We start from the raw sequence: 57,671 nt of genomic DNA, 5'->3' as shown, positions 1-57,671 counted from the left end.
ATGAGAACCGTGGCAAAAATATTGCCGCAGCTGCCAGGACCTGCGGGTGCGCTCGGATAGCCCGATTTATCACTACGCGATGTGCGTTCGATATCTCCAGGTTTCAACTGTTCCGCAGGAATGACCGCTCCTCTTTGTAGCTTACAATTGATGTCAATGGCGTATGTACCCTCAAAGCGAGTATGGATATCCGCGCCCAATTCAGAAGGAACAAATTCGAAAGTCGTTAGAAATGTTCCGTCATCAGCGTTTGGCGCAAATGTCGCGCCCGGCGCGCTAATCTGTGCAGTCCATTCGGCTTGATAAGCTGAATCATCCCAGACATAGCTTAAGCAATACAACCAAATGCCATCTGTAACCTTGGAAAGGTCGCCGTCAACACGGACAGGAATGCTGAGACGAATTGCCCGTTCAGCCCAGGCCGGTGAGACGAAGGCGGTCAGGCCAATGAGTGCGCTTGTGGCGCCATTTTTTAGGATGTTTTGCATTTTACGTTCCTTCATTCGGATCATAGGGCGCACAGTTTGCGTGATCAGGCCCGGACATGTCCTCACAGCTGAGCAAGCTTTCTTCGGCAATTTTTTCATTCATGCAGCCTGAGAGCAGAGCTGAAAGGACAACCAACGCAACCGCGTTTGGGCGCATCACTGATCTTCTTCGATAGTGATTTGAGTGGTGGCGATGCGGACATTTTCCCCCGCCAGGAAATAGTGGATGTCGTAAATGCCAGCCTCGTCCGGCAGGATCAGTTTGGCAGGGCCACCATTTCGCAGGCGGAAAGTATGCCGCCCCTTCGATTTGCCGCCGTCACCTACAGGAACGATGCCGATAAAATCATTGCGGTTTTCGGGGCCTGTAAAATCGACAACTATTGTGTCGCCTGCAGTGCCCACAGCAGGTGCAGTAAGCGTTGCCTGCGGCATTGTGACAGTGATCGGCACTTCAGCCAAAACTTTCTGATCTTGGCTGAGCGCATAGGTGATCACATAGTCCCCAGCGTCTGTCGGAATGTCGAGCAATGCGGGTGAAGGCTTGTTGTTCAGCATCACGTTCTTCTTGGAGCGCTCACCAGAAAAACCGATGCCAATCCGATCCGTTCGATAGCCCGGTCCTGTCCATGCAACCTCTATTGTGCTGCCCGCAACAATCACATCAGGCAGCGAAAGCGTCACGGGGATCTCAACAATGTCGATAGGTGCTGTTGCAAGGATGCCCTGTCCCGAGACGCGCTGCAGGGCAATTTCATATCGACCGACACCAGCAGGCATTTCCAGGTCAAGCGGTGCGGCTCCAGAGATGATTGTTCCGTTGATCTTGCGGCCCTGTTCATCACGCACGATGAGTTCGTAGCCTGTTGTACCCGCATCATACCCCGACCAGCTCACGGGGATGACTTCGCCAATATTGGCCTGTTTCTGCGCGTCGATACGGATATCAACTTCGGGCTCCGGCGTTGTCTCTGGAACCTTTGCGGCCACGGCTCCCAACGCAGTCGACAGACTGTCGGCATCGGTCGCGCTCAGATATTGGCCTCCCGTTTCAGCCGCAATGCAGGCGAGTTGCGCATCTGCCTCTGGGTCTTTGATATCAAAACCGATCACATGGGCTGTAAAATCGACCCCGCTTTCTGCCAGCGCAGAGGCAACCGCACAAACATCAGGCGCGCAGGTTTCAATTCCATCAGAGATCAAAATCACCGTGGCTTTGTCTTCTACGTGGCGCATCGAAGTCGCAGCCTGAGCTATAGCTGCGGCCATAGGTGTTTTGCCTTTCGGTGAAATGCGAGCCACCTGAGCAGCGATGTCGCCGACGGTATCTGGCCCAGTTTCCGCCAATACCTCGATGTCAGCGCAATCTCCTTTGCGGCGGTGGCCATAAGCCATTAGCCCTAGATTACGCCCGGTATCCAAATCACTCAGAAGGGTGTCGATTGTGCCTTGGGCAATCGTAATCTTTGCTGTGCCTTCAATTTGCCCCCACATCGATCCAGAGGCGTCAAGCACCAGCATTGTCTTTTCTTGTGCGAACAGCGGAGTTGCGAGGAAGCTCGCAACCAAAGCTGGTTCAACGAAGCGTTTCATCTGCATGGAACGGTCCTAGCTATTATAAAGATACAGGGTAGAGGACGCGTCACTAGGAGCCATGTCATCCCAAGACGTCACAATCATCACTCCACTCCTCTCGCCAAAAGCTTTGAGCGCAACTGTGGAAAGCCTCTCTTTTTGCAGAACGCTGACTTTGCCGCCTTTTTTGACTTTTGAGATTTCCAATCCATCAAAGACCGCAGCCTTTGGCAGAAACATTTCACCTGGGAAAAACATCTCGCCCGGAAATACGACCTTCTCGACGTGCGGAGAGCTGAAGAGCGCGGCCACTTTCCCGCTTGTTACTCGGACAAAATGGAACTGTGGTCTTGCGATTTCATGGCTTGGAGTAATCTCAAGGTTTTCGGCCAAAAACATGCGAATTTTGGCACCATAAAACCCGACCAAATTATCTGCGAGACGCAGATCAACCACAGCCGTACGTTCAGCCCACGCCACATGTGGTATCAACAGAAAGGCGCCTGAACCTAAAAGAATATCACGACGTGTGACATGTTCCCTGAGGGCGCTTTTGAATTTGTTCATCAACAGTACTCAAAACGATTTTGCTTCACGCACCATCCCTTGGCGAGCTTGTTGTTGGCAATATATCGAAATTGATATATCAATTTTGAGCTATGGATCGGACAATTCTTGAATGTGCTTACAGCATCGAAACAGCCAAAACTCCTGATGTTGCCTGGGCGCGCATGCTGGACACTCTTTCGCGCTTTAAGCTCGACAAAGTCATCTATGCGACAAGAGACGATGGCAGCCCGCCCCATTGGAACGTCAGGTCAAGCTTGCCCAATTCATGGCCGCGTGAATTAGCAAAAGACCCTGAATTCATTGAACCATTCGTCACCTTTTGCTGTGCAACTTTTGAGCCAACAAAGGTCGGAGCTGAATATCTGGACCTGAACGATCACTATATTGATGAGTACACACGCGAATATATTCAAACCACAACCGAATTTGACTGGCACGCAGGCATTGGAATTCCAACCGCTTTGAAAGGATCAGGCAGGCACGGCGGGTTCATCTTGGGTAACGCCATGATGCGATACGATTTTGAAAGAAGCGTAATGCCCTTGGTTGATGACCTCCGGACACTTTGCCTTGTTGCGAACGCACGGTTTGAGACGTGGAGAAAGGGGGAAATCCACCAAGATGTGGTGCGCCCGTTGAGCCCCCGAGAAATACAGACGCTGGAAATGTTATCGAGAGGACTGCGCCCAAAGCAAATCGCGGACGAGCTTGGCCTAAAAGAGTCCTCTGTTCGTCTATATACGAAAAATGCACGAAGTAAGCTCGGCGCATCTAACAACAATGAGGCCGTGAGATTGTTTATTGATCGGCAGCATAAATAGCTGAGGTTTTACAATCGGTTTGAAGATCAAATCGCATGGATGACTAGAGCGGTTACAGAGCATCGCAGAAGAAGTGATTCCGTTCTGGTTCATTTTTTGTTTTGTATTTGACAAGTCATTCCGTTTCTACTTGTTGGACTGTACTGCGTTGAGTGTTAGGTTTTGGTTCAACGCAGATTAACACTAGCTAATAGCGCGCAATCGCGCCCCTTGCTGCAACGACAAGATAGCGGTGCCGCCCATGCTTGTATCTCGGGTGAGAATTTCTGTGTTAACGCAGCGACTATTTTGTTCGCGCCGAGGCGTCAGATCAGATTGCCGCGAACGACTGCAATGACGATATGCGCCGTACTGTAATAAAAGACCTGCCGCATGCGCGAAGGGATGCCGCGTTAGCAAAATTTGCACTCGCAAAAGTCTGCTTTGGTCCGCGACTTGTGAATTGCCCAACTCATCCTCGCCGCACGGCGCCCGAATGACTGGTTTTCCCGCCCCGTAGCAGCGCCCGCAATCGCGCAGATGCAGCGATTTTCTTGCTGCGAGCGCGCGCAGCAAGAAAATGTAATGACTGCCATGGGCTCATTTAGGACTTTCGCTGCAGATTGGCCCATCTACAGCACCGCGGACTTTCCGGTCATTTGGTTTTCGTGCTTTGCTGACGCAGCATCGCTTCGCGTGTGCGGCGCGCCTATCGCTGCCACGCGGCAAATTTCAAGGAAACGGACATTCGCAAGCATGAAGTTAACGTGAACCGAGGCCGTGATTTCGCCGCAAATCTACGGGACAACTCACATGCGGACAAAGCCGTTATTCAGCTGCTTGTGATCAATGTCCGCAAGCCGAATGCAGGGCCATTTTTCAGCCCCGCGCTTTTTTCATCGGTCACTCTGGTTTTACAGTGTAGTCGAGATCAACTGCCTCAGGCCCTCTTGCTGGTCCGATCAACTGGCGCATCTGATCGCGGAACCGCTCCACCATAGGGCGCTTTAGCAGCCAACGATGGAAATCGCCCGGTGACGTGTTGTGCTGCTGAACCGATCCGTAGTCTCCAGGCGCTGCGATATCCATACGCACCGGAAACTGAAGCCATGTGCCTTGCATTTCTTCGGACAGCATCCAGTTCAAGTAGAGCTTCGCCGCCGCTTTGTTTTTAGCTTGCGTCGGTATTCCCGCGGTTTGGAACCAGGTCAGAAAATAGTCTTCTTCCGGGAACAGGAATTCGGTGTTCAGCCCGGGAAAGTTCTCGAATGCCCAGAAGGTTGTGAAACTTGCCGCGTACCAACCGTTGTTGACAGCATGATAGGGCATTGCAGTGCCCCGCGTCCAAACGGGTTCCTGTGCGACCAGCTTTTCCAGATAGTCCCACCCATAGGCTTCTTTTAGGTTCCAAAACTGGTAAAGCACTGCGTCATCATCATGCGGATAGGTCAGGATGATTTGGCCTTTGAGGCTGGGGTCTAGGTAGTCCAAAGCGTCGCGGGGCGGGTTTTCGGGGTCGACCAAATCTAAGTTGACGTAGTTGCTGAATGTCACGCCATAAAGGCCGGTCCACCTACCATGCGGGTCTTTATGATCCGGGAACACCTTGTCCCAGTTTGCAGGTTTATAAGCGTCCAAGAGCCCACGCTCCATATAATAGTTGAAGTCATGCAGGGTCTGGAACTGGATGACATCTGGAATGTTCTTTTCACCCCCAGAGGAACGGGCGTTGTCGAAACGAGGCGCGTGATTGATGCTCACATCCACACTATGTGTCACGTCAAGCTTTGGGAAACGCGCCTTCAATTGATCCAGATAATAGTCGATCTGGCCGGGCTCGTCGCCACCAGCACGTAGGACGAACTCCCCGCCTTCGGCCAGCGCGGCTGCATAAAGCTCATCCAGAGAGCGCGTTTCGATCTCATCAGCATGTAGTGCCATTGCAAAAGTGCTGGTCACCAAGCACGCGACACCAAGCATTGTTTGATAGGTGAGGACTCCCTTCATGGGGTGGTCTCCTTTCTCGGGTTCAGTGGAAGGTCATCGGCAACGGGACAGTCTAGGACAGGACTGACCATCCCTTGCTGACTGCGGGCCGTGCGCCGAAGCGAGTCACGTAATCCATGACCCGCGGCATTTGGTTGAAGCCAGTGATTTCTTCGGCCTTGTAAAAGCGTGGAATGGTCTGCAGCCAAGGGCCGAGCGCGATGTCCGCAATCGAATAATCCCCGGCAATCCACTCACGATCCGTGAGCCGACGATCAATGACGCCGAGAAGCCGTTGCACTTCGGTCAAGAAGCGGTCATGCGGCCGGGGGTCTTCAATATCCTTTCCACCGAAGGCGTGGAAAAAGCCAAACTGGCTGAACATTGGACCGACGCTGGCAATCTGAAACGTCAGCCAGCTGAGGATCTCGTATCGCTGTGCTAGACTCGATCCAATTAGATCTCCTGATTTGGCTGCCAAATACTCCAAAATGACAGCGCTTTCGAACAAGCCTATCGCCTCTCCATCCGGCCCTGTAGGGTCAACGATGGCAGGGATTTTGTTGTTTGGGCTAAGGGACAAAAACTCCGGGCTTTTTACATTCTCATCATTCAAGGGGATGAGGTGCACCTCATATGGAAGGCTAAGTTCTTCTAGCGCGATGGAGATTTTGACCCCGTTCGGCGTACCGAAGGAATAAAGCTGAATTTGGTCCGGTTGATAGGGCGGCCATTTGCCTGTGATCGGGAATTTGGCCTGCCAAGTCGAAATAGATTGCATGACACGTCCTTGGAAAGTTCTTTCCCAATTACTTGACGCAGACCTACGCGGGGAACATTGGCAACCTGCGCAAACCAGATTTGCAAAATGGCACAGATGACTGCCCAGTCGCTACGAGATGCCCAAAACCTCGTCTGTGATGTGCTTGGTCGCAAAGTCGTAAAACGCATTTACTCGCGCGCTCCGCCGCACATCTGGGTGGGCTAAAAGCCAGAGACGCCAGCCAGCGCTATCATCAGGCTCATCCACACGTACGAGAGTTTCATGTTTCTCTCCGAGATAGCAGGGCATAGCAGCGATACCGAAGCCCGCGTTCACCATGTCAAACACGCTCATCATCGTATTGAGCACAGTTGATTTGGCCTCTTGGTGTTTGCGGCGTAGAGTGATTTTACTCATCGGGGATTGGTTCAGGTCGTCCCCTAGCATGATCCAGTGATAGTATTCAGGGCCATCATCCTGAACAGCTTGCCAATAGTCACGGTGCGCGTAGGTGGCAAAAGACAGACTGAATAAGTCCCGCCCAATCCAGTGCTCAGGAGGATTATTTGTTGGCCGAAGCGCGATATCCGCATCTCTTTGCATCAAGTCCAATGCTTGAACATCTGAAAGAAGCCGCAGCTCGACATCTGGGTATGTATGCCGAAACTGGGCAAAAATGGGCGCAAGGCAATGGAGGAGGGAGTCTGTTGTTGTGACGGTCAACGGACCTTCCAGCCGTAAGTCTTGCCCGCCCAACTCCCGTTCAAGCTCATCCATTCCTTCGCAAAGCAAAATGGCCCGCTCATAGAAGCGTTCTCCTGCTGGGGTCATGATGTACCCGCGTGCGAGACGCTCAAACAGGCGCACGCCCAAGCGCGCTTCCACCGCCTCAATTCGCCTGAAAACCGTTGAGTGATTTACCCTAAGCATACGTGCAGCGCCAGCGAGGCTGCCTGCTTCACAAACAGACAAAAGATAGGGCATGTCAGCCCATTCTAGGTTTTGGTCCGCACGAGACCTCTGTGCTTTCATGCAAGGCTCACTTGCAAAAATCCAACATTTCATTGCTAGAGTAGACGCTTACATATGCTTCAAGCAACAGTATGGAGCAAACAATGCTGTCCTCACTCAACCTCCCTGACCGCCAAGGGCCAGCGCCAAAGACACTTGGGCAGCTCCCTCATTCTCAACTCACCCAGCATGGGCCAGACGATATTGTTGACGCACTGCATGCCTGGTGCTTTGCGCTGCCAAACATCAGTAACGAGAACAGCAGGATATCCGTTCCTGGATCGCGTGCGTTGATTTTGGAGGATGGCGTTGCTGGCAACCACGCGGCATTCATGATCGGACGCGAATTTGCCCACATCCACCCTAAGCCGGACAATGGCAGCATGCATTTGGTTCTGCCGACAGAAGATGTGGCTGAAATCAAGAGGACTGGTTGGGGTGAAGACCACTACCTCGTGAGTCAAGGACAATGGCCGGTAGGGCTAGTAATGATCTTTTCACCGCGTGACGAAAACGAGTTGTCCACTGTCAAACAGATCGTCGGAAGATCATATGAGTTTGCCACTGGCACGCAAGCTCCCGTGTGACTTTAATGGATTACTGTGATCCAAAGTTTCATCTGCTGACACGTATTAATGTATCCCCAGAAACACTACTGGGGATGCTACCTGCACGCCGAAGTGAATGGGCCAAAACGCCTCTTTTCCTCGGCTGGCCTGCTCAGTTTCAAAGGGTTCACGCAACCATGACGGAAGCAAGTGCCCGCCTTGTAAACGGCCTCGAAGTTCTTCTCGATGAGCCGGAAGGTAGCGTTCAGGACCTTTTGGGGATCTCGGGTATGAACCATCTTGGCATGGAGTTGATTGACAGAGTCTCGCATCATCACGCCTACGAGGACGAAACGGTTCTCCCGCGTTTCTTGTCCCTGTTTCCCGAAAAGACAACATCAGTTGGTCTGCTAGAAAACGACCACGACGTCTTAGAAGGCGTGCTTACCAAGTCCCGAAAGACGTTTCAGGCCCTTCGCCCTGATGCCAGTAGCAAAGAGGCAATTGATGCGGCTCTGAAGCAAGCGACCGAACTAAAGCGGATCCTGCATCGACACACCCATGATGAGGAAGACTTGCTCATCCCACCGATGCTGCACGCGAATGTTCATCTTTGACGAAAGTCACGTTCACCGACATTCATGTGGCGTGCAGCATTGCGCACAATGGGCTCCACACCGACCAATGCCGCGCACGGGACAGACACCCGCTTCGGAATGGCGAACGGCAGGGCTCGTTCGCCAAGGTAGTTCAGATATCGATACTCTCAGCGATGCTTAGGGCATCTTCAAGTTCGACTCCAAGGTAGCGAACAGTGCTATCGACCTTAGTATGGCCGAGCAGCAATTGGACCGCGCGGAGGTTGCCCGTCTTTCGATAAATCTCCGCGGCTTTTGTTCGCCGAAGTGAATGGGTTCCATACCCATTCGGTTCAAGGCCAATTGCCGTCACCCAGTCGCGCACAAGCCGTCCATACTGACGGGTTGAGATATGTGGGCGGTCGTGGAACCTGCTTGGGAACATGAACCGACACGCAAACATCTCAGGTGCTTTGACCCAGGCCAAGACGGTTTCACGCGTGTTTTCCGTCAGTTCAAACTGAACCGGTCGCTTGGTTTTGCTCTGGATGACCGATACACGTTCCCGGACGCGGTCATCTTTGACGAGGTCGGAAACGGCCAGTTTGACCAGATCACAGCCACGCAGCTTGCTGTCGATGGCGACGTTAAATAAAGCCAGATCGCGCAGATAGCCCGCCAATTCGAGCCGTGCCCGGATTGCCCAGACCTGTTTCGGCAACAGCGGCCTCTTCTGACCGATGATGCGTCCTTTGTTCCAAGCCTTGCGCTTTGGAGTGACTGCGGGAAGTTGGACTCTTGGCATGATATGCCCTCCGATCCTCCCTCCACACCCAATCGTCAGCACCGCGCTGACGGGACGATTCTACAGTCTGAAGCGATGACCGGTGTCAGAGACACACGATGTCGGTAGTTGCCGCGCAAGCATTGGGCAGCTCAGAGCCCTCACCGGACCTGTCAGAATTCTGCTGCACAAGCAAAGTGGAAGGATCTGTCTGAACAGACATCAAAATCTAATCTGCAGCGCAGCGCAAAACTCGGCCATTCGCGCATAACTCAGCGAAGATTAAGACCAAATTCACAGGGTGCGCAACAAAGCCGGTCTGCATAGGGCGTTCCAGTGGATTCGACGTGTAATGTAATGCGCCGCGATCAAAAGACGGTTTTAATCAGCGCTAAGCGCTTTTTCGATGATGGTCGCGAACCAGGCGGCTCCGACAGGCAGGATCGAGTCGTTGAAATCATAGCGAGGGCTGTGCAAAGGCGCAGTTTCCTCCCCTTCCTTCGCGGTGCCTATGCGGGCAAAACATCCAGGACGGGCCTGGGCCATAAATGCGAAATCCTCGCCGCCCATTGCCGGGGGGCGGTTTCTTACCAACTTACCTTCTCCGACAATTACGGCGGCGGCGTCTGCACCGATCCGGGTCGGACCATCTGCGTTGATGACCGCGGGATATCCGCGCCGATAATCAACTGTTGCCTCTGCGCCTACCGTTGCCGCTGCGCTCGTTGCGACCTCGAAGACCAAGGCTTCGATTTCGCTCTGAACTTCAGGCTTGAGGGTGCGGACTGTACCGGCCAACTCCGCTACTTCGGGGATCACGTTACCCGTTGTGCCCGCATGAAATTGCGTCACTGAAACCACCCCATTTTCCAAAGGATCAATACGGCGCGAAAGGATTGTTTGCAGCGACAAAGCAACCTGCGCTCCGGCAATCAGCGGGTCTACGGTGTGATGCGGGCGCGCAGCGTGTCCACCCTTGCCCTTGACCTTGATCGAAAATCGATCAGAGGCGGCCATTGTCGGGCCTTTGACCACGCTCATTACCCCTTCGGGCAACAATGGATCGTTGTGCTGGCCGAACACCATATCGGCGGTGAACTTTTCGAACAGACCGGCGTCGATCAAGCTTTTGGCCCCGGCAAGTCCCTCTTCGGCGGGTTGAAAGATCGCGTGAACGGTGCCCGAGAAGCGCCGCGTCTGCGAAAGGTATTTCATCGCACCCAAAAGCGTCGCGGTATGCCCGTCATGACCGCAGCCATGCATAACGCCCGGTACGGTCGAAACCCACGGCGCGTCGCCCTGATCTTCCATCGGTAGCGCGTCCATATCAGCGCGCAAAGCAATCGCGCCGTTGCCATCACCCGCTTGCAGGGTGGCGACAATGCCGGTTTCAGTTAAACGTTCAAAGGGAATTCCCCATTCCGTCAGGTGCTGTGCAACGAAGTCTGAGGTTTTGAACTCTTGATATCCTAGCTCTGGGTGCGCATGCAGATGCCTGCGCCAACCCGTCATTTCGCTGGCAAGGTCGGCAATTTCGGAAGGAATGGCCATAAGAATACCTCAAATCTTCAAAGGTGCCCGTCCTCTGTGCGCGTGACTGCAGAGGGCGGTATTGGCGGTTGGTTAAAGTCGCGGGATCAATCGTCCTGAATGGCGGCCAGCGTCTTGTTCATCCGTGCTTTTCTGATCCGCATGATGATCATGATCATCGTCAGGATCAGGATCGTCAGTGAAATCGGGCGCTGGAAGATGATCCAAAGGCCATCATTGTCCAGCAGCATGGTTTGACGCGCTGCGCGCTCCATGCCGCCGCCGAGAAGCAGGGCGATCATGAAGGCGGGAATATTATAGTGATAGCGCCGGAACAGATAACCAAGGACGCCGAACACAACCATGATCCACACGTCAAACAGTGACGAGTGCAATACGTATGCCGACGAGACCGAAATCATCAGGATCAGCGAATAGGTAATCCGCGCAGGCACCGCCAGAATGATCCGTCCGATCATCGGACTGAACCAGAAGCCCACAACAAAGTAGGCGACGATACAAAACAGACCGGCACTAAACAGCGCATAGATCAGGTTGGCGTCTTCGGTGAATACCTGTGGCCCGACGGTAATTCCGTGGATCAGCATAGCCCCGGCCAGCAACGCCGCTTGCGTCGATCCGGGAATACCCAGTGTCAGCAGCGGGATCAGGTTTGCCCCAGAGGTTGCGTTGTTGGCAGCCTCTGAGGCGGCAACGCCCTTGACCTCGCCATTGCCCCAATCGTCATCCGGTTTTGCCTGACGTCTTGCCTCGCCAAACGACAGAAAGGACGCGACCGATGCACCGATGCCGGGAAACATTCCGACGGAGGCGCCGATGAACATGGACCGTATGATTGTCGGCAGTACTCGCAGATAATCCGTCAAACCAAAACTGTCGTCGGGTTTGCTGACCTCTTCTTTCCGATCTTTGTGCGAGGTCGCTCCAAAGTCCTTGACGTCAAAGCGATGGAATACTTCGCCGACGACAAAAATCCCGATCAATGCCGGAACCAGCGGCAGACCATCCATAAGCGGCAGTTGATCAAACGTCATGCGCAGGTTACCCGAGATCGGGTCGAAGCCAACCAAAGCCATGGTGATACCAAACAATGTGCTGATGATGCCTTTGATCATCGATTCACCAATGATTGATGAGATCACGACAAAAGCCATGATATAAATCGTCACCAGTTCCGGCGGGCCGATTTTTACAGCATAGACCGCCAGATAGGCCGCGCCAAAGATCAGCAGACACTCCGAGAAGAAGTCACCGGTTGCCGAAGCCGCTGTGGCCGCACGCAGCGCCTTTACCGGGTAACCCTTCCGCGCCAGCGGATGACCTTCGATCATGGTCGCAGCCGCAGAAGGAGTCCCGGGAGTATTAAAGAGAATTCCGGGGATCGAGCCGCCGAAATCCGATGATTTTGAGATCGTGTACATCAGGATCAACGCGATCAGCGGATCCAGATAGAACGAGAAAGGCAAAAGCAAAGCAACAGCCGTTGTCCCGCTGAGCCCGGGCACCGCGCCGACGAGAATACCCGCAACCGAGCCGACGATGGCGACAAATACAGCGCTGGGGCTGGTGATGAACGCTGACATACCATTCAGGAATGGAGACATTTTCTATTTCCTTTTGATCGGTCTTCAGTTGCGTTCAAAACGCGGCAAAGAAATCGCGGCGCCATGTGGGCACCTTGTCGTTCAATCCGGTTGAAATCAGCGCGCCGTCGCTTTCGGTGATGCCCAGGACAAAGAAGAACAGCAGGTAAGAAAACAGTGTGAAGCACAGCGCGAGCGTCACCTGCTTGCGACCGAATTCGCCGGTAAACAGGCTGATTGCGACGAAACCTACGATGGCCGTTGCGATGATGTACTCCGCGGCCCAAAACAGGATTGGATAGGAACAGCCCACCAAAGCAATCAGGACACCGCGCCGCGTCATGAAGGGCAAATAGGCGTCCGGGTTCTCGCGTTCTTCACGGCTAGCGCGCGCAGATGGTGATAGCACAACCACTGTCAGCAAAATGACCGACAACACGATGATGGCCAATGCGAAGGCAACTCCGCTGTCTTGGGCAATGCCAGCCAAGCCACCGACGGACAGCAGATCATATGCGCCTGCCAGAAAAACGATGATCATGAAGAGCCCGAACAGGACCTCTCCGTCAAGCCACTTTGGCATTGTTCCCTCCCTATTCTGATGACTGTAGGCAGCTTACCTGCCTACAGTCCCTACACATCAGCGCGGTCAGAGTGAGCCCGCAACCGAGTCGGTCGTCGGACGCCACGCTTTCATGAGGTCTTTCATGTGTTCATGCGTCTCGGCACCGTCCATAAAGACGACGTTCAGGTTGGCGTTCTTGACCTTTTCCTGAGTGGCCGGGTCATCGATGGCGAATTTGAATGCCGCCGTCAGCTCTTCGACAACCTCATCAGGCGTGTCTTTCGGCGCCAACACGATGTAAGGCGCGGGCATGGCGACGAACTCGGTGTTCTGTTCAGCGAAAGACTTCATGTCGGGAGCTAGACCATCACGTTCCTCGGCCATAACACCGATGGCGCTCATGGTGTCGAGGTTGGCAAGATAGTGGTGCGTGCCGACCACGCCAAAGGCGACCTGGTCGCCGATGATTGCAGCACGAGCAGGTGCACCGCCAGCAAACGGCACGTCCTGCACCTTGTCCTGCAAACCGTTTGCCAGCAACCAGCTTGTCATCGCCACATCGGTGATCGAGCCCTTGCCGGTATGCGCCCAGCGGAGCTGTTCGCCCGCCGCATCCGCGTCCAGGATGGCTTGTTTCAGATCAGCAACCGAGTTCAGGTTGCGCGCCTTGGGTGCAACAACAGCGAGGTTTGCTACAGCAACATGCGCCACCGGTTTGAAGTCATTCAGAACGTCCACTCCGGTTTCCTTGACCATGGTAGCGATCATGGCTGAGCCCGAGATCATCACGACAGTCTGGCCGTCCGCTTTTGCAGGTTTGGTGAACTTCAGGCCGATCAACTGCCCTGCGCCCGGACGGTTTGCAACGACGATGGGTTGATTGTCCAACGCTTCGGTCAATGCAGGCGCAAAGATACGCGAGAGCGTATCAAGACCGCCGCCGGGTTTTGCGCCCACAACGATTGTCACCGGGCCGTTTGGGAAATCGTCAGCGGCCGCCGCCGCCCCTGACATGGCTGCCAGCGCGATGCTCGCACCGGCCGCTAGGCCTTTGAAAGTTCTGTACATGGTTCACTCCCTTGGTTGATCTTTCCTGATTTGCGGTTGAAGTAGGCATCCGCGAAGCGGGTGAGTTTATGCAGGATGTCGTCGAAGAAGATTTTGCCTGCCTCGGCACTGAACGGCACGTTTTCACCATTGATTTTTGCGTCTTCGCTGATGTCTTCAGCGTAGACTGGCAGGTTAATGTCGAGGTCTTCGAACTTGCCCTGATGCATGGACATCAGCGGAATCCCAGTTAGCTCACCCTTCCCGGAGCGGTGCACATCTTTCTGTTCCGGGCAGTCGTCCGGAAACAGGTAACGGCTGAGCGAGCCCATCGGCTCGGTCCCGTGGCCCTTGGCGCGAATGCCAAGCTGAGGATGCGCCCTCTCCCAGATTGCGTCGTCGAACTTTCCCCAGACATTGACCGAGGGTATGACAAGACCATGCTTGTCGCGGGCCAGCCGAAGCTGATTGGCGATGATAGCAGAATTGCCCCCATGCCCGTTCAGAACAAGGATATTCCGCGCACCATCACGAATGAGGCCATTCACGATTTCCGCGAACACCGCGGCAAAGGTCTCAGCCGACAACGCGATCCCTCCCGGCACGTTCTGGAAATATGTGGCATGACCAAAGGGCAGCGTGGGCACTGCAATGCAATCTGAAGTAGAGGCGAGACGCTGTGCCAAAGCTTCCACCAGCCGATAATCACCCATCGGGGTAGATCCGCCATGCGGCTCGGTCGATCCGACGGGGATCAGAAAGGGTACGTCCGAGGCAAAGGCGCGGCGTGCGTTGGGGGCAGTGGTTCCGGCAAGCATAGTCATGACGAAGCCCCGACATTCACGCCATGTTGAGCAACCAGTTCATCTGCACCGGACAATGCACCCAAAGTTGCACCTGCTTGCATAGCAGCCCGACGTTGAGTGCTTGTGCTTTCCTTTGCCGCCGCAGCCATGGCAAGCGCAGGGGCTTCGGCGCGCGGAATGCAGATGACGCCGCTTTCATCGGCCATGATCAGGTCGCCCGCATGCACCACCACACCGCCGCAGTTGACCGAAAGGTTCAGGCTGCCGGAAGGGCCCGTTCGCCGCGTTGTGATCGGCGAGACGCCAGAGGACCATACCGGAAAATCATGTTCGCGGATTTCGTCCGGGTCGCAAATCGGGCCATCGACAATGGCGCCCGCTGCGCCTGCCCGCATAAGAGCGTATGCCACATTGCCTCCCAGGCAGGCCAGGCGTGTGTCGCCTGCACGATCAATCACGACGATATCACCTGGCCGCACGCGCCCCGATGCATAATGCAACAGCGTTGAATCCGGAGTGGGCAGCCGCAGCGTAATGGCCGTTCCCACAATGCGCTTGTCAGATTGACGCGGGGTGATGTGGCGATGGTCCAGAAAACCGCTCCAGGTCAGGTGACCGACCGTTGCAACGGATACGCTTGACAACATCGCCAAGATTTCACTGCCGATCTGGTCCGGCATGGGGGCAATTTGGTAGCGCTTACTCATATGTTCGAACATTTTCATTATTTCGATGATTGTGAAATATGTATCAGATATAAAATATTCGGTCAATAAATTCAAAATCGACTATTCTCTGATCCCCGATCGCATGTTAAAAAAGAAAAATGCGTAGTGATATTCTGCCCCCCTCAACGACCTCTGCCGCCAAAGAACCCATAACGAACCGGATTTATGATTCGATTCTCGAAGACATTCGGTCTGGAAAACTTGAACCGGGACAAAAGCTTAAGGTTCGTGAACTGACGTCCGAATATGGTGGCAGTACCGGCTCATGCCGGGAAGTGTTAAACCGGCTCTCTGGCGAACGTTTCGTGCAAACGAAGGGCATGACTGGTTTTAGTGTTCGCGATCTTTCCTCGCAGGATCTGGTGGAAGTGCTTGATCTAAGGGATCAACTCGAATCGCAGGCCTTTGTGCAAGCAATCCAGCATGGCGATACCGAGTGGGAAGAGCGTCTGGTTCTGGCGTTTCATCGCCTTGAAAGGGAACGCGTTCGCGAGGGAACCTCTTTGATCGAGCGGGAGTACTATCATAGGGAGTTTCATCTGGCCTTGATCGGAGCGCACACATCTGAATGGCATCAATTCTTTATCCGCACATTGAGCCTGCATTCTGAACGGTATCGCCGCATTCTACTGCCCAAGAGGATCTTCGAGCCGGAATACGTTCGCGTGGTCGATGAGGAACATGAGCTGATCATGCGCCTCGCGCTGGAACGTCGGGCCGAGGAAGCCGCCGAAGCACTTAAAAAACACCGCTCAAGGTCTCGAACCGATCTGCTGATTGCATTGGAAGGTCGCTAGCAGCGGGCCTGAACTGCTTGTCGATACACCTTATAAAGTAAAGCTGAAGCCATGCCCCTGCCACGCATTGCCCTGATCCACTTCCACTTGGAAAGCAACCGTGCTGCGCCGTTAACCGAGCGCTCGGATTTTGCGGCCCAAGGCTTAGCCATCGGCGAAGACTTCGCTCAAGATCTTGAGAAGCGGCCGGTATTGGCATCCGCTGGTATCAGAGGGTTCCAAGAGGATTTCGGGGATTTTGAACCTGTGCCGGTTTTTGCGGCATTCGCAGGTGCGGGCGGCATGATGGATGGCGCGTTTTTCGACGAACTTTTGCAAGCGGTGCGGGACCGGCTTCCGTTTGACGTCGATGGTGTCTATCTGGACGCGCACGGGGCCTGCATCTCAACCAATGACGAAGACCCCGACGGGACGCTGATTTCTCTGATCCGCGATATTGTCGGGCCGAACACGCCGCTTGTGGTGACGCTGGATTTGCATGCCCATGTCAGCCAGGCCATGATCGCGGGTGCAGACTTTATCGCCGCCTACCGGACCAACCCACATGTGGATCAGTTCGAAAGGGGGCAAGAAGTCGCCCGCGCCATGAAACGGCTTCTGGCCGGACAGCAAACCGGCCGCGCGTTGGTTCGTTTGCCGTTTATTCCGCCTTCGACCACACTGGACACGACCCGCGGGCCTTATGGGCGAATGATGAAAGATGCCGTGGCTCGGGCGGTCGACCCGATCTGGAATGTATCTCTGTGCGCGGGGTTCTCGGTCGGCGATTCGTCGAAAGCGGGCGTGAACGTCACCGTTACGGCTGACACTTCTTCCGTGGCGCTGAAAACGGCGCGCGAAATCGGTCAGACATTTTGGGACGACCGCGAAGAGTTTCAGACTAATCTAACCTCAATTGAAGATGCCATCTCCCTAATGTCGGACGAGCAGACCCCTCGTATTTACGGAGATGTCGCCGACAATCCCGGCGGCGGTGGGCACGGTAACACTATTTCCATTCTGCGTGCGATGCTCGAAGCAGGCGTCGAAAACGCACTTGTCGGTATGCACGTTGATCCGGATCTTGCCGCCGAGGCCGTGCAACATGGCGAGGGGGCAAAGTTCTATGCCGAATTCAATCGCAGCGAGACGGATGCGCAATCAGGGCACCATGTTGCAGAGGTTGAAGTTGTGAAGCTGGCAAATGGTCCGGTCGCGTGCAGACGCGGTCTATACGCCGGAGGTAGTCAGAATCTCGGCCAATGCGCGCTGCTACGCTGCGCAGGTCTATTGATCATTGTGTCAAGCATTCGCCGCCAATTGTGCGAACCTGCCTTCGTCGAGCGCTTCGGACTGAACATCGCCAATTTCAATACCCTCGTCGTGAAATCTCGCGGCCACTTCAGGGCTGGATTCGATGAGTTCTTTAACCCGGCGCAAGTGGTTGAGATCGACGGCCCCGGCCTGACTTCCCCTGAATTGACTCGCATAGATTTTCAGAAAACGCCGCGCCCCATTCACCCGATTGACAACGGCGTAGAGTGGCGCGCCGACGAAGATGGCCTGGTAGCCGGTCAACCCTAACTAGCAAGAAAAAGGTAAACCTGATCCTATGGGCCACGTGACCGCACTTTCCATCGGGCTTGCGGGAGCATTGATCGCCGTTGGGATTGGGTTTCCTCTTCCATGGATGTTGGGCCCGATGGTCTTGGTGACATTGGCCGCCATTGGTGGCGCGCCGGTCAAAGCACCCCTTCAGATTCGCAAAGTAATTATGCCAATACTGGGGGTTATGCTCGGGTCTGGTTTTCACCCCGAGACGTTTGAACAGATCGCGGAATGGGCAGAAACGATTGCCTACATTCCCCTGTTCGTGGTCATGGCATTCTCGGCGGCATTTGCAGTCTATAGATTTATAGGTCGTTTCGATCCTATCACGGCATATTTCTCGTCCGCTCCAGGCGGCTTGAACGACATGATGCTGATCGGAGCTGAAGCAGGCGGTATCGAGCGTCGTATTGCCTTGGCCCATGCCAGCCGGGTGTTGATTGTCGTCTCAAGCATGTCGTTCATCTTCTGGTACTTCTTTGAGGTCCGCTCAACGGGTCAATCCACGCAAAGCGTGGGGTTCGCAGATTTAAGCCAGCAGGACTACGCGCTCTTGATCTCTTGTGCCGTTGTCGGTGCTTTTGTCGGCCCCAAACTTCGCCTCCCAGCGGCGCAAGTTATCGGTCCAATGATCCTGTCCTCGCTTGTGCATCTGGCCGGGCTGACGCAAAGCGCACCCCCTACGGCTGCCGTAAATGTTGCGCAGTTGGTCATGGGAACGGTTGTCGGCTGTCGCTTTTTGAGTGTTCCGATCAGCGAAATCTGGCGGGATATTGGTCTAGCGATTATCGCGACGACGGGCATGATGTTTGCCGCATGCCTTTGCGCAATATTGGTCAGCCAGCAAACAGGTATCGACATCAAGCAGACCCTGCTGACGTTTGCCCCCGGAGGCTTGCCTGAGATGAGTTTGCTGACCCTTGCAATGGGCGCGGATATCGCTTTCGTGGCGACCGCGCACATAATTAGAATTCTGCTGGTGATCGCAGCTGCTCCGATCATGTTTCGAATTTTGAAAATCCGGTCAAGATATTAGCGTAAACTCCGGGATCCGCCCTTACGGCCAGCTAGGTTCAACTTGCCGCGTGCACGCTGCTGATTTGTTTCATCCAATCAAGCTGAACATAAGCAGACGTTCACCCCATCGGCTAGATCGTCCGCATTGCCCGCGTCTCGATGAACTGATCAGCTTGCAGAGAAGGAGCGGTAATGGTGTGGGTGGAATTGATGGCGGTGAACGACCGGAACGGTGATTTGCGCCGCTCCGCAACAACAGGCGTGCCGCATATGCGAGCGGATGCTGCGTCAGCAACGGTGGTGCGAGCAAAAGGCGGGTTTGTCCGCGTTCCAGGCATTAGAGGAACCGTACCGATTGTCCGCTTTTTTGGATTACCATCTGATGGGGTTGCGCGCTGTTTGATCAATTCGGAACTATTCGTCGTCCGACATTTCGTTACGAAACTTCTTGAAATCAAAATTCTCGTCTAGTTCACCAAGAGCCTCAACTTTCCTTTGGATCACTTGTATGCGCTCACGAAGGCTCTGTTTGTCACTATGACTGGCGAGGTGGAACTCTAGTGCGTCGCGAACGACAACGTCATCATCAAGAACGCCTGTCACTTCCCGCAGTTGTCGGACCAAGTCGTGAATTTGGTTTGCAATCTTCTGTTCCATTCCCAACGCCTTGTTGAAACTCATGCAGCAGTAGGCTTGAACGGTCTGGCACCAACGACTCGTCTCCAATCGAGACCTTCAAAAAGCGCTTCGAACTGCGCTTTGCTCATGCTCATCATACCGTTTCGAAGTCTTGGCCATACAAAGCCTTTGCTTTCTATGCGTTTGTACGTCATCACGAGCCCAGTTCCATCCCAAACAATGAGTTTTAGCCGGTCCGCACGTTTTGACCTAAAAATGACCACGGCGCCGCTAAAGGGGTCGAGGTCAAATTCGTTGATCACAATGGACGCCAGACCATCCATACCCTTGCGAAAGTCCACAGGTTCGGTCGCTACGTAGAATTTGAAATTCCCGGACGGTGTAATCATACGTCGTCCTCAAATGCACGGATCAGTGTCGCAAGTTTCCCAAGTGGGTAAGTGGCGGGAAATTGGACTTCGCAACTACCACGCTTGAAGATGATGTTTTCTGACGTGGCTGGGATAGTTTGCTCACGTGAGCTGACTTTAATCTCAGCAAACGACGGCTTGGATTTGGGTCTCAATGTGGAATGCGGACCCAGCGCTTTTTTCTCGGATGCTTTCTTCCACCTAGACGCAGTCTCGTGTTTGACGCCACAGATCTTTGCAACTTCACCGACAGATAAACGGCCAGACTTCATTTTTTGACCCATTTCATCTTTAAACCTTCGGGTCCACAGACGACGGCCATCCTTCCCAACGGGAATAGAGTGACCATAAGCGTGGAAAACATTTTCGATTTTTTGATCACTGGCGAGCTCACCTAAATCTTGGGAATTCATGATGCCTGTATCCTTTTTGAGGCATCATAGACTTCTAGGTGTTGGCTGATGAGTGGTGATTTAGGGGGTCAGATGCAACGCTTACTTTCAATTGACGCCGGAAACGCCGAAGACTGGACCCGCATAGACACCATGCTCGCACGGCTGGACACCTTGCGCTCCGCATTCCCTGACGATCGAGAGATTGTACTTACGGAAACTAAAGCGGCGGTCAACATTTCCAATGCCGCCAGAAACACCAAAGACTGGCCGCGCATAGATACTATGCTCGCACGGCTGGATGTCATAGTCGAACAATTCAGTGCGGATTTAGTTATCGGCCAAAGTAATGAGAATGATCTGACCTTGGGAGATTTGCGACGATATCTGGTCGGTATCAGAAAAAGTGGCCAGACTGATCTGGAGTCATAAAGTCACAACTTGCGGCGTTGTTTGAAACGCAGTCTACCCTTCGAGTCGCCCAAAACGATGAACCTTACACGCTTAGCGCCTTTGCGACATTCGCGAGCGTTGCTTGTCGGCCACACCAATTTCCCGCTCCAATTGCTTCCAGAGTGCTTCCACGGTTCTTGAAGCGCAAACGCGAGGATCGCCTCTTGAGGCGCTAGTGCATTGATCTAAAATGATATTTTTGGTTGCGGGAGCACGCAACCGCCGTTACCGAACTGAAATTAGATGCTGTATTTAAAGAAAAATATTCAAAATGAATGCACCTTACTTACGAAGAGCGGGCTGTCCTTCGAGAGCCAGCCACAGCAAGGTCGTGGAATGTTAAAGCTCGATGACAGTTCACACCCTAAGTCGAAACAATATGCAAAACGGTCTACCGACTAAAATTCAGAGCGATCTTGAAACTAAATGTTTCGCCCTCCAATCCTTTGGGCGCCTTCGGTCCTCTTTTTGCTGACCTGACAGCCACAACGGCGGCCTTGTCGAGCGCCGAAACTCCAGATGATCGCAAGATCTGCGTATTGGCAAAGCGACCATCGCGAGCAACCAATATGCGCACCACAACTCTCCCATTTCCATGATCACCTCTCGGGTACCTTTGGAAGCGCGCTATTTTGTTGCGGATCTTGGCGCCCCAAACGGCTTTAAGCTTGGCCTTCTTGCCTTGTTCTGCCGTGCTAACCGTCGCTGTTGCAGTATTGCCCGCGTTGCTTCCACCGCTGCTACCAGCCGCGCGCTGTTCTTGTCGCCCGGACGAATTTACATCAGCCTTACGCGCTGTCTCTTCCTTTGGTTCCAGCTCTACTTCATCGATTTCAGGACGCTCCTGTTGTTCTGCATCCGGATCTGGCTTTTTCTCATCAACAGGTGACGGTGGCAGCTGAGTCGCTAAAGGATCAATTTGAAATTGGTCTGGACTAGAGTCTTGCAAAGTATGCAAACGCACTTCTGCACGGGGTGCAGAATCCTCCAATCTCGGAACAACAGGCGGCTCCAACATCGGCGTTTCTGATTCCATGACCTCATTTACATCAACGAGCGTCTCTGGGGCCTGTTCCCAGCTCTTTACCATTTCCACGACCGTTGGGGCAGCACCCAAAAGAGAGACCATCTCCTCTCCACCGGAACCAGCCGCTTCCGAACCTGTTTTTGGCACAGTTGCAAAGACAGCGACATGCACTCCAACCGCCACAGATGCAGCGACACAAAACTCTAGGGTCCGCCTCATTGTGGCACCACAATCAACTCAACCTTGGACATGCCTGCAGCTGCAAGATCTGAAAGCGTTTTTGCCGCGATGTTGGAGGGAACACTTTGGTCCGCACGCACGCGAATAACCGAAGCCCTAGCGCTTTGCGCCAGCAGCTTGATTAACGCAGCTTCGCCTTCCTGACCGTCGAAAGACAAAATACCTTCTTCGCTTAAGAATACGACTGCCTCTGCCACAGGTTTCGCATCTATCTTTGCATTTGGTGGCGTAATTTTGAATGGGGTTGGCTCCGCCAAACGTGAGGTCATCAGGAAGAAAATAAGCAGAAGAAACACCACATTAATCATGGGAACGATGCTTTCTCCACGTGCCCTGCGTTTTGGCTTTTCAATCTGCATTGCGCTATTCAACCAAAACGACCGAGGTATAGCCCGCAGATCGCAGCGTTTGAGTGACGTCTACAATGCGTTGCAAAGGTGTTTCAGCACCACCCCGTAAAATAAGTGTATCATTCATCGTCTCGGTCAGCGGTGCGACGGAAGCGACAATATCTGCCACAACAATTCCATTCAACTTGACGTCATTTGAACCAACTTCAATCAAACGTGGTGGACCGGAATAAACGCCGCCTCCCGCAGCAAGCGGCAAACTCAACATGGCGTCGGTGCCAAAACGAGAGGCCAGCATGAAGAATACCAGCAAAAGAAACACCACATCTATCATAGGCGTTAAGCTGGGTTTTCTACGGGAACGAACACTTGGCTCTAAAAACATCTTATTCAGCCGCCACTTTGAGATCAGGCTCCGTGCCAAAGGCTACAAACAGACGTGTGACCGCATCCTCGATATCACGGTGGATACGATCAATGACACTCTCAAACCAAGTCAGAGCCGCGGAAGCTGGAATAGCGACTGCCATACCGGCAGCAGTAGTCAAAAGCGCTTCCCAAATGCCACCTGCAAGCTGTGATGGATCCGCATTGGAACCGGCACTTTGCAGGGCTTGAAAGGCCGCAATCATGCCGAGTACCGTGCCCAGCAAGCCCAATAGCGGCGCGATAGTTGCTATAAGTTCAAGAGCTGAGAGCCCCGCACGCGCTTCAGCCAATTGATTTTTGGCGACACGCGCCGCATCCTCTCTGGCACGATCTTCATCAAATCGCCCCATAGCATTGAGAGTAGCAGTAATTACTTTGGACCGCACGCCGCGCCGGGGGCGCACTATGTCAAGAGACAGCTGAGCATTTCCATTCTCGAAAGCTCGAATTGCCTGATCTGCTTTGCCTCGCGACCATGCTCCCATCAAGGCCAGCTGCCAGATCTTCCAAAGGATCAAAGCCAACGTAGCGACAGAAAGCGAAGCAATTGCCCAAATGCTTGGACCACCGTCGCGCAAGAACTGATAGGCGCTTGAAATCGCGGATTGCGCAACCTCGGTCAGCTCCTGCTGGCGAGTCATTGGCACAATGTCTTCATCCGTTATTGCGGTAAAAGACGCATCATCCATGATCGCTTCGTTCGCCAAAGCGTTTTGTTCTTCATCGGCTCCAATCTGCCTCTGTACAGGTGTGTTCCGATCTGCCGCTTCCGAAGCGCCTACTGAATCCAAATCTGAATTTACGCGCGTTCCAGACCGCACATTTGCACCATTTGATTGCGGAACATCTGGCACGTCATCCGTAACTTCAGATGTGGGTAATACCGAATTTAGGCTTGGCGCATTCGTCTCCACCTGGGGCGCGCTCAATACGGGCGCGGATGCCGTCTCAGAGGCAACTTCGGACCCCAATGGGGAAGTTTGAGACAACGCTGAGAAAGGCAACAGGAGAGCAGAAAGAAGAATAAGAACTCTAGTCATCAACGGCTCCAGTACGTCGCGATATAGTGCTGTTTGGTGTCGATGTTTGCGCCGCTGCAAAAGGCGCGCACTTGGGCAACGTCCTCTTTTTCTGACGCAAACCAAAGCATATGGTCCGCATGATCTTTTTGGTCTGCAATGGCTTGAGCAGCGAGCCCTTCGCCAGCATTCCGCTTTACCCATTCAGGTTTCAATCGAGGATGTTCCGGGAAAATATAACCACAGGCTTCTCCTCCATCAGCCATCACAACAATCTTACCAGTACTGTCTCGTGGTAACCCCTCCAAAAGGCGGGCGACCGCCGGAAATGCCGTTTCATCTGCATAGACCGCAATTCTATTTGTTTTTGGGATACCCCCTCCGCCTGGCCCGGTGAGGCCAATCTTGGAACCTTTGACCGCGGCTTTTGCCCATTCCGTAGTCCGCCCGCCAGCATGCAAAAAAACGTCAAATTCAAGTTCTTTGGCTGCAATATCTGCCCGCCGTACGGTGTAAACCGGTCGGTGCAGCGCCTTGTCCCCTTTCGGCCAAACGGTCACACCCTTTTCATTTACCGTTGGCCATTCCGGTAAGGTATCGCCTACCGCTGGCAAAATTATCCTAAAATGAATAGCGGAATCGACGAAATTTCTAACATCCTCAACGTGCAGCACGACACGCATGAAATCGCCACCGATTGCACGCACTGATTTTACTGTTGCAAATTGGAAGTTAGGGGGATGCCCCTGATGCAAACTAGCATCTGACCAAACAAGCGTTTCAACAAGTTCTGGTGCGAAATGCGAGATGCTTTCTACGAGGCTCTCTTTCAAAATAAATAACGTATCTGCACGTTTTGACATGGCAACGGCTTTTACACCGCCTTTGATATCCTGGAATGAGAGATCCCCGTATTCTGTCGACATCCGGACCATTTTCTCGGTGTTAGTCGACAGAGTTAGATCATGTTCCTCGGCCTCGTGCATGAGCAACCCGCGAACTGCAGCGAACGCCAAGCCCGACAGACTTGTCTCGGCCACATGTGGAAAGAGTGTTTGCTCAGTCATAAGGTGCGCCCCTATTTTGGAATGACATGGGGATGACCATGCAGCGGATCTGCGATCACGGTACAAGGTAATGAAAAAATCTCGCCCATCATCGCTTCTGTGATGACGTCTTCCGGACCACCCTCAATTTGCACACGACCGTCTTTCAAAGCGACGATGTGATCTGCAAAACGCGCGGCCAGATTGATATCATGCAGCACCATTGCAACCGTGCGCCCGGTCTCTTTGTTCAGCGTCCGTACAAGCTTCAGCAAGTCAATCTGATGCGGCAAATCAAGATAGGTGGTTGGTTCATCCAACAATAGAATGTCCGTGTCTTGAGCCAGCGCCATCGCAATCCAAGCACGTTGGCGCTGCCCCCCAGAAAGCGTTTCAAGACTGCGGTGAGCGTTGTGGGACATGCCAGTCAGATCCAAGGCGTGGCCCACCGCGTCGCGATCCGCTTTTGTCCATTGCTGCAACGCTGATTGATGCGGTGTCCGCCCGCGACGCACCAGATCATGAACAGAGATCCCCTCTGGCGCAACGGGTGCCTGAGGCAGAACCGCAAGAGATCGCGCAACGAACTTGGATCTCAGTTTGCCAATCGCTTTGCCATCCAACACGATCTGACCACTATCGACCCCCTGTAACCGAGACAAAGAGCGCAGCAAAGTGGATTTCCCACAGGCGTTGGGCCCGACAATTACCGTTATTTTGCCGTCTGGCACATCAAGAGACAGCGCATCTAAGACAGGCTTATTATTAAAGACAACAGAGACGGTTTCGGCTCGCAGTCTGGTAGATTGACTCATCAGAGGTTTCCTCTTCGGAATTGGCGCATTAGCAGCCACATCAGGACGGGTGCACCGATCAACGCTGTGAACACACCAGCGGGCAACTGAACAAATGGAACGGAGCGCGCCGCCAGGTCAGCGAGCAATGTGACCACCGCCCCCACCAATGCGGCGGCAATAACCGCAGGTTGACCACCACGTACAATGCCGCGTGCAATTGGTCCGGATACAAATGAGACAAAGGGAAGAGGGCCGGCGACGCTGACGGCCAAGGCCACAAGGGCGACCGCTACGCCTGTGATAAGCAGCCGCAGCGATACCAGCGACAAGCCAAGCCCAACCACGGTTTCATCACTCATTGCCAAACGCGTAAGCGGGAAGAGCAGCCAGATAATCAATGGTAGAAGCAAGGCGATGCCAGCCCAGATAAGGGCAACATCGGCAAAGGAGCGCGTGTTTAGAGACCCTGTCAACCATTGGGCCATATCTGCCGCGATGCGCTCATCTGTCCAACTGAGTAACAAATCCGCGGCCGCCGCGAGAGAAAGACTCACACCGATACCAACCAAAATCAACCGGTTGATCTGCAACCCATTGTTCCAGGCCAAGAGTGCGACCGTCAGCGCTGTTGCCACGCCACCAGCCAAGGCCCCTGCTACAACCATGCCCCCGGTTAGCAAAACCGCCAGCAAAGCTCCGAAATTTGCACCTGCGGTAAAGCCAATCACATCGGGCGATGCCAGAGGGTTGCGCAACATGGTTTGAAACATTGCGCCAGCCATGCCAAAGGCAGCCCCTGCCCCGATTGCCACCAATATGCGCGGTAGGCGGTGCTCCAGAACAATCATCGCCTCCACCCCGTCAAGCTGGCCAGCCAGACCAAGCAGGAGTTGCGGAATGCTCAGTGGATAGCTGCCAATGCTGAGCGAAAGTAACGCGACAGACAGGCCAAGCAGAGACAGCAAGGCGCCAGCCACCGCGGCGCGGGGGCTGATTTCAAAAGAAAAGCGCGCGGTTTGCAGCGAGATGCTCATAGTTTTCGTCCACCCCCTTTGCGCACCATAACCACCAGCGTTGGGCCGCCGATCAGCGCCGCCATAACACCCGCCTGCATATTGCCGCCAAGCATTGACAGCCGTCCCAGAAGATCGGCCATCAGGAGCAGGCCTGCACCGATTACAGCGCTGAAGCCAACCATCCAGCGCATGTCCTGCCGGGCAAAGGGGCGCGCGATGTGCGGCACCATCAGCCCGATAAAGGCAATGGGCCCTGCCAGCGCCACCGTGCTTGCTGCGAGCAAAACAATCGCCACGCCGCTGATCAATTTCGCCAGCCCAACATTGACGCCAAGTCCCTTGGCGGTGTCTTCCCCCAACATCAGCGTATTGAGCAGATGTCCGGACAAAATCGCGACCAAAAATCCTGCGGCAAAAAATGGTAAGAGCGCGCTGATATCGTTAAAGCTGATGCCATCCAGACCGCCGAGCACCCAAAATCGATACACGTCCAGACTTTGTCGGCTCATCAACAAAACCGCCCGTGTCATGGCAAGAAAGAAGGCGGTTATGGCGGCCCCAGCCAGCAACAAACGCGCCGGCTTGGCTTGTGCGCCGCCCCCCAGTGCAAAGACGCTCAGCGCCCCCAAAGTGCCCCCTGCCATGGCAACCCAGATAAACTGGCTTGGATCGCTCCAGCGGAGCGCAAAGACCACCACAACAACCCCAAAGGCTGCTCCGGCGTTGATCCCAAGCAACCCGGGGTCGGCCAAAGGGTTGCGGGTCATCCCTTGGATCAACGCACCAGAGACGCCCAGGGCGCTGCCCGCGAGTAGCGCAGCCACAAGGCGCGGCAGACGAATTTCACGGACCGCAATATGCTCCGCAACAGAGCTTTCAAAACCAACAAAAAGCGTAAGCACGTCGTTCCACGACACCGCGCGATATCCAAAGCGCAACGCTAGGACCGCAAGGCACATGACGGCGCAGGTCGCGATCAGCAACCAAAGCCCACGCCTGTCTTGTGACCGCGCCATGGGCGCTTCTGAGGTGTATACGCTCATGGCTGCACCTCCGGCAGAATGCCCGCCTGTTGAGAGGAGGAGACCACGGTTGCCGGATCACCATCCATTGCAGCCTCAAGCAACGGAACCAACGCGTCCAAAGTGTAGTCAATGCTCAATGGACTGGCATGGGACAACGCCGCAGACATATCCATACCCAGATAGATTTCTCGGCCTTCTCGATAGGCGCGCATGGTATGCCGCAGCGGAAGACTATTAAGACGCTGAACATTTTTGCCTGCGTCAATCCAGATCAGGGCATCCGCATCGATTGGCTCCGTGACCTCTTCGGGGATCAGCTTATAAAAACTGTCAAACAACCCAATCTCTTTAAGCGCGGGCGGTTCTCGAAAGCCAAGTTCTGCCATGAATTGTCCACGAATGTCGCGGCTGGAATAGGCTCCGGTACTGCCTGACCAGACCACCACAGACGTGGCGCCCTGCCAGTCCGGATGAGCGGCGCGGATATCTGCGAAGCGCCCCTGAATGCGCGCGATTTGCGCCTCAGCAATCGACTGCCGCCCAGTTGCAAGACCCAGAACGCGGTGCATCTCCGCCCAGGGGGCGCCGTAGTCCCCCCATGCCTCCTGCGGGGCGATGGTGGGCGCGATCTGGCTCAGAAGCGCATAGTCTTTTTCAGTCATGCCACTCCACTGCCCGACAATCAGGTCAGGTTTCATTGCGGCGATTTGTTCAATGTCGATCTCGCCGCGCATGACGATGGGGGTTCCTTCTCCCAATGCATCTTGCGCCCAGGGCCAAACCCCATAGGGATGCGTGCCGTACCACATGCGCAAAGCATGAGGCACTACGCCCAGCGAAAGCAGAAAATCGTGCCCTATAAAGCTCAGAGACACAATTTTTTTTGGCTCGGACAGAACAACCGCAGAACCATATTTGTGAGTGATTTCAACAGGGAAAGACTCTGACTTCGCTGCAATAGGACAGAGCAAGGAAATCAATAATGCCAATTTATGAAAAGCGCGCAATTTCCGCACCTCTTGCTTGCATATCCATGTGAAGTGGACTGTCCAAAACTCGAGGCTGGCTACCGGTGTGCAACTGAATGTACCGGCAGTGGCTGAAGTGCTTGGGTAGTTTGGAAAAGTAATTTTGTCAAGATTTGAAAGGGCCAACTACGGTGCGCGCGATTGGCCCTTTGTTGTTTGATTAGAATGTTTTGCTGACAGTAAGCATCACATTGCGGCCTTCGCCGAAGTAGCAGGAAAATGCGCCACAACCGGTGATAACACGCTCGTCTGATAGATTGTTGACATTAAGCGCCACTAACCAGTCGTCTTTCCGATAAGACACTGCCGCATCAAACAAAGTATAAGCGCCGGTTTTGAACTCAGTCGGCAGCCCCGGCAGCGCAACAGGAAGACCCGCCGAACCAAAAGACGATCCAGTATACCGTGCACCCAGACCAAAGCTCCAGCCATCGAGTTGTTTAGGTGTGTAGTTCACCCAAGCGGACGCCAGATGCTCAGGAATACCATCAATAAAGTCTTGGGAGTCGGTCTGTGTATCGAGATAGGTATAAGATGCCTGAACAGAGATGTCCCCGAAGCTGTGATAGGCTTCCAGTTCGACCCCTTTGGACGTTGTCTCGCCGGACTGCACCTGGAAGTTGGGATTTGCCGGATCTCTCTGTAGCAAATTGGACTTCGTGATATCAAATGCCGCCGCAGACAACAGTGTATTTGTGCCAGTTGGTTGGAACTTTACACCAACCTCATATTGTTCACCTTCAGTTGGCTCAAACGGCCGACCATTGGCGTCGGTACCAAACGCTTCTTGTTGGAAGCTTGTTGCCCAGCTGACGTAAGGTGCAAGCCCGTTGTCAAAGCGGTACATGATAGCCGCATTGCCAGTCCAAGCGCTGTCATCAGCACCGGGACGCAAGCGTCCACTCGAGGAGTCTAGGTTCTCACCCACATCAACGCTACCGTATCGCACACCGAAGTCGACAAACAAACGGTCGTTAATGGTCGCGCGGTTCTGCGAGTAAATCCCCCACTCTTTGGTGGTGACGGAAGGAGTATCAACTATCGCAACGTCGATGACATTGCCGTATGTTGGGTCAAACGGGTTAATGGGCGCGCCATGGTTGTTTGGATCGGTGTTGTCCGAGGTATCTTTATCAAACTCACCACGGCTGTAGCTCAAGCCAACAATGCTGCGCATCTCGACAGAGCCTAGTTCGTAATCTGCCGTTGCGTAAGCATCAGCTGCGAACGTCTTGAGAGAGTTCCGTGCTTTATAGAAGGTACGGTTGATTGTGCCGTCAGGGTTGTAGCGTCCAAGATAGATATATTGCGCAAGCGCAGGAAGGTTATTTCGGATATCTGTCGCGCCGTACCAATATGCATGATCATATTCAACATCAGAGTCAGTATAGCGCGCATTTGCATTCAATGACCAAACACTATTGAAACGATGCTGGAAGCTGGCAGACAGGCTTGCGGACTCTGAGTCATATCGATCAAATCCAGGCTCGCCAACATATAGGTCAGACTCAAACTCGCGCCCAGCGTGCGGCGTCGGCACAACAGTCGGCGCCCCTCCACCACCAGACAGATCTGGAATCACAAACCCCGATGGCACCGGCTCCAATGTCCCGATCCAAGACGCAAACTGCGTGGCTGGTGTCGCGCGACTGCTTTGATAGCTCGCAAGAACCGTCAGCTCCGTATCGTCGGAAGGGCGCCAAGTGACGGACGGCGCCAAATTGATGGTATCGTCTCGCGAAGATAGCAAAACATCATCTGAATCGCGCAGCAAACCTACGAAACGGTATCTGAGTGTTCCGCTCTCATTTCCATCGCCGCTGACATCAACGCCAACTTGCTTTCGGTTATTGCTACCCAGCTGAAACTGCACAATGTTTGGGGCATCTTGTGCTGAGGTCTTGGAAGTTGTGTTGATCACCCCGCCTACAGAACCGCTTCCATAGAGCCCAGAGGCAGGCCCACGTAATACTTCAACGCTATTGAACATGAATGTTTCGGGGCGAGGGCTATTATAGAAGTCATAGCGGGTCTGCAGCCCATCTTGCAGAAAGTTTGGGGTGAACCCACGAACGTTGGCCCAATCGGCACGGTTGTCCTGACCAAAAAGCCCCGCGCGAACACCTGGTGTATAGGCTAAAACCTCTTCCAGATCACGTGCACCACGCTCCTGAATCTGCTCGGCCGTTATCACACTCACCGACCGCGGGGTCTCAACAATAGGATCTCCCGTCTTTGCAATGCTACCAGTTTCAAGAGAAACAGCTTCACCAAAGAAGCCCTCGTTGCCTGCACCGCTTATGTTGATGTCTTCTAGCTGGATGTCCTGTGCAGCAGCCGGCAAAGCAGCAACCAATGCGCACAGGGACACAGTCGTACGCCGCAACAGCATGTCCCATTCCTTTTTTTGGATTTCTTAGAGCGCTGCCTGGCGTAGTGCTTGGGGGTCTCAAAGACGCTCCCGCTTAGGTTTAAGTGCTCATACGGTCAATTTGTTAACCATCGAGAAAGCACAAAATGTTGCATCAACAGCACACTTTTCTTATGAAATCCTATCTAAACAGTTTAAGTACCTGAAAAATAATTACTTTAAATCTCGCACAGCAAGAACTAAGCTATAATTCTTGCCACTTCATTTCTTCAAATGCTTCCCGGAACGCAAATCTCTTAAGATGAGAGTCGATCACCAGACGCCCCCTAGACAGCGCTTCTTCAGTCTCACCGCTCAAGCTGACGTCGAGTGCAGTTTCGCTGGCTGAAATCGTTGCTTGCCCAAAAGGAAAAGAAACACAGCAGTACGTTTCACTAAAACTGACCTCCACTTTATGCGCAAAATGCTTGCCCAATTGCTGAAGGTATTTTCTCGCATGAAGGGTCTCAAAGCGCCCGTTCTGTTTTCTCATGAGTTCTCATCAATGATTTTTGATTTTCAAAGGCTGGGAGAATGCATGTGATGTTCACTTCCCCCAGCGTTCGATATGGGTCCTCAGAACCGCAGGCGTGCAGTGAAAGAAACTGTACGGCCCGGCTCGTTCAGAGGGATAACTCGCGAGGAGTCGATCCCATCGGAGCTGCGGCTGGCATAGGTTTCGTCAAACAGGTTGTTGACCCCCAAGCGTAATTCCAAATTCTCAGCTGCGGGAGGCGTATAGGTCGTATAGACATTGAAGACCTCATAGCCGGGCAATGTGATGTCCGTATCGGTGTTTTTGAGAGCAATTTCGGCAGTGCCACCGACACGCCATTGGTCGTCGATCTGCCATCCGCCTTCCAGCGCCACAATATGCCCCATCGGGCGGCCGAGATAGTAAGCCGTGGAGCCCACGGCCTCCCCATCAAGCTCAACATCAGCGTAGGTCCAATTTGCCCGCACAAAGCCCGCATACCAGCTGTACTCTGCGGAAGCGTCGATGCCCTGACTTGTCAAATCTGCGGTTGCACCACGAGCTCCGCCACTTGGAAGGACAGCCGCGATGTCACTGACATCCGTGTGAAACAGCGCCGCGCCGAATTTCCAGCCGCCATAATCGTACCGAAGACCAATCCGCGCCGCTTCCGCGCGGGAGGTTGTGAAACCAGCGTAGTTCCAAGCGCTCCCGAAATTGACAAGCGCCGCTTCGCCCAGCTCATAGCCACCCCAGGTAGAGGCGAGACCCGCATTCAAGCTCCATCTGTCGGATAGAATGACATCCAAGGCACCGTTAACGCTGATACCTTCATCAGAAAAATCTGACCCGTCTGCGCCAGTAAAAGACTGGCTGTCCAATCTTGCGCCATAGCTCACAGACACCCGATCAGAGATATCTTGGCGAGCCTGTGCAAAAATGCCGACATTGCTCAGTTCTTCGCGGCCGGAACTTGCAAAAGGCCCGGGCCCACGCCCCTCTCCTTCTGCGGTTTCATCAAAAAAATCTATGCCTGCGGTCAAGCTGCCGCCCGAAATGGCGAAGCTGTTTTTGATGGTACCGCTCAGGCTTTCGTTGACGCCGTAAACACCAATGGCATCAATCTCTTGTTCGTTATAGCTGATTTGGACCAACGGATCCCAAATGCCCTGTGGCTGGGTGTTGGTGTAGGTAAACGTATAAGAGGTTCGTCGGGACAGACCTTCGGCCAAAACGCTCGGCCCCGATGTGATGCCTGCAAAATCAGGGCGCGTGAATAGAATGCCACCCGGCCCGGCTTGCGCTGTCCGCAGCCCCGTATCTTCGGTTTGCGATCCGGCAAACTCAAACCTATGGCCGTTCTGGCTTTCATACGCAAATTTGCCCACATAATCGGTCAAGTCCGCCTCTGTACCGGGAACGACATTTCCGTCGCCGTCTTCGTAGTCGTCACCACTTCGACGTGTGGCGCTCAAGAGGTATTCAAAACCATTGGCGCGCCCAAACAGTGCAAGAGAACTGCTCAGATCAATGCCATTGTCGGCCGTGCCCAATGTGGCTAGCCCGCCGAAATTGTCGCCCTCCTCCAGTAGGTCATTGGCGTCTTTGGTCTCATAGGCAATCGAGCCGGCCAGTGCACCTGCACCAGAGTCTGCAGGTGCCAAACCTTTGCTGACCTCGACCGATTTCAACAAGACAGGATCCAGCAGCACGTTTCCTGTATGGTGAAACGCCGACTTGTTTTGGCGCGCGCCATCAATGGTAACCGAAAGTAGGCTTTCTTCGATCCCATTCACAAATATCTTTTGTGCTATCGCAGCACCGCCACCCGCGGTGACCGCACTTTCGCCTGCAAAGATATCCTTGGCTGTCGTCGGAGCGCGTGCTTCGAGATCTTCCTCAGATATTGTGACGTTGCCCAGCAGATTCTGTGCATCTTCTGCTTCGATCCGAATTTCCCCCAAATCAAAGCTACTGGTTTCTAGATCATCGAGCGGGACCGCCTGCGCGTAGGCAGAGGTAACAAAAAATGGCGTGGACAAAGCGGTACCCGCCAAAATGAAAGCACGCAAAGACATTTGCAGACCTCAAAAGTTGACTAATTTGCTCAGTTAAGTAAATAAACAAATTGGACCCTGCCAGATACCTCTCTTTGCGCGATGACCAAATTCCTTTGCGAAACGCTCAAACCGTGCGCTGTCGAGCAACGAAACGTTCCTCAATCATCGGAACCCTGAATGACCGAGCATCCACGTTCTGCATCTCGAAATACGTCAAACGGTATGCATTTTGAGCCCAAGCTGGATTGGTTCGGCAAAACTGAACGCCCGGCATCTGGAATCTTTGACGGCTCGGTTACGGCATTACAATTACAGCCCGGATTTGGACTACACACATTGAATGCTACGGCCAATCAAAGCTATGTCATTGACGGACAGAGAAAACCTGGCACAGTACTTCACTGCTTCCTAGAAGGCTCAACTGCCGCACGGCTCGACAACCGACCTATGAACTTAGGCCATACCTCAGGTGGCGCGGTGAAACTGGTACTAACCTCCATTGAAGAGACACAGAGGTTCTGGCGCCGTTCTGATCCCGGCGAGTACGTACGCAAAATCAGTATCCAGATGTCCCCCAATTGGCTCGAAAGGAATGGCCTGTGCGTGCCAATTGCAACGCCGACAGGGGCGATGCAGCGACATGAATGGTATGCATCGCCCCAAGAGATCAAGATGCTAGAAGCATTGGCGAGCACGCCAAGATTTTCATCACCAGTGGCGCGGCTTCATGCCGAGTCTATGGCACTTGCACTGGTGGCAGAGAGCTTTGAGAGATTTTCTGATCAATCAACAAACTCGACACTCTCAAAACGGGAGACCATACAATTAAGTCGCATTGAAGCGCTAGCCCGTCGACCCGGTCCAGTCCCCAGCCTCACCGCGCTTGCGACAGAGGCCGGCCTTAGCCAATCTGGGCTAAGGCGGTTAATTCAATCCGTTTACGGTCGCGCGCCCCTCGCACATATTCGGACGTTGAGACTAGAAATGGCCTACATCGCACTGAAACAAGATCGCATCAGTATCGAAGACGCGGCAGCCATGGCGGGTTATACTTCAGGAGCAAACTTCGCCACTGCCTTCCGTCGGGTCTATAAAATGGCACCTTCTCAGATACGCAGCGGCCACTAAAGGCTCCGCAAAGAAACCTATTAGGTCATCACAAAAGCCCTCTGGACCCTGCGTTGCATCGCATCTAAGTTACGCGGCAAATCATAAAGCCAGCCTACAGCCAGCTCCACACTTTCTATGCTGACTCTAGACATGGTGCTTTAAATGGCTTTGACATTCTTTCGCCCGATCCTATCTGTTGCCGCAATCTGCATTGGCTCTGCTGCGCTCGGTGCGGATGTTACAATCCCAACCTATCGCGGTGATGCCACCGTAGAGCAATCTCCCAGCAAGATTGTGGCGCTGGATATCGCGGCCGTTGACACTCTGAACGCTCTGGATGTGCCGCTGGCCGGGGTTCCTGCCAATCTCTATGTAAGTTACCTTGGCGAAGTGTCCGAGCATGCAAAACCTGTAGGCACCTTGTTCGAACCCGACTTCGAAGCCATCGCCATCATGGCACCGGACCTGATCGTAGCTGGCGGGCGTTCTTCCAAACAATTTGAAGCGCTCTCCGAAATTGCGCCCACTTTGGATATGACCATTTGGGGGGATGACCACGTTGAAACCGCTTTGGCACGCCTGCGTGGCTATGGCGAGATCATGGATAAGAAAGCCGAAGCGACCGCGCTGGAGAGTGCCTTCTCAGACAAGCTGGCAGAAGCCAAAGCCGCAATCAAAGGCAAGGGCAATGCGCTGATTGTTTTGACCAATGGCCCCAAGATTTCGGTTTATGGCAAAGGCTCCCGATTTGGCTGGTTGCACAGCGCCCTTGAACTGCCGGAGACAGTTGAAGGTGTGGACGCCCAAACCCATGGTGAAGCCGTGTCTTTTGAATTCATCGCCAAGGCCAACCCGGATTGGATGATCGTCGTGGATCGCGCCGCAGCCATCGGGCAAGAAAACCAATCCGCTAAAACCACTTTGGACAATGCGTTGGTCGCCCAAACTGCAGCTTGGAGCAAAAATCAGGTGATCTATCTGAATGCCGCAGATGTCTACATCGCCGGTGGCGGCATTCAATCAGTTCTGCGTACTTTGGATGAAATTGTGCAAGGCTTTGGCGCTGCACAATAACTTCTCTCTCCGCATCCCAGGCTACCGCTAGACATGGCCAAGGCGTATTATCTCTCACTAAGCGGATTGCTGGCCCTTGGGGTCGGCAGTCTCTTTATTGGAGTACAGGACGTCTCGCTTGCAGACCTTTGGAGAGATCCAGACGTACTGCACTTGATTGCCATCAGTCGACTACCCCGCACTCTCGCAACATTGCTAACCGGAGCAAGTATGGCCATCGCAGGTGTGATCATGCAGCTATTGGTGCGCAATCGTTTTGTGGAACCAGGAACAACTGGAACTAATGAAGCAGCAATGATCGGCCTCTTAGCGGTCACTATTCTGGCGCCAGGCCTACCAATTTTTGCACAAATGCTCGCGGCCGCATTGGCAGCGCTTGCCGGAACACTCGGTTTCCTGCAGTTGTCGCGCAAACTGCCCCCACAGCAACCATTGCTCGTGCCGCTCGTGGGCTTGATTTACTCAGGTGTATTATCCGCGGTTGCGACGTTCATTGCCTATCAAACCGATTTGATCCAATTCATCGGCGTTTGGATGAGCGGCGAGTTTTCAGGCGTTCTTGCGGGGCGCTACGAATTGCTGTGGCTGGCGGGAGCTCTATCGTTGATTGCATATTTTGCAGCAGATCAGTTCACCATCGCGGGCCTAGGACAAGGATTGGCCGTCAGCGTCGGGCTGCGTTACGGACAGGTGCTTGCGCTCGGTGTCGCCACTATCTCCATGGTCTCAGCCCTCGTCATTGTTACGGTGGGCATTTTGCCATTTGTTGGATTGGTTGTGCCAAATATTGTCTCGCGCATGATGGGCGACAATCTGCGCCAGAGCCTACCAGTGGTTGCCGGAATGGGTGCCGGGTTGGTGCTGATATGCGACATGATCGGGCGTTTGATCCGCCATCCGTATGAAATACCTGCAGGCACGATCTTTGGGATCGTTGGCGCCATTGTGTTTCTCAGCCTCTTGCTAGGACGTCGCAGCCATGCCTGATACCTCACCACCCCATCAGACGTTCTTGCCACCATCTCAGGGGACACCGGCGCTCAAAAATCATCATCTTTGGGCGCTCTTTGCCGCACTTGCGGTCGCCTGTCTTGTATTCATGTTGTGGGGCGGCGCATGGCGCTCAAGCTATATTCTGGAACTTCGGGCTATTAAACTCGGCGGACTTCTCTGCGTTGGCGCATCAGTGGGGGTTGCCACAGTGCTATTTCAGACACTCACCAACAACCGCATCCTAACACCTACGATTATGGGGTTCGATGCGCTTTTCTTGCTTATGAAAACAGTGTTGGTATTTGTGTCGGGCATGCTGGTTTTGCCGAATATGACCAATACTGCGACCTTTTTGTTTGACACCGCTCTGATGATCGCAGCAACGCTCCTGATCTTCACCGCAGTGCTCAAGCGCGCACAGCAAGACATTCAGCTTCTGGTGTTGGTAGGGGTCATTTTTGGCCTCTTATTCCGCACAGTTTCTGGGTTTCTTCAGAGACTGCTGGACCCTTCCGAATTTGCTATCGTCCAATCCAATATGTTTGCCCAGTTCGGCGGCATCGACCGGGAGTCTTTGCTCATCGCCAGCCTTGTCACAGCGGCCATTTTCGTTTGGATCGCCAGACGGCACCTGATTTTGGACGTTTTGGCACTCGGACGCGATACCGCGCGCAGCCTTGGTGTAAGCTATGACGGGCTCCAGCTCCAGCTGCTCGCAGCAATTGCTGCGCTTGTTTCCGTCTCAACCGCACTTGTCGGGCCACTTGCATTTCTAGGCCTCTTGGTGACGGCGCTGACCCATACTTTGCTACGCTCACACCGCCACGGCCTGCTCCTGCCTGCGGCTAGCTTGATCGCTGGCCTCATTCTGGTTGTCGGCCAGACCGTTTTTGAGCGCGTACTCAACCTCAATTCCAGCCTCGCTGTGGTGATTGAATTCTCCGGCGGCCTTCTTTTTCTGGTGCTATTGGCCAGAGGGAAAATCACATGATCACCATCGAAAATCTCTCTCATGCCATCGCTGGGCACAAGATCCTCACCAATGTGAACACGCACCTGCCGCACAATAAAATAACCGCCTTGATCGGCCCAAATGGCGCCGGAAAATCAACGCTTCTCAATGCGATAGGTCGCCAATTCGACGCTACAGCCGGCGATATTTATATCGATGGCGCCGCCTTGAAAAACATAGACCTGCAAGACCAGGCACGTCGATTGGCAACGGTGGCTCAACATCTTCACGTCGGCAGCCGCATTCGCGTCATAGATCTCATTGGATTTGGACGCTGGCCCCACGCGAAAGGCCGGCTCGTTCAGGCAGATTATGCAGCCATTGACGCAGCTCTTGAGCTATTTGATCTTGTAGAGCTAAGTGGCCGCTTTCTCGACGAACTCTCCGGAGGGCAACGTCAAAGAGCCTTTATCGCAATGGCGCATGCCCAAGATACAGACTGGCTATTACTTGACGAGCCCCTAAACAACCTAGATCTGAAACACGGGCGCAGTCTGATGGCACATCTGCGCCACCTAGTAGACGCGCAGAACAGAAGCGTGGTTGTCGTATTGCACGATCTGAATTTCACGCTGGCTTGGGCTGATCACATTGTCGCAATGCGCGACGGTACCATAGTGTTTGACGGACCGACTGCAGAGGTTGCCACCTCTGAGGCGCTTTCAGATCTTTACCAGACGCCAATTGAGATTGTGCCAATGGGTGGGCATTATTTTGCTCATTACCACCGCTAGATCGCCTTCCACCCGACAGATCACTCTCCAGCGGCTTCCCAAACAAGCGGCTCAGGCGCTTCGCGAAAGGCAAAGCGCTGCAAGTGGCGCTCTATCACATCGCAAGTTTGAATGAGCTCATCATTCGTGGGCGAGGTAATATCCATCCGCAAACAGCCTTTTTGAAGCGCAAGATCTGCCACGCCGCACACAAACGTCAGCTTTGCTGTGTCATCTGTTCTCTCAACATCAATCTTCTCAGAGAAGTGCTTCACCATTGTCGAAAAATACTGCGCCACCCAAGGCGAGCGGAACTCGGATCGAACCCTCATTTAGGACCTCAAACTCATTGCATCCAATTGCGTAACAGCTTGCCAACACAGAAACTTTTCTAGCGATGGCGACTATAGTATGACAGTGTCAGCGGGGCAATATTCCCCTTCGAGACACAGGTAACGCCCATGGCAGTCGAAGAGCTTCGGCCGGAGAATTTTGTATTTTTTGGCGATGATGATGAAAACGTCGCTTATGATCGTGCGTGGTTTAACATCATGCGGGTCCATCGCAAACTGCTGCCTGAGATCACAAAAGCCCTAAAATCTTGCGGGATAAACGATCCAATATGGTTTGAGATCTTATTGGAGGTTGAACGCTCAGGAGCTGCAGGCCAACCAATGTCTGCACTCGAAGATAAACTGTCTGTGCCGCAATACGCTTTGTCGCGACACGTTTCCAGACTAGAGAAAGAAGGTTTTTTGCGACGCGAGTTCATCGCCGATGGTCGTCGCAAGCAGATCCTATTTCTTACAGAAAAAGGATCAGGTGCTCATGAGCAAATATGGCAGACATACGGTGATGCCATGCGCTCAGAACTCAGCCCTCATCTCAGCACGGATGAGGCCTACGCTCTATCTTGGTTGCTGATGAAACTGCTCGCCTGATAGCCCAAGCAGGCGAAGTATCACCTCAACTAAGCTGCTATAAACAAAAAAATCGCCTCTTACCTTAGCCGGGGACCAACAAGGGTTCCAGCTAAGATAAGCGACGCAGATCCATCAATCATTCGCCCAAGCATTGTGCACATCTAAGGTCCAAAGCTTGAGCGCATTGTTAAATCGAAGCCTACGTTAAAACTTGACGGTCGCAACCATCGAGAAAGTTCGGCCAGGCTCGTTAAGAGTTGGGAAGCCCGGATAGTCCCCACCGTAGGTTGCGCGATCTGCGTAAGCTCGATCAAATAGGTTGTCGATGCTCGCCCGAATAACGACATTGTCAAGGCTCGGCGGGTGGTACTCTGCGAAGACATTGACCACTTCGTAACCTTCCAGCTTTGTTACCGGATCGGCCTCATTCGCATTGTGAGAATATGTAAATGCCGCATCCAAATGCCCACCGACAACCATGTTGAGCTGTGCCAACTCTTGTTGAACCTGCAAAGACAATACCTGCCCAAGAGGTGCACCGGAGTCGAGTACATAGAAGCTCGAAGCTTTCTCTCCATTCACGTAGTTCTCGCTGTCAGAGAAGGTCAGACGCGCAAAACCACTACTCCAACCATACGTCGCTCCCAGATTGTATCCGCGGGATTCAAAATCATAACTGTTGACGACATTCTGCGCCGGCAGGACCAATCCACGCGTGTCGTCGATTTTGGTCCGGAACACTTCACCGCCCAGTGTCAGACCACCCCAGTTCCAATCAGCACCGACCACGATGTTTTCACCACGCCGCGCTTGCAAACCGGTGTAATCCCAAGCCTGATAGAACAGGAAGTTGTCCTCAACCACATATCCCCCGAATACATTTGAGTATCCGGCGCGCAAGGAAAGCGTGTCAGTCAAGGCATAGGACAGCGAGAGATTTCCGCTAAGGCCAGAAGAATCCTCGCTGAATGCCGAACCTGTTTGCGCAAAGTCCTGCCCGGTGAAGGAGTTCCAATCATACCGCAGGCCCGCCGAGAGATTCAGCCGATCCGTAGGCTCAAGACGGGCCTGTGCGAAAACCCCTACGGTACGGCTTTTCTCATACGGCGAATTGTTGCCCCAGAAATCACCACTGGCAGCGCTTTTCTGATCCAGATAATCGAAACCTGCGGTGATTGTGTTATTTTCAGACAGGTGAAACCGGTTCTGAAGTGTCGCAGAATAGGAGCGGGTATTGCCGATGGCGCTGTCGCTTGGCGTGAGGCTACCGATCTCGTTCTCAGAATAACCCAATGTCACCGAAGGATCCCAATTGCCTCCGCCATGCACATTCTCATAGCGCAGAGAATAAATGGTGCGTTCAGTGTCATAGACGTTGGTGAGAGGGTTCCACGGCGCATTGCCAAAATTGGCCCGGCGGTTGCGCAACGCGGTGTCTGTCAGGCGCTGACCTGAAAGCTCGACACGGTGACCTTGATCAGATTGATAGGCGAATTTCAGCAAACCAACATTCATGTCAGACGTGGTTCCGAGCACAACATCGCCATTACCATCTTCGTAGTCGCCGCCCGTTACGCGCTTACCGTAGGCAAGAACTTCAAACCCATTGCTGCGTCCTGCAAGTGTCAAAGATCCACCAGCAACATCACCATTGTCGGAATAGCTGAGCCGTGTCTGACCACCAAAATTGTCCCCGTTTTGCAAAATGTTGTCGACATCTACGGTTTCCATTACCACGCGCCCTGCAACAGCACCCGGACCTGCGTCTGCGGGAGCTACACCCGGGTCTACGCGGACAGCTTGCATCAAGCCGGGATCGAAAGCGTTTGCGCTGGCGTGGTGAAACACACGGTTGTTTTGAGAAACACCATCAACCTGCACAGCAAGGTTCAGCATATCCACGCCATTCACAAAAATCTTTTGTGCCACTGGGATCGCTCCACCGACAGAAACAGACGCAATTCCGGCAAACAGGTCCCGCAGATCGCCCATGCTGGCGCGTTCCAATTCGGATTCAGACACATATGCCGATGTGGCACGATCCGCAGCTTCTCCTAGAGGATCCTGTTTACGAACCTCAATTGGATCAAGAGTATATGCGTCGAGTGCTCCATCTGCGTCTGATACAAGAGACGCCTCTTGGGCCAGAGCTGGTGCAACAGCCAAAATCGAAAGGGCCGTCCCGCACAACAGGCGGGACCGCGAGAATGCAGTCAAAGAGGTCATGATCTTCCCCGAGATTCAGAGTTTCTTGCGGGCTTGCCCTGAATCGGGGCTGGCGAGGCTTTGTCTCAATCAATTAGCCGTGAACCCCCATAACATGCAAGTGCATGTTATGAAGTCCCACAAACATACCTCATAAACTTACAAAAATTTTCTTCTTGCTCTTGCTCGAGTCTCAAAGTGCCGGAGCAAGCCGCAATTTGGGCCAAAGTGAGGAACCGTCTGCTTTGGAGGCCGTCGATATGCGCCGCTCTACAACAAAAAACTGCGCATTGTGAAACCTCTCATCTGTCGTTTGGCACTGTAGACCGATTGTTCCACCTACCCGTTTTGTATGACAAGCTGATGTCCCACGTCGCACTCAAAAAGAAAGTTCCACTCGTCCCTCTTCGCAGAGCAAACATGTACAAAAGCTCAGTCACTGCCAATGCTCCGACTTAAACTCAGATAGGCTATTCACGATCGCACCCTGGGAGGGTACCGCGCTGCTTCAGGCAGCGGCAAATATGAAAGACCGGAATTGCTTACCCTTCCGTGCAACTTTAATCGCGTGAGCTGAGCAGCATTCAAAACAAATGACAGCGAACCTAAATCTTAAAAGATTCTAGGACCGACCAGTTTCTGCCTGTGAAAAGTTGTTTTACTGAACGGATACGAAGGATCGATGCCGGCTCACAAATTAAAGACCGAGGTAATGACAACGTCTTGAATTGAAGTGTTCACTTACATGAATACAAATTTTTGCTCGGTACTAAGGTCCCACTTAAGTGACCCTTTACTTCGGTCCAAAAAGCTCAAACACTTTTCTAACGAATTTTCTTCGATCAATCTGAAAGAGTTTTGGGCTTAGCTTCCTTGTTGGATAGAACAACTCTGACGCAATTGCTGCGCTATCTCGCCGATCACTACCCTAATTCAGTGGGTTTTCCGGCGTCGTTTGGCGAGAAAATCAACGCCCCATTACGAGACGCCCTTTCAGAATTGAAAGAGGCCGGTTTGATAGACTATACCTTTTTGTCCTTTCGAAATGGCATGGCTCCGTTACCGAAGTCCTTATCAATTACTGAAGCAGGACTTTCGTATCTCGAAACTCTTTCAGACATCTGAACCAAAAATCTCGCGATAATAGCATCTTGAAATCTGTGATTTACGACAGATTAGCAGTCAAAGAAGTCAACGAAAGATCAAGCAACGGCTTGCAGTTCGCAATCCTTATAACTATTGTCAGGAATGGCAAGACTGGTGCCTTATCAAGGATCAAAGTGAACTCAAATCATGCAAGCCATTGCTCTCCAAAAGGTAGAAAAAGCCTACATTTCGGCCCCACCACAGCTTGCGGAACGGTCTTTGAAAATCATCAACCATCTTAGGTTGGTCGCACGCCGCAACAGATCAGCAGCACGCATGGATTTGGAACAAGCCTGCGCACTTTTGCTGGCTGATCCGGCAAATTCGGACATGCGTCATGCCGAAACGCTTATGCGTGGCTTTAAACAGGCGGTCTCAAATCGGCCCGTTTTCTATCAACCTGGAACTGTTGAGCTATCCTTTGATGAAGCTTGGCTTGGTCGCCTGTTTGAAACGATGGAGAATGGTGACGACGACAGTTTCTGGTTTTTAATCCAGTCGCGTGTTCCACGCTGGACACAGCGCAATCTCGCTTACCTAGTAAGATCCATCTCCAAGCAATTTCATCAGATTTAGAATTATTCTAAAATCCCTTGGCATCGCGCGTTGTTCCGATATTTTGAATGGGAAGACGCGACTCGTTCGTGTTGAACAAATATGGATAAGTGATGAAAAGGTAAGCCGATGACCCAGACAGCTATTGACCTCACGACCGATGCACGCGCAGCCATTGCAAATGCCCTCAACCAGTCTGTGGCAGAAACTGCCATAACAACTATGCTCGCTCAGAACTTTCATTGGAACGTGACAGGCATGGCTTTTGGCCCACTTCACGAACTATTTCAGAAAATCTACGAAGATCATTTTGAAGCGCAGGACGATCTCGCGGAGCGTATCAAAGCGATTGATGCGCATGCTGAGGGAACGTTGGCAGGAATGCTCAAGCGTTCTAAGATCAACGAGCATGAAGGTGAGGCCTCTGACAAAGAGATGATAAAGATCATGCTGGAAGCTCAAGAAACACTCGCCGCGACACTCGCGGGCTGCGGTGAATTGGCCGCTGAGCAGGGTGACACGCTCACCGAGGATCTTTGCATCAGCCGTGGTCAGACTCACGAGAAGTTTGCCTGGTTCCTGCGGTCTCACCTGCGCTAAACCGCTGCGTTAGGCTCTCTGCCAGTCTGACTTTCTTTTTCTTCAGCTTTTTTAGATAGGCCGGCTCCCAATGGGTGTACCGGCCCATTTGTGCTTGCTGGCAGGTGAGCATCAGAAGAAACGCCTCTTGCTGCTCCTGCTTCTTGATCGATTTATAGAGCTTCTTTTGCGCTTTCGTCATCGAACATCCAATGCAATGCCCTTCGCGGCGAAACTTGCAAACGTCGATACAAGGGGACGGAATTTTCTTGCTCATGGCTGTGCTCGGCTGTTTCTGTGGCAGAACTACGCTATCAGAAGTGCTTATAACGCCTCTTGGAGGCGATAGTAGCTTAGAAGCAAATAGTCCATTTCACCGAGGCGTGTCTCACAAAAGTGAATAGCAATTTGAATTGAATCAATCGCACCTTAGCCGTGGCAGCGATGCAAGCACTTCACGCCATGATGCAGAGGCCGACCAAGGGTCGGAAGACAAAACAGCAAAGCATTTCCCAACTTTGGAATATAGCTCGAGTTGCCAATGGTGCTTGGACGCAATGACCCACAGCTCATGAAGTCCACTCAGATCCAAAGTAAACATGGAGCGTCCATCTCCCATGATCCAAACGTCTCCAAATTGATCCAACTTTTTTATCGCGCCAGACTGGGCCTGCAAAACGCCACCAGAAGGGACCATCCTTGCAAAAGGCAGTTCGCGATCCTTGAGATAGGTTAGGAAACTGCGCAAGACGGGCGTCAAAACCTGCCAAGCTTTGTTTTCACCCAAATATGGCAAACACTGGCGGCGCAATTCTCCATTTGAACGCAGCAAGTCATTTAGGTGCATGCCAGCATCTCCACACTCCCAGTTGACCCGCGCTTGGCGCACCGCATTCAACGGCACCACATTCTCGGATGGATGATCCGTTGTGTCTAGAGGTGCATAGCAGGTGGGATTTTGATCCAAGGACTTCGCAACGCGTTCGTCATAGTCATTCACAAATTGCACGCGGTGATGGATTGAGTCTGAAGGTGATGATGCAACAATGCTGCCAGGTAGCTTTTTATCAAAATTGATCGCACTGCGGGACAGCGTCAACGGCGCGATAGGATCAATACGCAGAGATACCCGACGCGAACTCACTCGGAATGGCATTGCGGTGGTTTGCAACGAGGCATAACCACCCCGCTCAGAAATCAGCGCGTGTTCATTGCGGGTTGTGATTAGTACGTCATCAAATTGCGTGCCAAGTAGTGCTAGGGCTTCAATGTCCTGTCCAAGTTGCGTAACCACAGCAAGGTCCATCAGAGCGGACAAACTGCTGGGCACTTCCCCCGACAATGTGCCAAAGCATCTTTCGTTTGCACAGTTTGCAGACATTTTTACATGAAACCTCAGTACACATCCCGCACATAGCGCTTTTCGCGTTTGAGGCTGCTCACATACTCAGTCGCCTCATCCGCAGACAGTCCCCCATGCAACTCAATCACCTGATGCAGCGTCTGATCCACGTCTTTGGCCATGCGTGTCGCATCTCCGCAAACGTAGAAATGTCCGCCCTCTTGCAGCATGCCAAAGAGCTCTTTTCCGTTTTCCAGCATCCGGTTCTGCACGTAAATCTTCTCCGCCTGATCACGAGAAAACGCCAGATCCAGGCGGGTCAACAGACCAGAGGCACTCATGGCGCTGATTTCATCCTCATAGATGAAATCGCTCTCTCGATGCTGATCGCCAAAGAACAGCCAGTTCGCGCCTTTGGCACCAAGCTCTCGACGCTCCTCCAGAAACGCGCGGAATGGTGCAATCCCGGTGCCCGGCCCGACCATGATCATTGGTACGTCATTGTCCTGCGGCACACGGAAGCTTTTGTTGGGCGACATGAAGATGCGCGCCTCTGCCCCTTCCAGCACATGATCGGCAAGAAACGTGGAGCAGACCCCGTTGTGGACACGGTGGTTATAAGTCCACCGAACCGCGGCAACGGTTAGATGCACTTCACCGGGATGCGCCTTGGGACTTGAGGAAATCGAATACGCGCGGTGCTGCAAGGGCTTGAGCCAGCTTACAAACTCATTGACATCAATCGCCAGATCGGGGTTGAGGTTCAACAGATCCAGCGTGTCTTTACCCCAAAGGAAAGCCTCAAGCGCTTCTTTGTCTCCATTGCCCACCACATGGCTGAACTCATCATGTTTGGCCAAAGGTTCCAGCGCGCGGATCAGATCGCGCGAAGGTGTCATGATCTCCACACCTGTTGCGAGCAGCGCACCCAAAGGCTGATCCTTACCATCTACGTATGTGTCCTGTGACACACCCAGCCGTGTCAGGATGCCGTCCACCAAGTCAGGTGCGTTCACCGGTATGACCCCCAGCGCGTCGCCCGCTTCATAGGTCATACAGCTGTCACCAAGGTCAAAGGCAATGTGTCGGATTTCCTTGGCAGATTGCGCGCCAGATTGGATGTGGTTGTCCACCACCTTTGACACATAAGGGTTCTTGCGGGAGAAGCCGGATTTCTGAGGCTTTGGCGCGACAGCGTTTGTTTCCGAAGCCCCCGCTGAGCCCGCATCCGGGATCGTGACGGTCAGCCAAGCGGAGGCGGCATCCTCAAAATCAATGTCGCAATCCACGCGCGCACCGAGACGTTTTGCACCCAATTGTTCAAGCCGCGTATCGATCAGCTTGCCAGCCTGACAGAAGAGCTCATAGCTCGTGTCCCCAAGCGCCAGCACACCATAGTTTAGCTTCTCCAAACGAGGCGCTGTACCTGCAGAGAGTGCCTCCCAGAAAAGCTCTGCGTTGTCGGGCATCTCACCTTCTCCATAAGTGGAGATCACCACGATCACGTTTTCCATCGCCGCAAGCTGGTCCATCTCAATCGCGTCAAGCTCGGCCACTTTGGGGGCAAAACCCTTGTTTTTGGCCAGCTCTGCTGCCTCATTGGCAACCTCTTCGGCATTGCCGGTCTGAGTGCCAAATAAGATGTTCAGCGGCTTGGCTTTGACCTGCTCTTCGGCCGGAGCGACGCCAGCAACGCCGCCCATGGAAAGGCGGGAATGCAACCCGGCGAGGAACCCACCGAGCCAAGAGCGTTGCTCGCCAGAAAATGGCGCATCATCAGGAATGTATGGGGCGTTCATAGTTTTACTCCGCGGCCGTTCGGGCCACCAAATCAGGCAGCGCATTTTGGGCGAACAGTTCATCAAAGCTTGGAATGGTGCCAAGCGCGTTCCGGTTTTTGACGTCCTGACGCAGGATCCAGCTGTAGGTGCCGGGACTGTCCATGCTCAGAATATTGCGCATCGACAGAGCCCGCTTGAAATCGCTCAACCGTTTGTGCGCAACCAACGTGGCCAAACCAGTGTCGTCATAATCATTCACCGCCTTCTTGGCGTGTTTGGACAGCGCCAACATCAGGCTGAAGTCTTCGGTCAGGATCAGATTGCGGGCAGCTTTGTCCAGCGCCATCCGATCGGCGGTTTTGCCGACACGTCTGACAGCCAGATTCTGCGCCATCTCAAGGACAGAATAGCTGTTGAGCAGACGGAACATCTCCTCCGTATCCATCTCGCCATAATCAGGCGTTGCGCCTTTGTGGACAGGACGACCGGATTTCCAGGCTTTCTTAAGCGTGGAAATCTGATGTTCGGCCAAGGCGGTGGACAGCTCCTCAATCAGATCCTTGCGGGTTTTGACTTTCAGGATCGCATCGGCGTCCTGATATTGCAGCAGCGCCTTGGGCATGACCCAAGCCATGTGCTTTTGCGCCTCTTCCCAATTACCCAGCAGATCCTGCGCCTTGGCAGAGCCGGTTGCCTCGTGGTGCCAATTCAGCAGCTGATATACCGCATCGCGATGCACGCCGGCTTCATCTGAGCCATCCACCAAGGTGCCCATGAAGACGGAGTCATGGCTGATCATATCGTTCAGCCGTACTTCCGGGTCATACTGATAAGCAAAGCCACCAGACATGCCGTTGCCATAACCCTTGGAGAAACCGCCAAGGTTCAAAATGGCCCCGTTGGTCATGTATTCGGCGCAAAAATCGCCAACCCCTTCCACAACCGCGGTTGCCCCGGAGTTGCGCACCGCAAAACGGTCTCCTGCCTGCCCTTCAATGAAGGTGCGACCGCCAGTTGCGCCAAACAATGCAAAGTTCCCGATCAGTACGTTTTCAGTGGCGGAGCCCCCGCCCGGGGATCGTACAATGATCTCACCGCCACAAGCGCCTTTGCCCACACCGTCGTTACAGGTGCCCGTATGCTCCAGCATCATGCCGTCATTGCAAAAGGCGCCAAAGCTCTGCCCGGCTGAGCCATTTGTAACAATCCGCACCGCACGTGGATCAAGGAAACGACGGCCCCGCACATCCTGATGCGCGGCAGGCGGAAGCGCCTCAAGCTCATGGTTGAGCATACGCTCGATATCAATCGCGAGCTGCCCACCCACAGATTTGTTGCGGTTGTTGAGCGGTGCATTAGGGCGCAGCTCGATCTGATCTTCACGCCCTGATAACAAGCGCTCCCGCATTTGCTCCAAGAGAATGTCATCGACCTCAAAATCGCGCTCCAAATAGACCGGATCTTCCACAGGGTTTTCAGGCACATGGGTGAGCATGTCGCGCAGGTTCAACTGACCAACAGCGGACGGGTGATCCAACAGGTGCAGTAAATCACTGCGCCCGCGCGCGTCTTGAAGGCTCTTAAGGCCAAGATCTGCGAGGATTTCACGTGTCTCATGCGCGATGTTCAGCAGATATTGCGCCAAGGCACGGGGATCGCCGTCAAAAACTTCCGGGTTGGTCGTCAGACCTGCCGGGCATTTGACGTTGCAGTTTTTGGCCATCACACATTTCAGCATCATCAGCGCCGTGGTGCCAAATTCAAAGCTGTCCCCGCCCATCAGTGCGGCCTTCACCACATCAGAGCCGGTCTGCATTGCACCTGAGCAACGCAGCATGACCTTCTCGCGAATGCCATTGGCGCAAAGTGCCTGATGCACTTCCGCAATGCCCAATTCCGCCGCGCGGCCTGTATACTTGAGCGAAGTCACGGAAGCCGCACCGGTGCCACCTGTGCTGCCTGCCACATTGATCAAATCCGCTCCCGCTTTGGCGACGCCCACCGCGATGGTGCCGATGCCCTCTGAGGACACAAGTTTCACGATCACTTTCACCCTCGCCGCCTTTGCGTCGTGGATCAGCTGACCAAGGTCTTCAATGGAATAGGTGTCGTGGTGCGGCGGCGGCGAAATCAACTCCACACCAGGCGTGCCCCCGCGCGCGGCTGCGATCTCTACCGTGACCTTAGGAGCAGGCAACTGCCCGCCCTCGCCCGGCTTCGCACCCTGACCGATCTTAATCTCAATCTCTTCGAGATTTGGCTCGGCCAAATAACCAGCCCAAACACCAAAACGCCCAGACGCAAACTGCTTGATCTTGGAGGCGCGGATTGTGCCGTAGCGGCTGATGTGTTCGCCACCTTCACCGGAGTTGGACATGCCGCCAACCATATTGGTGCCATGCGCCACCGCTTCGTGAGCTGTCGCAACCAGCGCGCCATGCGACATCGCGCCAGAGGCCAGCCGCGGCGTGATCTCAGATGCAGATTGCACTTCGTCCAGAGGCAGACGCTCAGGTGCCGAACGGATGCGCGAAACATAATCCAGTGCCCAACCGGTCACCGCGACTTTCAGCGCGCCACCGGTGACCGTGTGCCCGACCACATCCTCGCCAAACCGCACCACCAGCGTCTGACGCAACGCATCAAGCCGCCCTATGTCACAGGCCTTCGGGCCGGTAAGGCGCAGCAGGTATTCGCCCGCACCGATCTCCTCTACGCTTAACCCACGGATCACAAAATCCCGGTTGCCGGCGCGATTGAAGAGCATCATCTCCTTTTGAATATCCGCCACCTTATCAAGGAAAGTAATGTCGGCCGGAAACGCCAGAACATCGCGCAACGCAGCAGGGCGCTTGTGTCGCTCGTCACTCATCTGGCGACTGAAGGCCCGATACCCCGGCGTGATTTTGAAACTGTCGATCTGCTCCTGGCTCAGCTTGTCAAAGCTGGTGTTGACATAACCATCCTCGGAAATGCCAAAGGCGTCGTCCATCTGGCGCAAGGTCAGCAGGCGGAACGGATCGTTCTCCCCTTCTCCTTCGGCAAAGCTGATCGGTTCCTCAGTCAGGTCAACGAAGCCCCGCACAGCCGTCGTGCCATAGCTGTGCCCGGCTCCTTCAGAGCGTTCTTTGAAGAGGCCCAGCATTGGCACATCGTCGCTGCCTTCCACGGTCAGCGCGCGTGCATGCCAGTCCGCAACGGACTGCGCGATGGTTGCAAAGCGTACCCCGCCCACGGGTGTCTTCATATTGGGCAGATATTTTTTGAACACACGGTCATTGGTGTCCAAAAAATTCGGCTCAAAAAACTCGCCACCTGAATAGCTTTCCACGGTGCAAAGTCCCACCTTGCCCATGGTTTTCATCAGCGCCTTTTCCGCCGCCTTTTTGAATTTTCCAAAGGCTTGCGTGCAACCGTCTCCCTCGCCAAACAGCTCTTCTGCACGCAAGCGCACGCCAAGCGGATAAACCGCAGCGGCCCCAAAGCCGAGCGCGCAAGCGATGTGATGCGAGGAGGCGATCTGTCCGCTCTCAACCACAAGCGACACCTTGAAGCGCAGGCCTTCTTCTATCAGGCGCTGATTGATCGCAGAGATCGCAAGCGTCATCGGCATCGCGGCCCTGTCCCGGCTGATATGCCGGTCGGTGACGATGGCGATGCCACCTTTATCACGTGCGAAGGCCACAACCTCTTCAGAAACCGCATCAATTGCGGCCTCAAGCGCCGCCTCGTTTGCAGCGCCATCGCCAACCACCGGTGCAAAAAGCATGTCAAACCGCGCCCAGGGCGTGTCTTCCTGCGCCTTAATCTTCAACATGTCCGCCATGCGTAGAATGGGAGAATTGATTACAATCTGGCGCGAGCGCGAATATCCCAAATGTGGCTTTTCCCCCAGTGCCACGCGCAGCGTCATGCCATCCGCTTCTCGGATCGAATCCAGAGGCGGGTTTGTCACCTGCGCAAAACGCTGACTAAAGTACTTTGCCACACCGCCTTCGTTGTCGGACAAAGCATTGATCGCATTGCCATATCCCATGGCAGAAACCTTCTCGACACCGGTCTGCAGCATCGGATCCATCAAGAATTTGAAGCTTTCCTGATTGAGCGTATAGGCCACATAGCGCGCCGAGCGTTCCAGATCGCCCTCATAGCGGCGCGCCGCCGCCTTTGGGTCCGTCTCCGCCTCGGGCAGCGCTTCGATTGTCACGCGCGCCGCTTCAAGAAGCGATTTGTAGTCCTTCTGCGCTGCCAGCATTTCAAGCGCATCTTGGGTCTCGTAGATGCGGCCGTCGCCGTGGTTGTAGTAAATCATCCCACCCGCTTCGACGCGGCCACGGCGGATCACCTCTTCTGGCGGCAGATAAAACTGTCCCGCTTCTGACATCACCGCGAGGTAGTCTTGGGTCTCAACGGTACGCAACGGGCGCAGTCCCAGACGGTCAAGGCGGGCACCGATGATTTTACCATCCCCAAAGACCAATGCTGCCGGGCCGTCGTTCTTTTCCTCAAAGAGAGAGAAGTACTCCAGCATTGCGCGCACGTCGTCCGAAACGCCTGCGTCATTCTCCCAGGCCGGCGGCATCATCGCCACAACGGCGGTCACCAGATCAAGCTGTTCATCATAAACCCGCGCATTTAGCGTCTGATCCAATCGGCAACTGTCTGATTGGCCCTTGGGCCTGATGATCGCTTTGGAACGCGCCAAGGCCACCGCCGCTTCGCTAAGGCGGTTTTTCTTATCCGTGTTCAATTCACCATTATGCGCCATAAGGCGAAATGGTTGCGCCATCGAAGGATGCGGGTCTGTGTTTGTGGAAAACCGTGTATGGAAATACATGGTATGCACGGCGTGATCCGGGTCAGAGAGATCTTTGAAATAGGGAATGATCTCCCAAGAATTCAAACGGCCTTTGAAAACTTGCGTGCGTGCTGAGAGCGATAGCGGATACAGCCCATCCAGCGCCGGCTTTGTGTAGGCCACCGCCTCTATCGCCAAAAGCGCGCGGTGAATGGCTGCGTCCAGCTCTCCCCCACGGATATCGTCCGGAGCAGTAAACACCCACTGACGAATGGGGAGCTGCCATTTTACCGCGCGCACGCCAATTGCGGCGTTATCGACAGGCACTTCGCGCTCAAGCAAAATTTCAAAACCTTCGGCATTGAGCTTTTCAACCACCAAAGTAGCTGCCACCTCATGCTGGCTCTCGTCAGAAGGCAGAAAGAAGTTGCCAACACCAAAGGCACCAGCCTCAAGCGGCTTGCTAGCCAACTTGCTAAAAAACGCAAGCGACAGATCCACTGAAATCCCGGCACCGTCCCCAACACCCTCCGAAGACATGCCGCCCCGATGAGGCACAGCACACAGAGCCTCATGCCCTTTTTCCAACAAGGTATGGGTTTGCTTGCTGTCTTTGCGTGTCAGAAAACCAACACCGCATGCGCTGTGTTCAAGGGACGGATCATAGAGGCCAGTATCTTGGATCATATTGTCTGATGGCTCACAATTTGGCAGTCGGACAGCCCCTCAAAACAAGGAGAGACACCGTTCAGTCGAGTTTATGGGAAAGCCTGGCGGACAGATATTTCGCAAGATCGCGCGTCTGTTTGCTAGATGCGCCCTTCTAACTTGGAGGTGCGCAACAATCAATCGCGTTCTAAAACGCTTCGGCATCTGCCCACAATTTCAAAACGCTCGTCTTAGAAACGTTGGTGCAAGAAAAGGCTGTGGGTGGATGCCGGATTAATTGTAATCTAGGTAATCTTGGGTTCTATTTGGCCTCTGAAGTGTGAGCAACTCCTCAGTGTTGCCATAGGTTTCTACGAAGATTAGGCTACTCTCTGCTCCTGATGACCGGTTTGGTTTTCTTCTTTTCTTTGCCATTAGACTGCGGCTGATGGTTTGCCGCCAAGGGCGCCATCAGGACGCTTTCGGTTGTAGAACTCAATCCATTTGCCGGCACCTGCCTTGGCTTCCGATCCGGTCTCCCAGACAGGCAGGTTGACGCATTCGTATTTCAGGCTCCGCCAGAACCGCTCGACAAAGGTGTTGTCAAGGAACCGGACCTTGCCACCCATCGAGATGCCCACGTCGCTTCGGCACAGCCGATCCGTCCACGCAAAGGCCTTAAATTGGCTGCTCTGATCTGTATTCATGATTTAGGGCGGGCCGAATCAGGTGATGGCCTCTTTCAACGCCTTGACGCCGAAGTCAGCTTACAGCGTGTTTGACATCCGCCAGGTCAGCACCTTTCTTACCACAAGGAAGTGTTTTCTGTGGTCCGCTTGCGGCGCCCCAGAAACAGGCATGGGGTGGGATAGACGCGCAGCGTGTATTACAACCCGTTAGCCTGCGTAGCCGTTTTTGTTTGCTTCGGAGCGGTAGATGATAAATCTGCGGCATCGCCAAAAAGCTCTCAAAAGGGCGTTGCCCTCTGCGAGTGATACTCGCATTCACCCACGGTTTTTCGGCGAATAGATGTTTGGCAGGATCGCTCTGAGTAGCCCAACTCCAAACACGCAGTTGGTGCCTACCGCGCATTGGCTGCTCCATTCGTTGCAAACAACCGCCCTATCGCCCTTCCCTCTCAAGCACCGAGATTTCTTCTTTCAATAGGGCAATCTTTTGGGACCGCAGGTGGTCATCAAGCAGCTTCAAGAACATCTGCCTCTTCGCACCTTTTTTCATGCCAAACTGTGCGGCAGCGAGTTGATTGAACTGATCCGCCTGTTCAGAGGAAACTCGGAAGTAGAAAGAGACCGCGTCCTCTTGGTCATTGTCTGACATCACGGCTCTCCCCAAAAAGAAGCGAGGTAATGTGCATTGCGAGCAGTACATGGATGACAGCCAGTTTTGCTACGCCCACCCACATCGCGCGGTCTGCTAGGCTGGCGGCATACGCCCTAAACATCGCCTCGTTCCCTCTGCGCCAACGCTGCAACTTTCTCAACGAGGCTCCACACGCTGCTACGGCGCTCATGACCAGAGATCATTCTCTTGGCTATTTGATGATGGAATTTCAAGTGGTTCGTAACCCCGCTCGACGGTTCGAACCTCGTAGTTGGAGATATCAGCCAGGTTCGAGACATTAGCGGCAGATGCCTTAGCGATCACTCGATCACCAACGGAAACTGTAATTATCAGCATAGATTTTTCCTACAAGAACTATGGTAGGAACGGAGGGAATCGAACCCTCAGATCAACGGTAATCTGCCGCAAAGGGGGTATAAGGCCCTCACCCGCACCAGCGCGCTCCCAACTAACGAATTGCGTTAGCCGGATATTCGAGCGCTCAGAGTGTTGCTGCGGATAAGGTCTTTCATGTCTCAAGCCTAGTTAGATCAATGGAAGGGCGTCAAGCGATTAGAGGAAGGGAGGTCCTAGATGTTAAATTTGCGAGACCATTTGCTGAGCATCGTAAAGTGATCGGAGATAACTGACGAAGGCCCCAGATTTCAAGTTTTTGGATTTTGCGACGCTGTAAAACCAGTTTTTATCGTCCTCAGTGACCCAGATATGAAGTTGCTTTTCATAGGCAGGAGCCGGCCGGCTCAGTTGCATTGGTCGCCCCCGGAATGTGCCTTGTAGTCCGTCCTCCAGCTTACCATCGGCTTGAGCAGTACTTCTTCCAAACCGCTCTTCAATTGCAGCCAAAATCTGGTCGATTTGGCCTTCCGTCAGTCGCTCGTCTCTCATCGCAGATCACTTCTCCGCCGCATAGTCGTAGTTCTTGGCACGTAAATTACGCAACTAAATTCAAAGTATACTACATAGACTGGTAGCGCTCGATGAACGAAGTGTCAATTCATGTCGAGCCCTAATACAGATCAATTGCTTGCGGGCTTCGCACAGGCGTTAAAACGCTTGCGCAAAGACCGAAAGCTTTCCCAACAAGAGCTTGCCCAAAGAGCTGAGCGAAGCATGCAGTACATTTCGTTACTGGAGACTTGCCGCTATCAACCGACTTTGGAAACGTTGGTTTTGATCTGTAGCGCATTGGACATTTCATTGTCGGACTTCGCGAGCGAAATCGAGCGAGAACATAAGGCAATTCAAGAAGCGTGAACGAACCAAGAGCGGAGGACGTTCCACTTTCGGGTCTGAAGCGAGCATTGGGTGACGCGTGACTGCACAACCCAAGTGCTTCAGTCTGGGCTAGACCGCCGCTTGCACTTCTCGATGCACCACATACTCAGGGGCGATTATAGATTTGTAATCTCGGAGGCCCCATTACAGTAGATTACACTGCAATTTCTCGCATCGCGGTTCTTGGGCATCATTTTTGCCTCCTTATTTTATTGGGCTTTTGGTGGCGCATCAAAATCAAATGCCTGAATCCGTAAGATTTGTAGGTAATGTAATTTTACAGACATTACTCAACAGGTGGACCAAATCGGCTTATGGTGCATTCGCCCAATCAAGCCGCTGGCTGAGGCCGGCAAGAACGCGCGCAATCAAAGGTTGTTGTTTTTCAATAGCTTGCGCAACTCACCTGACTGGTGTATGAAGTGGGCATCTTAACCTGAGGCTCACTTGCCACAAAAAACGAAGCATTCACTTTGCCCCGTTTGTTCCTACTTTGTAGATACCTCTGAGATCCGATTTAGGCGGCCCGCTCCGCCGCCCTCGCAGATCCTTTTGCAAAGGATATCCCGGTCTCAGCCGGAGGGTTCCCAATGACCCTCCCGGATAAAAACCACATCGCATCGGCGGTACAACGACGCAATCAGGCTGCCTTGACACAGCTCGCTCGACTGCTCGGCCGGCAAGCCGCGAGACAGTCCTTCGCGGATCAAATGGATCGTACTCAACTGCCCTAACCGCAAAAAGCTATTGCGGGCGCCCCATCGAGCCCTCTAGCTCTTAGGGCGCCCATTTGTACGACCTCTTTTCAGGAACCTCTCTTCATGCGCGCCGCCATTTACGCCCGTTATTCCACCGACCTTCAGACCGACGCCTCCATTGAGGACCAACACCGCCTCTGTACACGCTTGATTGCAGGCAATAGCTGGCGCGAAGCCGAGATCTATGCGGATCGCGGCTTGAGCGGGGCTTCCCACCTGCGCCCTGCCTACCAGCGGCTGCTGGAGGATGCCCGCCACAACACCTTTGACGTAGTTGTCGCCGAGGGTCTCGACCGCATCAGCCGAGACCAGGAACACATCGCAGCCTTCTTCAAGCGCATGGAGTTTTGGGGAATTCAGATTGTCACCGTGGCTGAAGGCGAGGTCAGTGAGTTACATATCGGCCTCAAAGGCACCCTGAGCAGCCTCTTTCTCAAAGACCTCGCCCAGAAGACCCATCGCGGCCTGGAGGGCCGTGTGCGCAAAGGCAAATCCGCAGGCGGCGTTACTTACGGCTATGACGTGGTGCGCACTCTGCAAACGGATGGTGCAATGACCACTGGCGAACGCAGCATCAATCAAGAGCAGGCTGGGATCGTCCGCACCATTTTCAAAGACTATGCCGACGGCATCAGCCCCCGTGCCATCGCCGCTGCACTGAACCAAGACCGTATCGCTGGCCCCCGCGCAACTGACTGGGGTGCCTCTACCATCCACGGCAACCACAAGCGCGGCACAGGTATTCTCAATAATGAACTCTACATCGGCCGCCTCGTCTGGAACCGACAGCGGTTCGTCAAAGACCCGAGCAATGGCAAACGTCAGGCCAGGCTCAATCCTCCAGAAGACTGGGTCGTTGAGGAAGTCCCTCACCTGCGGATCGTAGATCAAGACCTGTGGGACGCAGTCAAAGCACGCCAAAAGGCGTCACGCAACGCCGTGATTGCGGAAGGTCTCAACCGTCCAGAGCGCGCCAAGCGAGCAAAGCACTTGTTTTCAGGTCTCTTGAAGTGCGGATGTTGCGGCGGCGGCTACACCATTGTGGGCAAAACCAACTACGGCTGCGCCAATACTCGGAACAAAGGCACCTGTGACAACCGCAAGACCATCAACCGCAATGAGCTTGAAGCGCGGGTGTTGGCCGGGCTCAAAGATCGACTGCTCCACCCTGACCTGATTGGAGAGTTCGTCAAAGCCTACCAAGAAGAACACAATCGCCTCTCAGTCCAGAGTTCTGTTGATGAAGCCAAAACCAAACGTGACCTTACGCAGGTCACCCAGCAGATCGATCGCATCATTGACGCGATTGCCGAAGGGATGTTTCACGAGAGCATGAAAGAGAAGATGGACAGCCTGGAAGCCCGTAAGGCGGAACTAGAAGCCGATCTGTCCAATGCGGACCAATCGGCGCCAGTGTTGCTACATCCCAATTTGTCCGATGTGTACCGCAGCAAGGTCGCCAACCTAAGCGAAGCGCTAAACGATCCCGAGACCAAAGCCGAAGCCACAACGATCATCCGGTCTTTGCTGGAGGAGATCCGGCTTACCCCGCTCACAGATGGCTTGGACATTGAGCTAGTTGGGGAGCTGGCTGGTTTGCTGGCCTTGGGGCAAACGAAGGGCCAAATAAAAACGGCCTCGGAGCATTGTGCTTCGGGCCGTTCTGTATCGTTGGTTGCGGGAGTAGGATTTGAACCTACGACCTTCAGGTTATGAGCCTGACGAGCTACCGGGCTGCTCCATCCCGCGACGCTTTTGATCTTGGGCCATTTTTGGCTTTGAGATCTGTCGCCCTTC

The 57,671-nt window shown here is 53.6% G+C and carries 54 protein-coding genes and 1 tRNA gene (1 of these 55 running past the window's edge); 17 read left to right on the top strand and 38 right to left on the bottom strand.

Annotated features, from left to right (window positions below; all coding sequences use genetic code 11):
* The 3 genes in view from J7399_RS19565 to J7399_RS19555 are tightly spaced (at most 57 nt apart) and all read right to left on the bottom strand, a layout consistent with a single transcriptional unit that may run on beyond the window.
* Positions 1-587, bottom strand: the 5' portion of a protein-coding gene (locus tag J7399_RS19565; RefSeq protein ID WP_209089177.1) for a hypothetical protein. Its footprint begins 49 nt before the window's first position; the window shows 587 of its 636 coding nt (coding positions 1-587); its start codon is at positions 585-587; the stop codon falls past the left edge of the window.
* Between the two features lie 57 nt (positions 588-644).
* Positions 645-2,087, bottom strand: a complete 1,443-nt coding sequence (locus J7399_RS19560) for a VWA domain-containing protein (protein WP_209089174.1) — start codon at positions 2,085-2,087, stop codon at positions 645-647.
* 9 nt (positions 2,088-2,096) lie between these two features.
* Positions 2,097-2,630: a hypothetical protein gene (locus tag J7399_RS19555; RefSeq protein WP_209089157.1), complete on the bottom strand. Its 534-nt coding sequence runs from the start codon at positions 2,628-2,630 to the stop codon at positions 2,097-2,099.
* 92 nt (positions 2,631-2,722) lie between these two features.
* On the opposite strand from J7399_RS19555, the gene J7399_RS19550 reads away from it, so the two are divergent.
* Positions 2,723-3,454 carry a LuxR family transcriptional regulator gene (locus tag J7399_RS19550; protein ID WP_209089154.1) on the top strand — a complete coding sequence of 244 codons (732 nt, stop codon included), beginning with the start codon at positions 2,723-2,725 and terminating at the stop codon, positions 3,452-3,454.
* A gap of 882 nt (positions 3,455-4,336) precedes the next feature.
* Here J7399_RS19550 and J7399_RS19545 read toward each other — a convergent pair.
* From J7399_RS19545 to J7399_RS19535, 3 genes are all read right to left on the bottom strand, one after another.
* Entirely contained in the window at positions 4,337-5,440 is a 1,104-nt protein-coding gene (locus tag J7399_RS19545; protein WP_247742983.1) for an extracellular solute-binding protein, read from the bottom strand.
* A gap of 52 nt (positions 5,441-5,492) precedes the next feature.
* Positions 5,493-6,200 (bottom strand): glutathione S-transferase N-terminal domain-containing protein, encoded by a 708-nt coding sequence (locus J7399_RS19540; RefSeq protein WP_209089151.1) that lies wholly within the window; start codon positions 6,198-6,200, stop codon positions 5,493-5,495.
* Between the two features lie 111 nt (positions 6,201-6,311).
* Positions 6,312-7,166: a LysR family transcriptional regulator gene (locus J7399_RS19535; RefSeq protein WP_209089148.1), complete on the bottom strand. Its 855-nt coding sequence runs from the start codon at positions 7,164-7,166 to the stop codon at positions 6,312-6,314.
* A gap of 131 nt (positions 7,167-7,297) precedes the next feature.
* Between J7399_RS19535 and J7399_RS19530 the strand changes: the two genes are divergently transcribed.
* Entirely contained in the window at positions 7,298-7,780 is a 483-nt protein-coding gene (locus J7399_RS19530; RefSeq protein ID WP_209089145.1) for a luciferase family protein, read from the top strand.
* A 5-nt stretch (positions 7,781-7,785) separates the two neighbouring features.
* On the top strand, positions 7,786-8,358 hold the full coding sequence (locus tag J7399_RS19525) for a hemerythrin domain-containing protein (RefSeq protein ID WP_209089142.1): 573 nt from the start codon (positions 7,786-7,788) through the stop codon (positions 8,356-8,358).
* Between the two features lie 133 nt (positions 8,359-8,491).
* Here J7399_RS19525 and J7399_RS19520 read toward each other — a convergent pair whose 3' ends face one another.
* The 7 genes from J7399_RS19520 to J7399_RS19490 form a co-directional block, all read right to left on the bottom strand.
* Positions 8,492-9,124, bottom strand: a complete 633-nt coding sequence (locus J7399_RS19520) for a tyrosine-type recombinase/integrase (RefSeq protein WP_209089140.1) — start codon at positions 9,122-9,124, stop codon at positions 8,492-8,494.
* A 360-nt stretch (positions 9,125-9,484) separates the two neighbouring features.
* Positions 9,485-10,654, bottom strand: coding sequence for a M20 aminoacylase family protein (locus tag J7399_RS19515; protein ID WP_209089137.1), 1,170 nt, complete (start codon positions 10,652-10,654; stop codon positions 9,485-9,487).
* A gap of 86 nt (positions 10,655-10,740) precedes the next feature.
* The gene (locus tag J7399_RS19510) at positions 10,741-12,258 is read right to left on the bottom strand and encodes a tripartite tricarboxylate transporter permease (protein ID WP_209089134.1); all 1,518 of its coding nucleotides are present in this window, start codon (positions 12,256-12,258) and stop codon (positions 10,741-10,743) included.
* A gap of 34 nt (positions 12,259-12,292) precedes the next feature.
* On the bottom strand, positions 12,293-12,820 hold the full coding sequence (locus J7399_RS19505) for a hypothetical protein (RefSeq protein WP_209089131.1): 528 nt from the start codon (positions 12,818-12,820) through the stop codon (positions 12,293-12,295).
* Positions 12,821-12,886: 66 nt separating this feature from the next.
* Complete coding sequence (locus J7399_RS19500; protein WP_209089129.1) at positions 12,887-13,870, bottom strand: tripartite tricarboxylate transporter substrate binding protein; 984 nt, start codon at positions 13,868-13,870, stop codon at positions 12,887-12,889.
* Positions 13,846-14,673, bottom strand: coding sequence for a creatininase family protein (locus tag J7399_RS19495; protein WP_209089126.1), 828 nt, complete (start codon positions 14,671-14,673; stop codon positions 13,846-13,848). The genes J7399_RS19500 and J7399_RS19495 overlap by 25 nt, the downstream gene beginning before the upstream one ends.
* Positions 14,670-15,437, bottom strand: a complete 768-nt coding sequence (locus tag J7399_RS19490) for an RraA family protein (RefSeq protein WP_209089123.1) — start codon at positions 15,435-15,437, stop codon at positions 14,670-14,672. The genes J7399_RS19495 and J7399_RS19490 overlap by 4 nt, the downstream gene beginning before the upstream one ends.
* Positions 15,438-15,481: 44 nt before the next feature.
* On the opposite strand from J7399_RS19490, the gene J7399_RS19485 reads away from it, so the two are divergent.
* The 3 genes from J7399_RS19485 to J7399_RS19475 are packed head-to-tail and all read left to right on the top strand — an operon-like array spanning position 15,482 to position 18,803.
* Positions 15,482-16,180, top strand: a complete 699-nt coding sequence (locus tag J7399_RS19485; protein WP_209089120.1) for a GntR family transcriptional regulator — start codon at positions 15,482-15,484, stop codon at positions 16,178-16,180.
* A 51-nt stretch (positions 16,181-16,231) separates the two neighbouring features.
* Positions 16,232-17,743, top strand: a complete 1,512-nt coding sequence (locus J7399_RS19480; protein WP_209089118.1) for a M81 family metallopeptidase — start codon at positions 16,232-16,234, stop codon at positions 17,741-17,743.
* A 28-nt stretch (positions 17,744-17,771) separates the two neighbouring features.
* Positions 17,772-18,803, top strand: a complete 1,032-nt coding sequence (locus J7399_RS19475; RefSeq protein WP_209089115.1) for an AbrB family transcriptional regulator — start codon at positions 17,772-17,774, stop codon at positions 18,801-18,803.
* Positions 18,804-19,198: 395 nt separating this feature from the next.
* Here the strand turns inward: J7399_RS19475 and J7399_RS19470 are convergent, their stop codons facing one another.
* From J7399_RS19470 to J7399_RS19460, 3 genes are read right to left on the bottom strand one after another with little or no spacing between them, the layout of a single operon-like run.
* Complete coding sequence (locus J7399_RS19470) at positions 19,199-19,441, bottom strand: type II toxin-antitoxin system VapB family antitoxin (protein ID WP_209089113.1); 243 nt, start codon at positions 19,439-19,441, stop codon at positions 19,199-19,201.
* 20 nt (positions 19,442-19,461) lie between these two features.
* The gene (tnpB, locus tag J7399_RS19465; protein WP_209089110.1) at positions 19,462-19,812 is read right to left on the bottom strand and encodes an IS66 family insertion sequence element accessory protein TnpB; all 351 of its coding nucleotides are present in this window, start codon (positions 19,810-19,812) and stop codon (positions 19,462-19,464) included.
* A complete protein-coding gene (locus J7399_RS19460; RefSeq protein ID WP_209089108.1) occupies positions 19,809-20,246 on the bottom strand; it encodes a hypothetical protein in 438 nt (145 codons plus the stop codon). Before J7399_RS19460 ends, tnpB begins: the two co-directional genes overlap by 4 nt.
* A gap of 48 nt (positions 20,247-20,294) precedes the next feature.
* Between J7399_RS19460 and J7399_RS19455 the strand changes: the two genes are divergently transcribed.
* A complete protein-coding gene (locus tag J7399_RS19455) occupies positions 20,295-20,657 on the top strand; it encodes a hypothetical protein (protein WP_209089105.1) in 363 nt (120 codons plus the stop codon).
* A 412-nt stretch (positions 20,658-21,069) separates the two neighbouring features.
* Here J7399_RS19455 and J7399_RS19450 read toward each other — a convergent pair whose 3' ends face one another.
* The 12 genes from J7399_RS19450 to J7399_RS19395 form a co-directional block, all read right to left on the bottom strand.
* Complete coding sequence (locus J7399_RS19450) at positions 21,070-21,876, bottom strand: TonB family protein (protein ID WP_348539485.1); 807 nt, start codon at positions 21,874-21,876, stop codon at positions 21,070-21,072.
* Positions 21,877-21,920: 44 nt separating this feature from the next.
* Positions 21,921-22,304: a biopolymer transporter ExbD gene (locus J7399_RS19445; protein WP_209089098.1), complete on the bottom strand. Its 384-nt coding sequence runs from the start codon at positions 22,302-22,304 to the stop codon at positions 21,921-21,923.
* A gap of 4 nt (positions 22,305-22,308) precedes the next feature.
* Positions 22,309-22,680 carry a biopolymer transporter ExbD gene (locus J7399_RS19440; RefSeq protein WP_209089095.1) on the bottom strand — a complete coding sequence of 124 codons (372 nt, stop codon included), beginning with the start codon at positions 22,678-22,680 and terminating at the stop codon, positions 22,309-22,311.
* A gap of 1 nt (position 22,681) precedes the next feature.
* The gene (locus tag J7399_RS19435; protein WP_209089092.1) at positions 22,682-23,764 is read right to left on the bottom strand and encodes a MotA/TolQ/ExbB proton channel family protein; all 1,083 of its coding nucleotides are present in this window, start codon (positions 23,762-23,764) and stop codon (positions 22,682-22,684) included.
* On the bottom strand, positions 23,764-24,810 hold the full coding sequence (locus J7399_RS19430) for a siderophore-interacting protein (RefSeq protein ID WP_209089090.1): 1,047 nt from the start codon (positions 24,808-24,810) through the stop codon (positions 23,764-23,766). Before J7399_RS19430 ends, J7399_RS19435 begins: the two co-directional genes overlap by 1 nt.
* An 11-nt stretch (positions 24,811-24,821) precedes the next feature.
* Entirely contained in the window at positions 24,822-25,604 is a 783-nt protein-coding gene (locus tag J7399_RS19425; protein ID WP_209089274.1) for an ABC transporter ATP-binding protein, read from the bottom strand.
* Entirely contained in the window at positions 25,604-26,620 is a 1,017-nt protein-coding gene (locus J7399_RS19420; RefSeq protein ID WP_209089087.1) for an iron chelate uptake ABC transporter family permease subunit, read from the bottom strand. The genes J7399_RS19425 and J7399_RS19420 overlap by 1 nt, the downstream gene beginning before the upstream one ends.
* Complete coding sequence (locus J7399_RS19415; RefSeq protein WP_209089084.1) at positions 26,617-27,645, bottom strand: iron ABC transporter permease; 1,029 nt, start codon at positions 27,643-27,645, stop codon at positions 26,617-26,619. The genes J7399_RS19420 and J7399_RS19415 overlap by 4 nt, the downstream gene beginning before the upstream one ends.
* On the bottom strand, positions 27,642-28,643 hold the full coding sequence (locus J7399_RS19410) for an ABC transporter substrate-binding protein (protein WP_348539486.1): 1,002 nt from the start codon (positions 28,641-28,643) through the stop codon (positions 27,642-27,644). Before J7399_RS19410 ends, J7399_RS19415 begins: the two co-directional genes overlap by 4 nt.
* A gap of 172 nt (positions 28,644-28,815) precedes the next feature.
* Positions 28,816-31,047, bottom strand: coding sequence for a TonB-dependent siderophore receptor (locus tag J7399_RS19405; RefSeq protein ID WP_209089082.1), 2,232 nt, complete (start codon positions 31,045-31,047; stop codon positions 28,816-28,818).
* Positions 31,048-31,270: 223 nt separating this feature from the next.
* Entirely contained in the window at positions 31,271-31,558 is a 288-nt protein-coding gene (locus J7399_RS19400) for a DUF2218 domain-containing protein (RefSeq protein WP_209089079.1), read from the bottom strand.
* Positions 31,559-31,641: 83 nt separating this feature from the next.
* Positions 31,642-33,618, bottom strand: a complete 1,977-nt coding sequence (locus tag J7399_RS19395) for a TonB-dependent receptor (RefSeq protein ID WP_209089076.1) — start codon at positions 33,616-33,618, stop codon at positions 31,642-31,644.
* Positions 33,619-33,777: 159 nt separating this feature from the next.
* Here J7399_RS19395 and J7399_RS19390 point away from each other — a divergent pair, with 159 nt between their 5' ends.
* The 5 genes from J7399_RS19390 (at position 33,778) to J7399_RS19370 (ending at position 38,523) form a co-directional block, all read left to right on the top strand.
* A complete protein-coding gene (locus tag J7399_RS19390) occupies positions 33,778-34,728 on the top strand; it encodes an AraC family transcriptional regulator (RefSeq protein WP_209089074.1) in 951 nt (316 codons plus the stop codon).
* A 144-nt stretch (positions 34,729-34,872) separates the two neighbouring features.
* A complete protein-coding gene (locus tag J7399_RS19385; protein WP_209089071.1) occupies positions 34,873-35,784 on the top strand; it encodes a siderophore ABC transporter substrate-binding protein in 912 nt (303 codons plus the stop codon).
* A gap of 33 nt (positions 35,785-35,817) precedes the next feature.
* Positions 35,818-36,771, top strand: coding sequence for an iron chelate uptake ABC transporter family permease subunit (locus tag J7399_RS19380; RefSeq protein WP_209089068.1), 954 nt, complete (start codon positions 35,818-35,820; stop codon positions 36,769-36,771).
* Positions 36,764-37,768, top strand: coding sequence for an iron chelate uptake ABC transporter family permease subunit (locus J7399_RS19375; protein ID WP_209089064.1), 1,005 nt, complete (start codon positions 36,764-36,766; stop codon positions 37,766-37,768). Before J7399_RS19380 ends, J7399_RS19375 begins: the two co-directional genes overlap by 8 nt.
* Positions 37,765-38,523: an ATP-binding cassette domain-containing protein gene (locus J7399_RS19370; protein ID WP_209089061.1), complete on the top strand. Its 759-nt coding sequence runs from the start codon at positions 37,765-37,767 to the stop codon at positions 38,521-38,523. The genes J7399_RS19375 and J7399_RS19370 overlap by 4 nt, the downstream gene beginning before the upstream one ends.
* Positions 38,524-38,543: 20 nt before the next feature.
* Here the strand turns inward: J7399_RS19370 and J7399_RS19365 are convergent, their stop codons facing one another.
* Positions 38,544-38,801 carry a DUF2218 domain-containing protein gene (locus J7399_RS19365; protein ID WP_209089059.1) on the bottom strand — a complete coding sequence of 86 codons (258 nt, stop codon included), beginning with the start codon at positions 38,799-38,801 and terminating at the stop codon, positions 38,544-38,546.
* Between the two features lie 162 nt (positions 38,802-38,963).
* On the opposite strand from J7399_RS19365, the gene J7399_RS19360 reads away from it, so the two are divergent.
* Positions 38,964-39,443 carry a MarR family transcriptional regulator gene (locus J7399_RS19360; protein ID WP_209089056.1) on the top strand — a complete coding sequence of 160 codons (480 nt, stop codon included), beginning with the start codon at positions 38,964-38,966 and terminating at the stop codon, positions 39,441-39,443.
* Between the two features lie 186 nt (positions 39,444-39,629).
* Here J7399_RS19360 and J7399_RS19355 read toward each other — a convergent pair whose 3' ends face one another.
* A complete protein-coding gene (locus tag J7399_RS19355) occupies positions 39,630-41,651 on the bottom strand; it encodes a TonB-dependent receptor (RefSeq protein ID WP_209089053.1) in 2,022 nt (673 codons plus the stop codon).
* Between the two features lie 1,272 nt (positions 41,652-42,923).
* Between J7399_RS19355 and J7399_RS19350 the strand changes: the two genes are divergently transcribed.
* Complete coding sequence (locus tag J7399_RS19350; protein WP_209089050.1) at positions 42,924-43,352, top strand: hypothetical protein; 429 nt, start codon at positions 42,924-42,926, stop codon at positions 43,350-43,352.
* Positions 43,353-43,460: 108 nt separating this feature from the next.
* Positions 43,461-43,931: a DNA starvation/stationary phase protection protein gene (locus J7399_RS19345; protein ID WP_209089047.1), complete on the top strand. Its 471-nt coding sequence runs from the start codon at positions 43,461-43,463 to the stop codon at positions 43,929-43,931.
* On the opposite strand, the gene J7399_RS19340 is transcribed toward J7399_RS19345, so the two are convergent.
* From J7399_RS19340 to J7399_RS19310, 7 genes are all read right to left on the bottom strand, one after another.
* Positions 43,873-44,187, bottom strand: a complete 315-nt coding sequence (locus J7399_RS19340; RefSeq protein WP_209089044.1) for a DUF1289 domain-containing protein — start codon at positions 44,185-44,187, stop codon at positions 43,873-43,875. The genes J7399_RS19345 and J7399_RS19340 overlap by 59 nt on opposite strands.
* Positions 44,188-44,328: 141 nt before the next feature.
* On the bottom strand, positions 44,329-45,216 hold the full coding sequence (locus J7399_RS19335; RefSeq protein WP_209089042.1) for a hypothetical protein: 888 nt from the start codon (positions 45,214-45,216) through the stop codon (positions 44,329-44,331).
* A gap of 89 nt (positions 45,217-45,305) precedes the next feature.
* Positions 45,306-47,051, bottom strand: a complete 1,746-nt coding sequence (locus J7399_RS19330; protein WP_209089039.1) for a sulfite reductase subunit alpha — start codon at positions 47,049-47,051, stop codon at positions 45,306-45,308.
* 4 nt (positions 47,052-47,055) lie between these two features.
* Positions 47,056-52,518: a glutamate synthase-related protein gene (locus J7399_RS19325; protein WP_209089036.1), complete on the bottom strand. Its 5,463-nt coding sequence runs from the start codon at positions 52,516-52,518 to the stop codon at positions 47,056-47,058.
* 395 nt (positions 52,519-52,913) lie between these two features.
* A complete protein-coding gene (locus tag J7399_RS19320; protein ID WP_209089034.1) occupies positions 52,914-53,186 on the bottom strand; it encodes an integrase core domain-containing protein in 273 nt (90 codons plus the stop codon).
* 415 nt (positions 53,187-53,601) lie between these two features.
* The gene (locus J7399_RS19315) at positions 53,602-53,817 is read right to left on the bottom strand and encodes a hypothetical protein (protein ID WP_209089031.1); all 216 of its coding nucleotides are present in this window, start codon (positions 53,815-53,817) and stop codon (positions 53,602-53,604) included.
* A gap of 600 nt (positions 53,818-54,417) precedes the next feature.
* Positions 54,418-54,726, bottom strand: coding sequence for a hypothetical protein (locus J7399_RS19310; protein WP_209089028.1), 309 nt, complete (start codon positions 54,724-54,726; stop codon positions 54,418-54,420).
* Between the two features lie 111 nt (positions 54,727-54,837).
* On the opposite strand from J7399_RS19310, the gene J7399_RS19305 reads away from it, so the two are divergent.
* Both J7399_RS19305 and J7399_RS19300 read left to right on the top strand, forming a co-directional pair.
* A complete protein-coding gene (locus J7399_RS19305; RefSeq protein ID WP_209089025.1) occupies positions 54,838-55,095 on the top strand; it encodes a helix-turn-helix transcriptional regulator in 258 nt (85 codons plus the stop codon).
* Positions 55,096-55,937: 842 nt separating this feature from the next.
* Entirely contained in the window at positions 55,938-57,590 is a 1,653-nt protein-coding gene (locus J7399_RS19300; RefSeq protein ID WP_209089268.1) for a recombinase family protein, read from the top strand.
* Here J7399_RS19300 and J7399_RS19295 read toward each other — a convergent pair.
* Positions 57,547-57,623 (bottom strand) — tRNA-Met (locus tag J7399_RS19295). The genes J7399_RS19300 and J7399_RS19295 overlap by 44 nt on opposite strands.
* Positions 57,624-57,671: the final 48 nt, after the last annotated feature.

Origin of the sequence: Shimia sp. R9_1 (genome assembly GCF_017743775.1) — a bacterium.
GTDB lineage: Bacteria > Pseudomonadota > Alphaproteobacteria > Rhodobacterales > Rhodobacteraceae > Shimia.
This window is presented reverse-complemented; position numbering and strand designations above follow the sequence as displayed.

What these genes read in the sequence shown, in the direction of transcription:
- J7399_RS19560 (WP_209089174.1), bottom strand. Translation starts at nt 2,087, where the DNA reads ATGCAGATGAAACGCTTCGTTGAACCAGCTTTGGTTGCGAGCTTCCTC.
- J7399_RS19555 (WP_209089157.1), bottom strand. Translation starts at nt 2,630, where the DNA reads ATGAACAAATTCAAAAGCGCCCTCAGGGAACATGTCACACGTCGTGAT.
- J7399_RS19550 (WP_209089154.1), top strand. Translation starts at nt 2,723, where the DNA reads ATGGATCGGACAATTCTTGAATGTGCTTACAGCATCGAAACAGCCAAA.
- J7399_RS19545 (WP_247742983.1), bottom strand. Translation starts at nt 5,440, where the DNA reads ATGAAGGGAGTCCTCACCTATCAAACAATGCTTGGTGTCGCGTGCTTG.
- J7399_RS19540 (WP_209089151.1), bottom strand. Translation starts at nt 6,200, where the DNA reads ATGCAATCTATTTCGACTTGGCAGGCCAAATTCCCGATCACAGGCAAA.
- J7399_RS19535 (WP_209089148.1), bottom strand. Translation starts at nt 7,166, where the DNA reads ATGCCCTATCTTTTGTCTGTTTGTGAAGCAGGCAGCCTCGCTGGCGCT.
- J7399_RS19530 (WP_209089145.1), top strand. Translation starts at nt 7,298, where the DNA reads ATGCTGTCCTCACTCAACCTCCCTGACCGCCAAGGGCCAGCGCCAAAG.
- J7399_RS19525 (WP_209089142.1), top strand. Translation starts at nt 7,786, where the DNA reads ATGGATTACTGTGATCCAAAGTTTCATCTGCTGACACGTATTAATGTA.
- J7399_RS19520 (WP_209089140.1), bottom strand. Translation starts at nt 9,124, where the DNA reads ATGCCAAGAGTCCAACTTCCCGCAGTCACTCCAAAGCGCAAGGCTTGG.
- J7399_RS19515 (WP_209089137.1), bottom strand. Translation starts at nt 10,654, where the DNA reads ATGGCCATTCCTTCCGAAATTGCCGACCTTGCCAGCGAAATGACGGGT.
- J7399_RS19510 (WP_209089134.1), bottom strand. Translation starts at nt 12,258, where the DNA reads ATGTCTCCATTCCTGAATGGTATGTCAGCGTTCATCACCAGCCCCAGC.
- J7399_RS19505 (WP_209089131.1), bottom strand. Translation starts at nt 12,820, where the DNA reads ATGCCAAAGTGGCTTGACGGAGAGGTCCTGTTCGGGCTCTTCATGATC.
- J7399_RS19500 (WP_209089129.1), bottom strand. Translation starts at nt 13,870, where the DNA reads ATGTACAGAACTTTCAAAGGCCTAGCGGCCGGTGCGAGCATCGCGCTG.
- J7399_RS19495 (WP_209089126.1), bottom strand. Translation starts at nt 14,673, where the DNA reads ATGACTATGCTTGCCGGAACCACTGCCCCCAACGCACGCCGCGCCTTT.
- J7399_RS19485 (WP_209089120.1), top strand. Translation starts at nt 15,482, where the DNA reads ATGCGTAGTGATATTCTGCCCCCCTCAACGACCTCTGCCGCCAAAGAA.
- J7399_RS19480 (WP_209089118.1), top strand. Translation starts at nt 16,232, where the DNA reads ATGCCCCTGCCACGCATTGCCCTGATCCACTTCCACTTGGAAAGCAAC.
- J7399_RS19475 (WP_209089115.1), top strand. Translation starts at nt 17,772, where the DNA reads ATGGGCCACGTGACCGCACTTTCCATCGGGCTTGCGGGAGCATTGATC.
- J7399_RS19470 (WP_209089113.1), bottom strand. Translation starts at nt 19,441, where the DNA reads ATGGAACAGAAGATTGCAAACCAAATTCACGACTTGGTCCGACAACTG.
- tnpB (WP_209089110.1), bottom strand. Translation starts at nt 19,812, where the DNA reads ATGATTACACCGTCCGGGAATTTCAAATTCTACGTAGCGACCGAACCT.
- J7399_RS19460 (WP_209089108.1), bottom strand. Translation starts at nt 20,246, where the DNA reads ATGAATTCCCAAGATTTAGGTGAGCTCGCCAGTGATCAAAAAATCGAA.
- J7399_RS19455 (WP_209089105.1), top strand. Translation starts at nt 20,295, where the DNA reads ATGAGTGGTGATTTAGGGGGTCAGATGCAACGCTTACTTTCAATTGAC.
- J7399_RS19445 (WP_209089098.1), bottom strand. Translation starts at nt 22,304, where the DNA reads ATGCAGATTGAAAAGCCAAAACGCAGGGCACGTGGAGAAAGCATCGTT.
- J7399_RS19440 (WP_209089095.1), bottom strand. Translation starts at nt 22,680, where the DNA reads ATGTTTTTAGAGCCAAGTGTTCGTTCCCGTAGAAAACCCAGCTTAACG.
- J7399_RS19435 (WP_209089092.1), bottom strand. Translation starts at nt 23,764, where the DNA reads ATGACTAGAGTTCTTATTCTTCTTTCTGCTCTCCTGTTGCCTTTCTCA.
- J7399_RS19430 (WP_209089090.1), bottom strand. Translation starts at nt 24,810, where the DNA reads ATGACTGAGCAAACACTCTTTCCACATGTGGCCGAGACAAGTCTGTCG.
- J7399_RS19425 (WP_209089274.1), bottom strand. Translation starts at nt 25,604, where the DNA reads ATGAGTCAATCTACCAGACTGCGAGCCGAAACCGTCTCTGTTGTCTTT.
- J7399_RS19420 (WP_209089087.1), bottom strand. Translation starts at nt 26,620, where the DNA reads ATGAGCATCTCGCTGCAAACCGCGCGCTTTTCTTTTGAAATCAGCCCC.
- J7399_RS19415 (WP_209089084.1), bottom strand. Translation starts at nt 27,645, where the DNA reads ATGAGCGTATACACCTCAGAAGCGCCCATGGCGCGGTCACAAGACAGG.
- J7399_RS19405 (WP_209089082.1), bottom strand. Translation starts at nt 31,047, where the DNA reads ATGCTGTTGCGGCGTACGACTGTGTCCCTGTGCGCATTGGTTGCTGCT.
- J7399_RS19400 (WP_209089079.1), bottom strand. Translation starts at nt 31,558, where the DNA reads ATGAGAAAACAGAACGGGCGCTTTGAGACCCTTCATGCGAGAAAATAC.
- J7399_RS19395 (WP_209089076.1), bottom strand. Translation starts at nt 33,618, where the DNA reads ATGTCTTTGCGTGCTTTCATTTTGGCGGGTACCGCTTTGTCCACGCCA.
- J7399_RS19390 (WP_209089074.1), top strand. Translation starts at nt 33,778, where the DNA reads ATGACCGAGCATCCACGTTCTGCATCTCGAAATACGTCAAACGGTATG.
- J7399_RS19385 (WP_209089071.1), top strand. Translation starts at nt 34,873, where the DNA reads ATGGCTTTGACATTCTTTCGCCCGATCCTATCTGTTGCCGCAATCTGC.
- J7399_RS19380 (WP_209089068.1), top strand. Translation starts at nt 35,818, where the DNA reads ATGGCCAAGGCGTATTATCTCTCACTAAGCGGATTGCTGGCCCTTGGG.
- J7399_RS19375 (WP_209089064.1), top strand. Translation starts at nt 36,764, where the DNA reads ATGCCTGATACCTCACCACCCCATCAGACGTTCTTGCCACCATCTCAG.
- J7399_RS19370 (WP_209089061.1), top strand. Translation starts at nt 37,765, where the DNA reads ATGATCACCATCGAAAATCTCTCTCATGCCATCGCTGGGCACAAGATC.
- J7399_RS19360 (WP_209089056.1), top strand. Translation starts at nt 38,964, where the DNA reads ATGGCAGTCGAAGAGCTTCGGCCGGAGAATTTTGTATTTTTTGGCGAT.
- J7399_RS19355 (WP_209089053.1), bottom strand. Translation starts at nt 41,651, where the DNA reads ATGACCTCTTTGACTGCATTCTCGCGGTCCCGCCTGTTGTGCGGGACG.
- J7399_RS19350 (WP_209089050.1), top strand. Translation starts at nt 42,924, where the DNA reads ATGCAAGCCATTGCTCTCCAAAAGGTAGAAAAAGCCTACATTTCGGCC.
- J7399_RS19345 (WP_209089047.1), top strand. Translation starts at nt 43,461, where the DNA reads ATGACCCAGACAGCTATTGACCTCACGACCGATGCACGCGCAGCCATT.
- J7399_RS19340 (WP_209089044.1), bottom strand. Translation starts at nt 44,187, where the DNA reads ATGAGCAAGAAAATTCCGTCCCCTTGTATCGACGTTTGCAAGTTTCGC.
- J7399_RS19335 (WP_209089042.1), bottom strand. Translation starts at nt 45,216, where the DNA reads ATGGACCTTGCTGTGGTTACGCAACTTGGACAGGACATTGAAGCCCTA.
- J7399_RS19330 (WP_209089039.1), bottom strand. Translation starts at nt 47,051, where the DNA reads ATGAACGCCCCATACATTCCTGATGATGCGCCATTTTCTGGCGAGCAA.
- J7399_RS19325 (WP_209089036.1), bottom strand. Translation starts at nt 52,518, where the DNA reads ATGATCCAAGATACTGGCCTCTATGATCCGTCCCTTGAACACAGCGCA.
- J7399_RS19320 (WP_209089034.1), bottom strand. Translation starts at nt 53,186, where the DNA reads ATGAATACAGATCAGAGCAGCCAATTTAAGGCCTTTGCGTGGACGGAT.
- J7399_RS19315 (WP_209089031.1), bottom strand. Translation starts at nt 53,817, where the DNA reads ATGTCAGACAATGACCAAGAGGACGCGGTCTCTTTCTACTTCCGAGTT.
- J7399_RS19310 (WP_209089028.1), bottom strand. Translation starts at nt 54,726, where the DNA reads ATGAGAGACGAGCGACTGACGGAAGGCCAAATCGACCAGATTTTGGCT.
- J7399_RS19305 (WP_209089025.1), top strand. Translation starts at nt 54,838, where the DNA reads ATGTCGAGCCCTAATACAGATCAATTGCTTGCGGGCTTCGCACAGGCG.
- J7399_RS19300 (WP_209089268.1), top strand. Translation starts at nt 55,938, where the DNA reads ATGCGCGCCGCCATTTACGCCCGTTATTCCACCGACCTTCAGACCGAC.